The organism is Streptomyces viridochromogenes DSM 40736 (assembly GCF_000158955.1).
Classification (GTDB): Bacteria; Actinomycetota; Actinomycetes; order Streptomycetales; family Streptomycetaceae; genus Streptomyces; species Streptomyces venetus.
This window is the reverse complement of sequence record NZ_GG657757.1, coordinates 2,662,368-2,720,038: the sequence shown is the minus strand read 5'-3', so window position 1 is coordinate 2,720,038 and position 57,671 is coordinate 2,662,368. Positions and strand designations below refer to the sequence as shown.

The 57,671-nt window shown below is 71.6% G+C and carries 47 protein-coding genes and 4 pseudogenes (1 of these 51 only partly in view); 14 read left to right on the top strand and 37 right to left on the bottom strand.

Features of this window, described 5'->3' with window-relative positions:
• The 4 genes from SSQG_RS11915 to SSQG_RS43985 all read right to left on the bottom strand — a co-directional run.
• The coding region annotated (locus SSQG_RS11915; protein WP_003990010.1) for a carboxyl transferase domain-containing protein crosses the window boundary (this coding region is incomplete at its 3' end): on the bottom strand, window positions 1-415 show 415 of its 443 nt. 28 nt of the annotated region lie to the left of the window's left edge.
• Entirely contained in the window at window positions 408-1,853 is a 1,446-nt protein-coding gene (locus SSQG_RS11910) for an acyl-CoA synthetase (RefSeq protein ID WP_003990009.1), read from the bottom strand. The genes SSQG_RS11910 and SSQG_RS11915, both read right to left, overlap by 8 nt.
• 47 nt (window positions 1,854-1,900) lie before the next feature.
• Window positions 1,901-2,803, bottom strand: a complete 903-nt coding sequence (locus SSQG_RS43990) for an SLC13 family permease (RefSeq protein WP_425314992.1) — start codon at window positions 2,801-2,803, stop codon at window positions 1,901-1,903.
• Entirely contained in the window at window positions 2,764-3,324 is a 561-nt protein-coding gene (locus tag SSQG_RS43985) for an SLC13 family permease (RefSeq protein ID WP_425314991.1), read from the bottom strand. The genes SSQG_RS43990 and SSQG_RS43985 overlap by 40 nt, the downstream gene beginning before the upstream one ends.
• Window positions 3,325-3,523: 199 nt before the next feature.
• Here SSQG_RS43985 and SSQG_RS11900 point away from each other — a divergent pair, with 199 nt between their 5' ends.
• The gene (locus tag SSQG_RS11900; RefSeq protein ID WP_039932451.1) at window positions 3,524-4,231 is read left to right on the top strand and encodes a FadR/GntR family transcriptional regulator; all 708 of its coding nucleotides are present in this window, start codon (window positions 3,524-3,526) and stop codon (window positions 4,229-4,231) included.
• A 25-nt stretch (window positions 4,232-4,256) separates the two neighbouring features.
• Here SSQG_RS11900 and SSQG_RS11895 read toward each other — a convergent pair whose 3' ends face one another.
• Window positions 4,257-5,333, bottom strand: coding sequence for a MerR family transcriptional regulator (locus SSQG_RS11895; protein WP_003990006.1), 1,077 nt, complete (start codon window positions 5,331-5,333; stop codon window positions 4,257-4,259).
• A 155-nt stretch (window positions 5,334-5,488) separates the two neighbouring features.
• On the opposite strand from SSQG_RS11895, the gene SSQG_RS11890 reads away from it, so the two are divergent.
• A complete protein-coding gene (locus SSQG_RS11890) occupies window positions 5,489-6,367 on the top strand; it encodes an ATP-grasp domain-containing protein (protein ID WP_003990005.1) in 879 nt (292 codons plus the stop codon).
• A gap of 66 nt (window positions 6,368-6,433) precedes the next feature.
• The gene (locus SSQG_RS11885; RefSeq protein WP_003990004.1) at window positions 6,434-7,822 is read left to right on the top strand and encodes an MFS transporter; all 1,389 of its coding nucleotides are present in this window, start codon (window positions 6,434-6,436) and stop codon (window positions 7,820-7,822) included.
• Between the two features lie 77 nt (window positions 7,823-7,899).
• On the opposite strand, the gene SSQG_RS11880 is transcribed toward SSQG_RS11885, so the two are convergent.
• The 10 genes and pseudogenes from SSQG_RS11880 to SSQG_RS11840 all read right to left on the bottom strand — a co-directional run bounded on the left by SSQG_RS11880 (window position 7,900) and on the right by SSQG_RS11840 (window position 19,926).
• Window positions 7,900-8,508 carry a hypothetical protein gene (locus SSQG_RS11880; protein WP_003990003.1) on the bottom strand — a complete coding sequence of 203 codons (609 nt, stop codon included), beginning with the start codon at window positions 8,506-8,508 and terminating at the stop codon, window positions 7,900-7,902.
• The gene (locus SSQG_RS11875; protein ID WP_039932449.1) at window positions 8,474-9,301 is read right to left on the bottom strand and encodes an FkbM family methyltransferase; all 828 of its coding nucleotides are present in this window, start codon (window positions 9,299-9,301) and stop codon (window positions 8,474-8,476) included. Before SSQG_RS11875 ends, SSQG_RS11880 begins: the two co-directional genes overlap by 35 nt.
• Window positions 9,298-9,519, bottom strand: a complete 222-nt coding sequence (locus tag SSQG_RS11870) for a Trm112 family protein (protein ID WP_003990001.1) — start codon at window positions 9,517-9,519, stop codon at window positions 9,298-9,300. Before SSQG_RS11870 ends, SSQG_RS11875 begins: the two co-directional genes overlap by 4 nt.
• Window positions 9,516-10,434: pseudogene (locus SSQG_RS11865) on the bottom strand (hypothetical protein). Before SSQG_RS11865 ends, SSQG_RS11870 begins: the two are co-directional and overlap by 4 nt.
• A 3-nt stretch (window positions 10,435-10,437) precedes the next feature.
• Window positions 10,438-11,213, bottom strand: a pseudogene (locus SSQG_RS39040) (methyltransferase domain-containing protein).
• A complete protein-coding gene (locus SSQG_RS11860) occupies window positions 11,210-12,652 on the bottom strand; it encodes a hypothetical protein (protein ID WP_003989998.1) in 1,443 nt (480 codons plus the stop codon). Before SSQG_RS11860 ends, SSQG_RS39040 begins: the two are co-directional and overlap by 4 nt.
• Window positions 12,649-16,782 carry an alpha-(1->3)-arabinofuranosyltransferase gene (locus tag SSQG_RS11855; protein WP_039932447.1) on the bottom strand — a complete coding sequence of 1,378 codons (4,134 nt, stop codon included), beginning with the start codon at window positions 16,780-16,782 and terminating at the stop codon, window positions 12,649-12,651. Before SSQG_RS11855 ends, SSQG_RS11860 begins: the two co-directional genes overlap by 4 nt.
• Window positions 16,779-17,504 carry a class I SAM-dependent methyltransferase gene (locus tag SSQG_RS11850; protein WP_003989996.1) on the bottom strand — a complete coding sequence of 242 codons (726 nt, stop codon included), beginning with the start codon at window positions 17,502-17,504 and terminating at the stop codon, window positions 16,779-16,781. The genes SSQG_RS11855 and SSQG_RS11850 overlap by 4 nt, the downstream gene beginning before the upstream one ends.
• 56 nt (window positions 17,505-17,560) lie before the next feature.
• Window positions 17,561-18,712: a glycosyltransferase family 4 protein gene (locus SSQG_RS11845; protein WP_003989995.1), complete on the bottom strand. Its 1,152-nt coding sequence runs from the start codon at window positions 18,710-18,712 to the stop codon at window positions 17,561-17,563.
• A gap of 218 nt (window positions 18,713-18,930) precedes the next feature.
• Complete coding sequence (locus SSQG_RS11840; protein WP_003989994.1) at window positions 18,931-19,926, bottom strand: DUF3068 domain-containing protein; 996 nt, start codon at window positions 19,924-19,926, stop codon at window positions 18,931-18,933.
• Window positions 19,927-20,141: 215 nt separating this feature from the next.
• On the opposite strand from SSQG_RS11840, the gene SSQG_RS41775 reads away from it, so the two are divergent.
• The 4 genes from SSQG_RS41775 (at window position 20,142) to SSQG_RS11825 (ending at window position 23,332) form a co-directional block, all read left to right on the top strand.
• On the top strand, window positions 20,142-20,294 hold the full coding sequence (locus SSQG_RS41775; protein WP_167545784.1) for a hypothetical protein: 153 nt from the start codon (window positions 20,142-20,144) through the stop codon (window positions 20,292-20,294).
• Window positions 20,295-20,297: 3 nt separating this feature from the next.
• Window positions 20,298-21,542 (top strand): helix-turn-helix domain-containing protein, encoded by a 1,245-nt coding sequence (locus SSQG_RS11835; protein ID WP_003989992.1) that lies wholly within the window; start codon window positions 20,298-20,300, stop codon window positions 21,540-21,542.
• A gap of 150 nt (window positions 21,543-21,692) precedes the next feature.
• Window positions 21,693-22,466 (top strand): IclR family transcriptional regulator, encoded by a 774-nt coding sequence (locus SSQG_RS11830; protein ID WP_003989991.1) that lies wholly within the window; start codon window positions 21,693-21,695, stop codon window positions 22,464-22,466.
• A complete protein-coding gene (locus SSQG_RS11825; protein WP_003989990.1) occupies window positions 22,463-23,332 on the top strand; it encodes an SMP-30/gluconolactonase/LRE family protein in 870 nt (289 codons plus the stop codon). Before SSQG_RS11830 ends, SSQG_RS11825 begins: the two co-directional genes overlap by 4 nt.
• 96 nt (window positions 23,333-23,428) lie before the next feature.
• Here SSQG_RS11825 and SSQG_RS11820 read toward each other — a convergent pair whose 3' ends face one another.
• From SSQG_RS11820 to SSQG_RS11790, 7 genes are all read right to left on the bottom strand, one after another.
• A complete protein-coding gene (locus tag SSQG_RS11820; RefSeq protein WP_086025082.1) occupies window positions 23,429-24,829 on the bottom strand; it encodes an NAD(P)/FAD-dependent oxidoreductase in 1,401 nt (466 codons plus the stop codon).
• A gap of 212 nt (window positions 24,830-25,041) precedes the next feature.
• Window positions 25,042-26,199, bottom strand: a complete 1,158-nt coding sequence (locus SSQG_RS11815) for an MAB_1171c family putative transporter (protein WP_039934985.1) — start codon at window positions 26,197-26,199, stop codon at window positions 25,042-25,044.
• Between the two features lie 68 nt (window positions 26,200-26,267).
• Window positions 26,268-27,392: an MAB_1171c family putative transporter gene (locus SSQG_RS11810; RefSeq protein WP_003989987.1), complete on the bottom strand. Its 1,125-nt coding sequence runs from the start codon at window positions 27,390-27,392 to the stop codon at window positions 26,268-26,270.
• Window positions 27,389-27,889 (bottom strand): hypothetical protein, encoded by a 501-nt coding sequence (locus tag SSQG_RS11805; RefSeq protein WP_039932445.1) that lies wholly within the window; start codon window positions 27,887-27,889, stop codon window positions 27,389-27,391. Before SSQG_RS11805 ends, SSQG_RS11810 begins: the two co-directional genes overlap by 4 nt.
• Before the next feature lie 132 nt (window positions 27,890-28,021).
• The gene (locus tag SSQG_RS11800) at window positions 28,022-28,612 is read right to left on the bottom strand and encodes a hypothetical protein (protein WP_003989985.1); all 591 of its coding nucleotides are present in this window, start codon (window positions 28,610-28,612) and stop codon (window positions 28,022-28,024) included.
• 717 nt (window positions 28,613-29,329) lie between these two features.
• Window positions 29,330-30,559, bottom strand: a complete 1,230-nt coding sequence (locus SSQG_RS11795; protein WP_052310265.1) for a DUF6545 domain-containing protein — start codon at window positions 30,557-30,559, stop codon at window positions 29,330-29,332.
• Window positions 30,556-31,167 carry a hypothetical protein gene (locus tag SSQG_RS11790; RefSeq protein WP_003989983.1) on the bottom strand — a complete coding sequence of 204 codons (612 nt, stop codon included), beginning with the start codon at window positions 31,165-31,167 and terminating at the stop codon, window positions 30,556-30,558. The genes SSQG_RS11795 and SSQG_RS11790 overlap by 4 nt, the downstream gene beginning before the upstream one ends.
• Window positions 31,168-31,517: 350 nt before the next feature.
• On the opposite strand from SSQG_RS11790, the gene SSQG_RS11785 reads away from it, so the two are divergent.
• Complete coding sequence (locus SSQG_RS11785; protein ID WP_003989982.1) at window positions 31,518-33,032, top strand: alpha-N-arabinofuranosidase; 1,515 nt, start codon at window positions 31,518-31,520, stop codon at window positions 33,030-33,032.
• A 16-nt stretch (window positions 33,033-33,048) separates the two neighbouring features.
• Here the strand turns inward: SSQG_RS11785 and SSQG_RS11780 are convergent, their stop codons facing one another.
• Together SSQG_RS11780 and SSQG_RS11775 are read right to left on the bottom strand one after the other, a co-directional pair.
• On the bottom strand, window positions 33,049-34,170 hold the full coding sequence (locus tag SSQG_RS11780; protein WP_039932443.1) for a hypothetical protein: 1,122 nt from the start codon (window positions 34,168-34,170) through the stop codon (window positions 33,049-33,051).
• 88 nt (window positions 34,171-34,258) lie between these two features.
• Entirely contained in the window at window positions 34,259-37,237 is a 2,979-nt protein-coding gene (locus tag SSQG_RS11775) for a glycoside hydrolase family 35 protein (protein WP_039932441.1), read from the bottom strand.
• Window positions 37,238-37,318: 81 nt separating this feature from the next.
• Here SSQG_RS11775 and SSQG_RS11770 point away from each other — a divergent pair, with 81 nt between their 5' ends.
• Together SSQG_RS11770 and SSQG_RS11765 are read left to right on the top strand one after the other, a co-directional pair.
• On the top strand, window positions 37,319-37,777 hold the full coding sequence (locus tag SSQG_RS11770) for an RrF2 family transcriptional regulator (RefSeq protein WP_003989979.1): 459 nt from the start codon (window positions 37,319-37,321) through the stop codon (window positions 37,775-37,777).
• Window positions 37,778-38,066: 289 nt separating this feature from the next.
• Window positions 38,067-38,720, top strand: a complete 654-nt coding sequence (locus SSQG_RS11765; RefSeq protein ID WP_003989978.1) for a DUF4360 domain-containing protein — start codon at window positions 38,067-38,069, stop codon at window positions 38,718-38,720.
• 267 nt (window positions 38,721-38,987) lie between these two features.
• Here SSQG_RS11765 and SSQG_RS11760 read toward each other — a convergent pair whose 3' ends face one another.
• Window positions 38,988-39,761 (bottom strand): alpha/beta fold hydrolase, encoded by a 774-nt coding sequence (locus tag SSQG_RS11760; RefSeq protein ID WP_003989977.1) that lies wholly within the window; start codon window positions 39,759-39,761, stop codon window positions 38,988-38,990.
• 131 nt (window positions 39,762-39,892) lie between these two features.
• On the opposite strand from SSQG_RS11760, the gene SSQG_RS11755 reads away from it, so the two are divergent.
• The gene (locus SSQG_RS11755; protein ID WP_003989976.1) at window positions 39,893-40,444 is read left to right on the top strand and encodes a YciI family protein; all 552 of its coding nucleotides are present in this window, start codon (window positions 39,893-39,895) and stop codon (window positions 40,442-40,444) included.
• Window positions 40,445-40,499: 55 nt separating this feature from the next.
• On the opposite strand, the gene SSQG_RS11750 is transcribed toward SSQG_RS11755, so the two are convergent.
• From SSQG_RS11750 to SSQG_RS11705, 10 genes and pseudogenes are all read right to left on the bottom strand, one after another.
• Complete coding sequence (locus SSQG_RS11750) at window positions 40,500-41,270, bottom strand: intradiol ring-cleavage dioxygenase (protein WP_039932439.1); 771 nt, start codon at window positions 41,268-41,270, stop codon at window positions 40,500-40,502.
• 1,027 nt (window positions 41,271-42,297) lie between these two features.
• Complete coding sequence (locus SSQG_RS11745) at window positions 42,298-42,480, bottom strand: DUF397 domain-containing protein (RefSeq protein ID WP_003989974.1); 183 nt, start codon at window positions 42,478-42,480, stop codon at window positions 42,298-42,300.
• A 280-nt stretch (window positions 42,481-42,760) separates the two neighbouring features.
• Window positions 42,761-44,528: pseudogene (locus tag SSQG_RS43420) on the bottom strand (aminotransferase class I/II-fold pyridoxal phosphate-dependent enzyme).
• A 162-nt stretch (window positions 44,529-44,690) separates the two neighbouring features.
• A complete protein-coding gene (locus tag SSQG_RS11735; protein ID WP_003989972.1) occupies window positions 44,691-45,839 on the bottom strand; it encodes an aldose epimerase family protein in 1,149 nt (382 codons plus the stop codon).
• Window positions 45,840-45,897: 58 nt separating this feature from the next.
• Entirely contained in the window at window positions 45,898-47,142 is a 1,245-nt protein-coding gene (gene mmsB / locus SSQG_RS11730; protein ID WP_003989971.1) for a multiple monosaccharide ABC transporter permease, read from the bottom strand.
• Entirely contained in the window at window positions 47,139-48,689 is a 1,551-nt protein-coding gene (mmsA, locus tag SSQG_RS11725; RefSeq protein ID WP_039932437.1) for a multiple monosaccharide ABC transporter ATP-binding protein, read from the bottom strand. The genes mmsB and mmsA overlap by 4 nt, the downstream gene beginning before the upstream one ends.
• A 46-nt stretch (window positions 48,690-48,735) precedes the next feature.
• Entirely contained in the window at window positions 48,736-49,848 is a 1,113-nt protein-coding gene (gene chvE / locus SSQG_RS11720; protein ID WP_003989969.1) for a multiple monosaccharide ABC transporter substrate-binding protein, read from the bottom strand.
• A gap of 142 nt (window positions 49,849-49,990) precedes the next feature.
• Window positions 49,991-50,959, bottom strand: a complete 969-nt coding sequence (locus SSQG_RS11715; RefSeq protein ID WP_003989968.1) for a hypothetical protein — start codon at window positions 50,957-50,959, stop codon at window positions 49,991-49,993.
• Between the two features lie 112 nt (window positions 50,960-51,071).
• On the bottom strand, window positions 51,072-52,091 hold the full coding sequence (locus tag SSQG_RS11710) for a zinc-dependent alcohol dehydrogenase (protein WP_003989967.1): 1,020 nt from the start codon (window positions 52,089-52,091) through the stop codon (window positions 51,072-51,074).
• Window positions 52,092-52,152: 61 nt separating this feature from the next.
• Window positions 52,153-53,316, bottom strand: coding sequence for a mandelate racemase/muconate lactonizing enzyme family protein (locus SSQG_RS11705; protein ID WP_003989966.1), 1,164 nt, complete (start codon window positions 53,314-53,316; stop codon window positions 52,153-52,155).
• A gap of 247 nt (window positions 53,317-53,563) precedes the next feature.
• Between SSQG_RS11705 and SSQG_RS43980 the strand changes: the two are divergent.
• Together SSQG_RS43980 and SSQG_RS43650 are read left to right on the top strand one after the other, a co-directional pair.
• A pseudogene (locus tag SSQG_RS43980) lies at window positions 53,564-53,929 on the top strand (SCO2400 family protein); the annotation flags it as partial.
• A 21-nt stretch (window positions 53,930-53,950) separates the two neighbouring features.
• Window positions 53,951-54,331, top strand: a complete 381-nt coding sequence (locus tag SSQG_RS43650) for a hypothetical protein (RefSeq protein WP_086025081.1) — start codon at window positions 53,951-53,953, stop codon at window positions 54,329-54,331.
• A gap of 347 nt (window positions 54,332-54,678) precedes the next feature.
• On the opposite strand, the gene SSQG_RS11695 is transcribed toward SSQG_RS43650, so the two are convergent.
• Window positions 54,679-55,122 (bottom strand): MarR family winged helix-turn-helix transcriptional regulator, encoded by a 444-nt coding sequence (locus tag SSQG_RS11695; protein ID WP_003989964.1) that lies wholly within the window; start codon window positions 55,120-55,122, stop codon window positions 54,679-54,681.
• Between the two features lie 111 nt (window positions 55,123-55,233).
• Here SSQG_RS11695 and SSQG_RS11690 point away from each other — a divergent pair, with 111 nt between their 5' ends.
• Complete coding sequence (locus SSQG_RS11690) at window positions 55,234-56,256, top strand: NADP-dependent oxidoreductase (RefSeq protein ID WP_003989963.1); 1,023 nt, start codon at window positions 55,234-55,236, stop codon at window positions 56,254-56,256.
• 195 nt (window positions 56,257-56,451) lie between these two features.
• On the opposite strand, the gene SSQG_RS11685 is transcribed toward SSQG_RS11690, so the two are convergent.
• Window positions 56,452-57,597 (bottom strand): EstA family serine hydrolase, encoded by a 1,146-nt coding sequence (locus SSQG_RS11685; RefSeq protein ID WP_003989962.1) that lies wholly within the window; start codon window positions 57,595-57,597, stop codon window positions 56,452-56,454.
• Between the last annotated feature and the right edge of the window lie 74 nt (window positions 57,598-57,671).

The window sequence follows — 57,671 nt, the reverse complement described above, 5'->3', positions numbered from 1 at the left end:
CCCCGGTCAGTGCCGACTGGCGGGCCACCCGCTGGAGTTGGGCCAGCGCGAGCATGCCCTCCTGCATCCGGCTGCCGCCCGTGGCGACCAGCGGCACGACCGGCAGACGGTGCTCCCGGGCGTACGTGTACGCCGCCTCCAGCCGGTCCCCGGTGCGCTCGCCGAGCGAGCCGCCGAGGAAGCCGAACTCGAACGCGATCAGCACGGCCCGGACGCCGCCGACGCGGGCGGTGCCGCACACCACGGACTCCTGCTCGCCGGTGCGTTCGGCGGCACGGGCGCGCGAGGCGTCGTAGCCCGGCCAGGCGAGCGGACCGTCCGGCTTGGCGTCCCGTATCACCGAGGGGAGTTCCGCGAAGGTCGAGTCGTCCGTGACGGCGGCGACGACCTCGCGGGCGGAGAGCCGCTCAGCCATGGCCCAGCGCCCGCTTCATGATCTTCCCCATGTCGTTGCGGGGCAGGGCGTCGAGGTGGTGGACGACGCGCGGGCGCTTGTGCGGGGCGAGACGCCCGGCCACGTGGTCCGCCAACTCGTCGAGGGACGGCGGCGACTGGGGCTCCGCCGGGACGATCCACGCCACGATCCGCTCGCCCAGGTCGTCGTCCGGCTCCCCGGTGACAGCGGCCTCCCGCACCCCCGGGTGTTCCAGCAGCGCGTTCTCGATCTCCCCGGCCCCGATCTTGTAACCGCCGCTCTTGATCAGGTCGGTGGCCTTGCGGCCGACGATCCGGACGTAGCCGTCGGGGTCGCGCACCGCCATGTCGCCGGTGCGGAACCAGCCGTCGGCGGTGAACGCGGCGGCGGTGGCGTCGGGCCGGTTGAGGTACTCGGTGAACAGGTTCGGGCCGCGCACCTGGATCTCGCCGACGGTCTCCCCGTCGTACCCGGTGACCTCCGAGCCGTCCTCCTCGACCAGCCGCAGCTCCACACCCGGCAGCGGCACACCGACCGTGCCCGGGCGGGCCTCGCCGTCGGCCCGGACGCTGGTGTTCATCAGCGTCTCCGTCATGCCGTACCGCTCGATCACGCGCCGCCCGGTCGCCGTCGCGATCCGGCCGTGGTCGTGCACGGGCAGCGCGGCGGAACCCGACACGAGCAGCCGCGCCCCGGTCAGCGCCTTGACCAGGTCGGGGTCGCCGGTCACCGCCTCCGCGATGCGGTGGTACATCGTCGGCACACCGAACAGCATGGTCGCGCCGCCGCTCAGCTCCCGGGCCACGCCCTGGGTGCTGAACCGGCCCAGGTGCCGCACCGAGCCGCCGCGCCGCAGCGGGCCGAGCGTGCCCAGGACCAGCCCGTGCACATGGAACAGCGGCAGTCCGTGGACGAGTACGTCGTCGCCGGTCCACTGCCAGGCGTCGGCCAGCGCGTCCAGGGTCGAGGCGATCGCCCGGCGCGGGATGACGGCACCCTTGGGCGGGCCGGTGGTGCCGGAGGTGTAGACGATCAGCGCCGGGTCGGACTCGCGGGTGTGGTCCTCGGGGACGGGGCCGGTGCCGTGCACGTCCACGTCGAGACGCGTCAGGTCCCCCACGGGGGCGGGGAGTTGATCGTCCGGTGCCGTGAGCACCAGGTCGGGCGCGCTGTCGGACAGGATGTGCCCGAGTTCCTTCTCACCCGACTTCGGGTTGAGCGGCACGGCGGGCACGCCGGCCAGCAGCGCGGCGACGACGGCCACGGCGGTCTCCATGGTGGGGGTCGCCCAGACCGCGACCCGGCGGACGTCCCGGATGCGTGCGGCGGTCGCACCGGCCGCGGCGGCGAGTTCTCCGTAGGTCAGCGAGCGCTCGCCGAACCGTACGGCGGGCCGGTCACAGGAGCCGCCGGTCAGGGCCGGGAAGAGGGAGGTCACGCGTCACATCTCCTTAAACGTTTGCCTGTCCACTGGTCATCGGCTCGCTACCCCCAGCCGGGGACGACCATCACGAGCCACGCCGCCGCGGGGACGACCGCGACCACGATCCCTCCGTACACCATCAGCTGCCGGAAGAAACGCTCGCGGTCGACGTCCGGTGCGGCGGCGAGGACGAGTGCGCCGTTGGTCGAGAACGGGCTGACGTCGACGACCGTCGCCGAGACGGCGAGTGCCGCGATCATGCCGACGGCTCCGATCTCGCCGCGTTCCAGGAACGGCACGGCGAGGGGGATCAGGGCGCCCATGATCCCTACGGAGGAGGCGAAGGCCGAGACCAGGGCGCCGATGTAGCAGAGCAGGACGGCGGCGAGCAGGGGGATGCCGATGCCGCCCACGCCCTCGCCGGCCCAGGTGATGGTGCCCATCTCGTCGAGGACGCCCACGTAGGTGAGGACGCCGCAGATGAGGAGGACCGTCGGCCAGGCGATCTCGCCCACTGCCTTGCGGCTGGCCTCGGGCCAGGCGGTGCTGAGGAGGACGGCGAGGGTGATGGCGGTGAGGCCGGCGTCGAGGTCGAAGATCAGGACGGCTACGACCAGGGCGAGGAGGGAGATGAGGGTGGCGGTGCGGGCCGGGGTGAGGGTGGTTGATTCCGGGCTCAGCTTGGGTGGTGCTGAGGTCGGGGCGGTCCGCAGCCGGGCGGTGCCAGATGCCGCTGCGCCCGCCCTCCCCCAAGCTCTCGGCTTCTCCCCCGAGTTCTCGGCTGCGCTCGAACAGGGGGGACCCCCATGAGCAGGGGGGACCCCCATCGCCCCAGCGGCACGACTGCCCGCAGCTGGGGTCTCCTCCACCGCCCCCTGCGACCACAGCTTCATTCCGCCGCACACCACGAACACCACTGCCGCGATCACCAGGTTCGCGGCGAAGGACGCCAGGAACAGGACCACCTCGTTGCCCGGGAGTTTCTCGCGTTCGACGATGCCGTTGACGATCGAGCCGTAGATGCTGATCGGGGAGAAGCCGCCCTGTTCTGGGCGCCGTGGACGACCATCGCGCCCATCAGCAGGGGGCTGATCCCGTACCGCGCGGCGAAGCTCAGCGCGATCGGGGCGACGATCGCGACCGCGGCCGGGCTGACCGCGCCGATCGCCGTGAGCGCGCCGGTCAGCGCGAACATCACCCAGGGGATGAGCGCCACCCGCCCCCGCACGAGCCGCACCGCGGCGTGCACCAGCCAGTCGGTGGTGCCGTTGGCGCGGGCGATCGCGAACAGGTACGTGACGCCGACCAGGACGACGAAGAGGTCGCCCGGGAAGCCGGCGAAGATGCCGTCCGCGTCGAGGTCGGCGACGAGCCCGCCGACCCCGAAGGCGGCGGCGAAGGCGAGCGCGCCCATGTTGACGGAACGAGTGGTGGCGATGACGAACACCACGACGAGGACGAGGATCGAGATGAGTTCAGGGGACATACGGGCTCCCGTCTTTGGGCCCCGGAGCTGACTGGGAGCACCCCGTCGGTAGTGGACGAGTGGCTGAGCCACTTGAGGTGCGTTGGTCGAACAGCGTGGGCGCGGCCCGGGCGCGCGTCAAGAGGTCCGGCGAGAATTGGTTCAGCCACTCGGCCAGTGCGAGAGGCCGGTGTTACGCTCCCGACGAGAGGGGGACTCCGTGACCGACGCCCTGCGCCCCATGACGAAACAGCGGCTCTACGAACAGGTGCTGGAGCGGCTGCGCCAGTATGTCGCCGAGGGCGGCCTGCGCGCCGGCGACCGGTTGCCGCCCGAGCGGGACCTGGCCCAGCGGCTCGGGGTGAGCCGCGCCTCGGTGAAGCAGGCGATCGTGGTGCTGGAGGTCCAGGGCCTGGTGGAGGCCCGGCACGGCGGTGGCACCTACCTCGTCCGGGACAGCCTCGACACCGAACCCGTCGACCGCATGGTCGAACGCCGGCGGCGCCTCCCGGACGTGCTGGAGGCCCGGGAGGCGCTGGAGACGAAGCTGGCCGAACTGGCGGCCGAACGACGCACGGAGGAGGACGTGGCCGCGATGCGCTCGGCGCTCGCCCACATGTCGGAGGAGATCGCGGCGGGTGGTCACGGCGTCGAGGGCGACCGGTTGTTCCACGCGGCCGTGACGGCGGCGGCCCACAGCAGTCTGCTCGCCGAGTTCATGCGGTCGATCGCCGAGCAGATCGCCGAGAGCCGCACCGAGTCCCTCCGCCAGCCCGGCCGCCCGTCCCGCTCGCTGTCCCAGCACCAGGCCATCCTCGACGCGATCGCCGCACAGCAGCCCCGCCAGGCCGCCGCGGCCATGCGGCGTCACGTCCGCACGGTGGCCAAGGTGCGGCTGCTGGACTGGGAGCCGGAGGAAGAGGCGTGAGCCGCGGCTGACACCCGCGTCCGGGTCACGCCGCCACGACGTCCGCCACGACGCAGCTGACGTTGTCCGGCCCGCCGGCCTCGTTCGCCGCGCCGACCAGGGCCTCGACCGTCTCGTCCGGGGTGATCCGCGAGGTGAGGAGGTCGTGGATCCGGTCTTCGGGGACGACGCCCGACAGACCGTCGGAGCACAGCAGATACCGGTCGCCGGGGCGGGCGTCGTGCAGGCGGAGGTCCGGGAGCGCGTCGGAGCCCCCGCCCGTCAGGGCCTTCAGAAGCAGCGCGCGCTGGGGGTGGGACGTGGCCTCCTCGGCGGTCAGGCGCCCCTCGTCCACCATCGACTGGACCATCGTGTGGTCGTGGGTGATCCGGAACAGTTCGCCGTCGCGCAGCAGGTACACGCGGGAGTCGCCGATGTGCACCAGGGCCAGCCGGGAGCCCGTCCACAGCGCGGCGGTCAGGGTCGTGCCGATGTCGTCGGCGCCGTCGGCCACGGCCCGGACGGCCTCGGCCGCTCCCCGGACCGCGTCCTCCAGGAGGTTGAGGACCCCGCCCGCCGGGATCTCGTCGGTGTCCAGGAAGCGCAGCGCCTCCACGGCGGCACTGCTCGCGGGCCCGCCGGCCGGCCCGAAGCCGTCGGCGACCGCCAGCAGCCGCGTGCCCGCGTACGCCGTGTCCTGGTTGGCCGGGCGCACGCGGCCGGTGTCGGAGTGGGCGGAGTAACGAAGTTCCAGCATGGTGATGTCCTTTCCGGACTCCGGTGAGTCCGCCGTCAGGTGATCGACCAGGAACGCGGCGAGGTCCCTCCGTACCGCCGTCTCCGCCTCGACCCGCGCCCAGTAGGCGCGGATTTCCCGGGCGGCGGCCGTGGAGTCACGGTCGTGCAGTCGGCACACCTCGCGGATTTCAGCCAGCGGCATGCCCAGCCGCCGCAGCCACGCCACCAGCCGGGCCCGCTCCAGCTGCGTGACCGCGTAGTACCGGTATCCGGTGTCCGGGTCCACCCGGGCGGGCGGGAGCAGGTCCAGCTCGTCGTAGAGGCGCAGTGCCTTCGGCGAGAGCCGGCAGGCCTTCGCGAACGCGCCGATCGTCAGCATGTCCATGCGCCCCCCTGCTCTCCGCGCGGTCCTCGCGCTCTCCTGGTTCCGCCACCGATGCTGGGGCTTCACCGAAGGTGAAGGTCAACAGGGTGTCGCGGTTCCTGGGCGGCTTGTTAGCCTGCGCCGGAATCGATCGTTCGTCCGAGGATGGAGTCGCCGTGGCCGGCACCCCGCGCATCGCGCTCGTCACCTACGACCCCCGGGGCGAGGAGAGCAAGGACCGGGACCTGCCGGTACTCGCGGGCGCCCTGCGGGAGGCAGGGGCCGAGGCCGCCGTCGTCCACTGGGACGATCCCGAGGTGGACTGGGCCGGGTTCGACCTCGCCCTCATACGGTCCACCTGGGACTACAGCTGGCGGGCCGAGGAGTTCACCGCCTGGGCCGAGCGGTGCGGGCAGGTGACCCGGCTGGTCAACCCGGTGGACGTCGTGCGGTGGAACGCCGACAAGCGGTACCTCGGCCGGCTCGCGGAGGCCGGGGTGCCCGCCGTGCCCACCCGGTACTTCGCCCCCGGCGACCCGGTCGAGCTGCCCGCCGACCACGAGTACGTCGTGAAGCCCACCTCCGGCGCGGGGGCGCGCTATGCCGCCCGCTACCCGGCCGGGGAGCGTGACGCCGCCCTGCGGCAGGCCGAGCGGATGCACGCCGAGGGGTTCACCGTGATGGTGCAGCCGTACCTCACCGGCATCGAGACGCACGGCGAGCGGGCCCTGCAGTTCTTCGGCGGACGCCTGCTGCACGCCAGCCGCAAGGGCGCCGTCCTCGCGCCGGACACCCCGTACGACGCCGACAAGATCGCCCACCCGGACCTGCGCCCCTGGGAGCCGACGGCGGCGGAACTCGACGTCGCCGAGCGGGCCCTGGCCGCCGTACCCGGGCAGCCGGAGCTGCTGTACGCGCGCGTGGACCTCGTCACCGGCGAGGACGGGGAGCCGTGCGTGATGGAACTCGAGCTGATCGAGCCGAACCTGTTCCTGTGGCTGCACCCGGACTCCGTGCCGCTGGTCGTGAAGGCGATCCTGGCCGCCGCCGGCTGATCACCACGGACCACCACCTGTGGGGCATACGTCCCTCGTTGGGGCTTTTGGTGTAGTGGTAGCTCCATGCCCTCCGAGCGACACTCCTGGGCACCGCTGCTCGCGGTGTGCGCCGGGTACTTCATGGTGATCCTGGACGTGACGGTCATCAACGTCGCCGTTCCGGTGATCGGCCGGGAGCTGTCGGCCTCGCTCACCGGCATCCAGTGGATCACCGACGGGTACACCCTGGTCTTCGCCGGGTTCCTGCTGACCGGCGGCGCGCTCGGCGACCGGCTCGGCAACCGCCGGGTGTTCTGCGCGGGCGTGGTGGTGTTCACCGTGTCCTCGGCGGCCTGCGCGCTCGCGCCCGACGCCCCCTTCCTGGTGGTGGCCCGGCTGGTGGAGGGGCTCGGCGCGGCACTGATCGTGCCCGGCTCGCTGGCCCTGATCCAGCAGGCCTACCCGGAGCGGGCCGCACGCTCGCGGGCCTTCGGGCTGTGGGGCTCCATGGCGGGCATCGCGGCCTCCGCCGGGCCGCTGCTGGGCGGGCTGCTCGTCTCCACGGTGGGCTGGCGCTGGGTGTTCCTCATCAACCTGCCCGTCGGCGCGGCCTGCCTGGCGCTGACGCTGCGGCACGTGGCGCCCTCGCCCCGGCGCGCCGACCGGGCCCTGGACTGGCCGGCGCAGGTCGCGGTCGTCGCGGCGGTGGCGCTGCTGACCGCGGCGCTCAACGAGGCCGGACGGCGCGGCTGGTCCGACCCGGCCGTCCTCGCCGGACTGGGCCTGGCCGTGCTGTCCGCCGCGGCCTTCGGCCTGCGCGAGCGGCTGGCGCGCTCTCCCGCCCTCCCACTGAGCCTGCTGCGCTCACGCGCCATGAGCGGCGGCGCCGTCATCGGCCTGCTGTTCAACTTCGGCTTCTACGGCATGGTGTTCACCGCCAGCCTGGAGTTCCAGCACCAGCGCGGCTACAGCGCCCTCGGCACCGGTCTCGCCCTCTTCCCGGCGGTGGCGATGACCATGTTCGCCTCCGTCCTGTCCGGCCGGCTCACCCGCCGTACCGGCGACCGGCCGCTGGTCGTCTCCGGCATGCTCCTGGCCGCGCTGGGCCTGGCCGGCTGGGCCGCCGCGGGCGCCGACCCCGCCTACGGGCTCCTGGTGCTCCCGATGATGGCCGCCGGCTTCGGCACGTCCTTCGCCCTCACCGGCTCGACCGCCACCGTGATGGGCGCGGCCCCCCAGGCCTACTCGGGGGCCGCCTCCGCCCTGTTCAACACCACCCGCCAGGTCGGAAGCGCCACCGGCGTCGCCCTCGGCGGCAGCCTGCTCGCCTCCGCCGCGACCTACGGCACCGGGATCCGGACCAGCATGCTCATCGGGGCGGTGGCCTACCTGGCCGCCGCGGGCCTCGCATGGCGCTGCGTGCCCCCGAAGACCGAGCGCCCCGAGCAGGCCGAGCTTCCCGAGCAGGCCTAGAGCTCACGTATCCGGACGAACTCCTGCCCCATATCGCCCACTTGGCGGAAAGTCACGATGACCGCGTCGGGCGCGCCTCAGCCCTGACGGCCGGTGACCCCCACCCGCTGCAGCAGACCCCAGGTGAACTCCGCGACGACGTCCCGCCGCACGCCCCGCGCGTCCGGCGCGGTGAACGCCAGCCCCCACCGGGTCGGTGCCGTGCCCTCCAGGGGCCTGGCGGGGGCGAAGGCACGGGCCGCCTCGTCGACCGTGCAGGACCAGGGGACGAGATCGTCGAGCGTGCGCAGCCCGGGGACCTCGGCGCCCGGGGCGCGGACCAGCCACTCGTTCCACACGGCGCCGTTCGGGGCGGTCAGGACCTCGAACCGCAGGTCCGGCCAGAGGGGCACGGGCCAGAGCCAGGCCTCGCAGTCGAGATCACCGATCCGCCGGGCGGTACGGGACTCCGCTTCGCCCAGCACCTGGCGATAGCGGGACAGGGGCGCCCGGGAGCGCGGGGAGCGGACCATCGCCTGCCAGCGCCTGTTCGCCTCCCGCATGTCCGCGATGGACACCCCCAGCTCGTGGCGGGCGTCCTCCACCAGGCCGGGGTTGTGGTCGGCCATGCGGCGCAGCAGCACCAGTTGGAAGTCGAGCGGGGTGAAGGGGCTAGCGGGGCGCTTTCCGGAGGGCATGGGACCCATCGTCGCCCACCGGGGCGGAGCCCGGGCGGCGGCCGTCCGGCAGGAAGAGGACCGAGTTGACGTAGCGCGGGCCCCGCAGGACGGGGGAGGGCAGCACACGGCGGAGCAGACCGTGGGAGACGACGTGGGAGGTACCGGCCTGGTGGTCCTCCAGGGGGAACTTCGCCAGCGGCACCCAGGTGTCGCCGGGCAGCACCCAGCCGTCGTAGCCCAGCAGGGACAGGTATGTCACCACCGGCGCGATCGGCTGGATGCGGGACTCCAGCTCCACGAACAGGGCCGGACGGTCCCGGGCCAGCAGGCCCGTCGCGCCGCGCAGCACCGCCGGCTCGTTGCCGTCCACATCGATCTTGACGAAGCCGACGTCGCGCAGACCCAGCTCGTCCAGCGTGACGCACGGGACGTCCAGCGCCCGGCCGTGGATGTCCCGCCGCACCAGCGACGACACACCCCGGTCGCCCGCGTCGTCCGACGGCAGCCACAGCCGGGCGATGCCCGGCCGGTCCGAGGCCGCGGCGCGGATGACCCGTACGTTCGGCGGGGCCTCGGCGGCCAGCAGCCGGGCCAGGTGGGGCACCGGTTCGATCGTCACGACGTGCTCGGCGAGACCGGACAGCCGGTGCGTCCAGGGCCCGTACCAGCCGCCGACGTCCACCGCCGTGCCGCACTCCGGCGGGCACAGTTCGGCGAGCCGGGCCAGCTCCGGTTCGAACCGGGGATACAGCGCCCGGGCCGTCGCGGCCACCAGGCGGGTGGGCAGGAGGGGAGCGAGGCGGGCGGCCAGACTGGTCACGGCGCCATCCTCTTGAGGAGTTCCTCGTGCTCCTCGTCCGGCACCTGCTCGCCCGAGGAGGGCAGCAACTGCGGGATCCCGTCGACGATCGGATAGCGGCGTTGCAGACGCGGGTTGTACAGCGCCTCCTCCTGCTCGGTCGTCTGGGCCAGCAGACGCAGCGGGCCCTTGTCGAGCGGGCAGGCCAGGATCTTCAGCAGCGGGTCGTCGGGCTTCACGGTGAGGCCAACTCCTTGGCGGGTGGGGCGGGTCGGGGAGCGGTGTCGTGCTTCGGCATGGTCAGCAGCACGGCGACGGCCAGGGCCGTGCCCGCCACCCGCAGCGCGAGCCGCAGCGGGTCGCCCGGCAGGGCCTCGCCGAACGACAGCGTGCCGAGCACCGCCGTGAACAGGGAGGTCACGGTCGTGCACACCGGCACGATCAGCGAGGCCCGGCAGCGCTGCAGTGCCGCCTGCGACATCACCAGGCCGAACACACCGGTGAACAACAGCAGATACGGATACGGGGAGGTCAGCAGGTCCAGGACCGCACCGCCGATCCCGCGGCTCGTCAGACGGCTCGACACGCCCTTGATGGCCAGTGAGCTGACGCCGTACAGCAGGCCCACCGCCACGCCGTACTCGACGCCGGTCGTCGGACGCCGGTGCCGGTTACGGGCCCGCCGCTCGGCGGAGCCGTACAGCCACACCCCGGCCGCCAGCGACGGCACGCACACCAGCAGGATCAACGGATAGGGCGCCTCCTGGCCGACGGAGTCGGCGCCCTCGCGCAGCGACAGCACCACCATCAGCAGCGCGAGCAGGATCGCGCCCAGCGCGTACCGCTCCCGGCCACTCGTCTCCTCCCCGAGCAGCCGCGCCGACAGCAGCACGAGCAGCACCAGCCCGGAGACGAAGATGCCCTGCGCGGCGGCGATCGGCAGCGTGCGGTAGACGACGAGCTGCGCTCCGAAACCGGCGGCCAGGGAGAGCGAACCGCCGACCCACAGAGGGCTGCCGAGGACGAGGCGCAGCAGCCGGGCCGGCTCCCGGATCGTCACCTCGGGGAGGGCGGTGAGCAGCCCGTTTCTCCAGCACGAAGCCCAGGCTGTACAGGGTGTTCGCGAGCAGGCCGCTGCCACTCCTCCACCACATGAGCTACGTCCTCCTGGCGTGCAGCAGCAGGATCGACGCGAGCCGCGGCCCGGACACAGGCCCAGCCGGTCCAGGGGGCGCAGCGGGCGCGGTACGCCGTGGAAGGGGGCGCCTTCGAGCCGTACGACCTCGAACCCGGACGCGGCGACGAACTCCCTGAGCGCGCGGGCGGTGTAGAGGCGCAGGTGTCCCACGACCTCCTTGCCCGGGCGGCCGTGGATGCCGCGCAGGCTGACCTCCGAGAAGACCGGCTGCACACCGGCGAGCAGCAGGGCGCGGTTGTACCAGGCGGCCAGGTTCGGCGTGGACAGCATCAGATGCCCGCCGGGCCGCAGGATCCGGCGGATCTCGTCCAGCGCGGCGTCCGGATCGACGAGGTGCTCGATCACCTCGCTGAACAGCACGGCGTCGGCCGACCCGTCGGCGAACGGCAGCCCGCCGCCGGTGAGTTCACCGCGCACCGCGTACGGGACGCGGGTGCGGGCGCGTCTGAGGGCGTCCTGGGACCAGTCGACGCCGATGACGCGATGGCCGGGGAGGAGGGGCGCGGCGGTGGCGGCGGCGGTGCCGTCGCCGCAGCCGACGTCGACGACGGTGCGGGTGCCGTCGGCGGCCGGGCCGAGGGCCCGGGCCAGCATGCGGGCCTGGCGGATGCTGCGCGGGGTGCCGGAGGCGACCGGCACGGCCGGGTTCTCGTAGAAGTCGCGCAGGTCGCGGGGCGGGGGCGCGGTGGTGGAGGCCGTCGTCGGTGTCGACGGTGTCGTGGGCGTCGTCGTCACGGGGTCACCTCCGTGGTGTGCAGGTAGTGCTCGAAGAGGTCCCGGAGATGGGCGCCGTCGCCGTGGCTGAGCAGGGACCGGGACCAGCGCAGGGCCAGGTGGAGGCGGCCGGCCGTGGAGGCGGTGGTGACGGTGAGGCCGCGCGGCATCCGGGCCGGGGCCGAGAACCACACCGCGTGCGCGCGGCCCGCTTCCGCGCCGAAGTCCAAGGGGTACGGAATGCGGCCGATGTTGCTGAGCAGGGTCGTCGACGTCCAGGGGGCTGCCGCCCTGCGCAGGGTGCGGGTGAGGGCGGCGCGGGCGGCGACGGGGGCCCAGGGGGCGGTGAGGAGAGCGGCGCCGTGGCCCAGCTGCGGGCGGGGCAGGGACTTCAGGGCGCGGGTCCGCTCCGCGGTGCGGCGGATCAGGGCGGGCATGTCGGTGACGTCCAACTCGGTCGGCAGGAAGGGCACTTCGACGAGGCGGGTGCCGTTGCCGATGGGCATCGAGGCGTCGCGCGGGCGGTCGTCCACGGGCATGGTGATGCGCAGCGGGCGGCGGGGGCGGATGCCGTGTTCCCGGTTCCAGTGGGCGACGGTCAGGGCCGTGGTGACCATGAGCTGGTCGTTGACGGTGTAGGGGGAGCCCTTCGGGCGGTGGGGGAGAGGGAGCTCGGTGACGAGCAGGCCGTTGCCGGGGGAGGGTTCCGGTGTGCCTTGTGCGACTCGGGCGGGGGGCGACCAGCTGGTCGGGATGTCCTTGGCTTCCTGGGGGGCTTGGGGTGTACGGGTGGGGGGTGCGGTGGGGGAGTTGTCAGTGCCGCCGTAGAGCTCCGCGGCCGTTGCCAGGACGCGGAGGCAGGCTGGGCCGTCGAGGGCGGTGTGGTTGATGGTGAGGACTAGGACTGTGCCTTGGGTGGTGCTGGGTGTTGGTGCTGGGGGCGGTGCGTTGCGCAACCCGGCGGAGCGGGGTGCGGCTGCGCCCACCCTCCCCCAAGCTCTCGGCTTCTCCCCCAAGTTCTCGGCTGCGCTCGAACAGGGGGGACCCCCATGAGCAGGGGGGACCCCCATCGCCCCAGCGGCACGACTGCCCGCAGCTGGGGCGACTACCTCCAGGCGTATCGGTGGGGACATCGACAGGGGCGGGGCCTCTGCCAGGGCTCGCGTTCTGGCGTCCTGCAACGCACGCGGGCCTGCCGGTGTGAAGGTGATCGCCTCCGTGTCCGGCTCCCCCGTCAGCTCCCACTCGTAGCGGCGTCGGTACCACGGCCCCCTGGCCTCCCGCATGAGAATCCGCGGATGCCGGTGCAGGGCCTCCGTGAACGCCTTGCGGAGGCGGGGCTCGTCGAGAGTGCCCGGGAGGTGGACCTCGATGTGGACCGTTTCCGGTTCCTCCTCCTGGAGGCAGTGCCGGGAGACCTCGTCCACCACCGGGAACGGGATGCGGGTCGGAGACGTCATGCGGGGTCGGTCCTCTCCGGGGCGGGCTCGCGCAGGCTCACCAGGCCCGCGAACAGGCCGATCAACGCGAGCAGTTGAGCCACGTGGCCGAACGCGCCGTCACCCGCGCCCACCGGCTCACCGGCCCCGGTCGCCGCCGCGATCCCCGCACCCGCCAGGGCCACGAACGCGATCGGCACCAGCAGCGTGTGCCGCCTGGCCGCGAGCAGCGCCAGGGCCGGGACCAGCAGCGCGAACCAGCCCGCGATCACCACTGCGACCAGCGTCAGCGCCACCGTCCCGAGCCACAGGCCGGGCAGCGGCGGAGCCGGTTGCGGGGCGTCGGGGTTGGGGGCCCGGCGGCGCCACAGGGCCAGCCCCAGCAGCACCGCGATGCCGGCGCCGCCGCCGATCAGACCGGCGTCGTAGGTCGTGGCCGGCTCGTACGACAGCTTGACCGTGCCGCCCGCCCCGGCGGGGATCCGCCAGCCCTGCTGCCAGCCGTCCAGCCGCAGCGGAGCGAGCTCCTTGCCGTTCAGCGTGGCCTTCCAGCCGTCGTTGTGGTTCTCGTAGGTCGTCAGGTACGAGGCCGCGCCCGAGCCGACCGTCACCTCGCGCCGGTCGCCCAGCCAGTCCCGCACCCGCAGCTCGCGCCCGGCCGCGGCGGCCTCCGGGACCGTCCCGCGAGTCAGCGTCACGTCCGTCAGCGCGAGCGGACCCGCGTCACCGCCCTCCAGCCGGTGCTCGCCCGACCCGAGCTCCACCTCGGCGTCGTCCCGCCCCTGCTGGCACAGCGTCAGCTCGATGGAACGCCGTTCCACGAGGTCCCGGACCGTCCCCTTCGCGCCCGTCTGGTAGAGCTCGCCGTCCAGCGCCACGTCGGGGCCCTTGCCGCACGGCAGGGAGAACTTCCGGGTGCCGTCCGGCTGCGGGGTGCGGTACTGGTCGAGGGCCGGGAGGTACGCCTCCGTCAGACCCACCGGGAGGCGCAGATCCTCGTCGGCGACCGGGTTGTGCAGGGTCAGCGGGGCGGCCCCGGTGATCGTGACGTCGAGCCGGTCCGTGGTGATCGGCGGGAAGCGGACCCAGCCGTTCTCGTCGACACCGGCGATGGCCGCGCCGTCCGGGGAGCTGATGTGCACCTCGGACGCGCGGGTGGACAGCCCCCCGGCCGGTGCCAGCACCAGTTCGCCGACCGGCTGCTTGCCCTCCCAGCTCAGGTGGATCGTCGGCCGGTCGCCCGCGATCCACGCCGTCGTCAGGTCGCCGTCGGTGAGGTTGCGCGCCGCCAGGCCCGCGCCGAGGCTCGCCGTGGAGTCGGCCGTCGCGACGATCCGCGACTGCTGCTCCGGCGCGACCTCGTACAGCAGCCGGTCGAGTTCCCCACCCGGCACCGGCACCGCGCTCGCCGTCACCTCGTACGTCCCGCCGGCCGGTGTCGTGAAGCGGCGGTGCAGGCCGGCCTCGGTGCCGGTCGCGGAGAGGCCGGTCGGGTCGGACGCCCGGTGCAGGGAGACGACCGTGGCGGCCGGTGCCGCGTCGTCCGCGTCCGTCGGGAGCCGCAGCAGCCGGGTCACCCGCACGTCCGGCAGGCCGATCTCGGAGAAGCCCGCTCCCGTGAGACCGGCCCGCCGCTCGACCGAGTCCACGATCGTCAGCCTCATCCACCGCGTGGCGCCCTCGGGGGCCTTGATCCGCTGTGTCATGCCGTTCGGCTGGAGGAAGCTCGTCCGCGTGCCCTTCTCCGTCTCGACCCGCACCTTCGTCGCCGCCGCCCGCACGCTCTCCTGCGGCAACGGCGTGACCTCGAAGGAGGACGGCATGGTGTAGGAGCCGGTGAAGCCGATGCGCAGCCACTGCCCGTCCGGCGTGTCCGGCGCGCCCTCCGTCCAGGCCGTGTCCGGGTTGCCGTCGAAGGCGTTCACCGGGTCGAACTGCGGCAGGTGGAAGAGCCAGTTGCCGTACGAGGACGCCGTCACCGAGCGGGCGCCGCGCAGTTCGGCCACCGTCTGGTGGTCGGCGCCCTCGGCGGGCAGGATCTGCCGTGGCTTCTCACCCGGGTCCTGCTGGGCGTCGGGCGCGTTGCGCTCGTCGCGCGTGTACGTGTACGACGTGTTGGCGTTGACCAGGCCGAACCGGGTGTCGGCGCGCCGCATCCCGTCGCCCAGCACCTGCACGGCCTCAGTGCCGAGTCCCGGGTGGTTGTCCCCGGTCAGGACGGCCGGCCGCCCGCGCAGCCGGGACGCCAGCGGCAGCAGCGCCTCCGGGCCGCCGGACACCACGGCCGTGTCGGAGACCGGCAGCAGCCCCGCCTGCCCGGGACGCAGCACGTCGTCCCCGGTCGGCCGGTAGATCTCCACCGCCCGCTGCCGCGCGTACAGTCCCTCGACCTGGAGCGGGGCGTCCTGCGCGATCCGCCCGCCGGTCATCACCGGCCCCAGCCCCGTCACCCGCTCGTACCCCGACTGTTCCAGCGTGCGCTTCACGGTCGTGGTCGGCACGGCCCCGATCTGGTCCGGATCGAGATCGTTGCGTACGACGACGTAGTACAGCCCCGCCCGGCTCAAGTAGTCGGCGAGTCCCGGCACTTCGCTCCCGGTCATCAGCGCCTGCTCGACCGCGTCCATCGCGCGCCGGTTGCCCGGCGTGCCGAACGGCACGTAGTCGCGCTGCGCCCAGCGGGACTCCGCGAGCACGTCGAGCGGCTGGTCGATCGGCGAGCCCCAGGTGTACATGCCGTGCGCGGTGGCCGGGACGACCAGGGCGCGCGAGTCGGGCGAGTACTTCTCCAGCCAGTCGGCGGTGGCCTGCCAGTAGGTGGGCAGCTTCCGGAACGAACCCGGATTGAGGATCGAGCCGTTGAGGTACGGCCACAGCAGCCCCGGCAGGATCAGCACGGCCGCGACCAGCGGGGCGAAACGCCGCCCGCGCACCGGCCGGGCACCGCGCGCCTCGGCCGCCACACCCAGCAGATGCGCCAGGCCCAGCATGAGCGCCAGGGCGAGTCCCGTCTGGAACTTGTAGATGTTGCGGAACGGCGACAGCCACCCGTCCAGCCAGCCCTGCATCACTGCGTGGAACGGCGCCCCGAACGCCCCGCCGTACCCGGCGAGCAGCACCAGCGCCGTCACCAGCACGGTCAGCACGAGCCACCGCCGCTCGGGCATGTCCCGCCGGGCGAGCCCCGCGAGCCCCAGCCCGGCCGCGAGCGCCGAGCACACGATCACCACGATCGACGAGGCCACGGCCCACCCGGCGGGCAGCCACGCCTCACCGAAGTGCAGATAGGCGACCCAGTTCCCGGCGCCGCGCAGCGCCTCGGCCGCCGACATGGTGTCCGTGGTCGTCTGCGAAGTCTCGATGTAGGGCAGGAAGTTCTCGCCGTAGACGCCGAGCAGCAGCAGCGGCACCCACCACCAGGCCGTCACCACGATCACGGCCGGGGCCCACCAGGCGATCAGCTTGCGCTGCCGCGGCCCGGGCGGTCTGGACAGCAGGTACAGCCCGACGGGCAGCAGGGACGCCAGGGTCGCGGACGCGTTCACCCCGCCCATGAACGGCACGAGCAGCGCCGACCGCAGGGCGGCCACCCGGGCGGTGTACCGCTCGTTCGTCAGCGGCAGCAGCACCCACGGCAGGAACGCCCCGGGCAGCGCCGCGGCCGACGTCGAGCCGATGACGGTCGTGAACACCGGCCACAGCGCATACGCGACGGCCCCCAGCAGCCGGGAAGCCCCGCTCCCCACCCGCAGCCGCTCGGCCAGCCGCAGCGCACCCCAGAAGGCGACGGACACCACGACCGACAGCCACAGCCGCTCCGCCAGCCACACCGGCAGCCGTACGAGATCGCACAGCCAGTAGAACGGCAGCATCGGCCACAGATAGCCGACGTACTGGTCCTGGATCCCGCCGAACCCGGCCCGGTCGTGCCACAACTGCCCGAGATCGGCGAGGAACTGTCCCGGATCGACCGTGACACCCAGCTTGGTGTCGAAGGTCTGCCGCCCCGGTCGCACCGCCAGGAACAGCACGAACACCACGGCCCAGAAACCCAGCAGCCAGCGCCGCGACCGGGGGCCCTCGGGCGGCCCCGACGCGGTGGCGGTGCTGGGGACGGCTGCCGGTGGAGGAGCCTGGACCGTGGTTGTCATGAAGGACACCGCCGCAGGATGAGGAGGAGGTTCCAGGTGGCGAACTCGCGGATCCCGGGCGCTTTGACGACGGCCTCCGCGAGGAACGGCCAGTAGCGGGAGCGCGCCGAGACGACCGTGACGTCGCCCCGGGCCCGCACCTGCCGCAGGGTGGAGCCGATGTGCACCGCGAACAGGTTCTCGCCGAGCGTGTGCTTGGCGGGCCTGCCGGTCCGCCGCGCATAACGGGCCCGGGCCCGCTCGGCGCCGAAGTAGTGCCACGGGGCCCACTCGTGCCCGCCCCACGGCGACAGCCAGTTGGTGAACGACACGTAGATCAGCCCGCCCGGCCGGGTCACCCGGACCAGCTCACTGAGGAACGTCTCCGGATCGGCCACGTGCTCCAGCACGTTGGAGGAGAAGGTGACGTCCGCGATGCCGTCCCGGAGCGGCAGCAGATACCCGTCGGCGACGACTGTGCCGTCAGGCGGCTTCTCGCCCAACTCGGCCATGTCCGGCTCGAACAGAAAGGCATGGGCACCGCGCCGCCGGAACTCCGCGGTGAAGTACCCACTACCGCCGCCTACGTCCAGGACGGTAGCGCCGGCGACAGGACCGCCGTAGGCCTCGACCTGGTCGGCGGCGTCGCGGGCGAGCAGCGAGTAACAGGATTCGGGCTCGTCCTGTTCGTGGAGGAAGGCACGAAACAGGGCAAGAGATCTTCGAAACGAGGGATTCTTCAACGTAGTTGAGGGGCGCGGGGAACTGCGCGACCAGCCACGACGGACCGCAAGCCGCCTCACGGCCCCCAGCCCCTCACCGCCTCCGTGGCAACAACCCTGAACTGCCGCACAGTCCGATCCCACCGAAACTGTGCCGCCCGCTCCCGGGCCACCTTCCCCATCAACTCCCGCCGCCGCCCGGCCAAGGTCAGCGCACACCACGCCGCGGCGAACGAGGACTCACCCCGGGCGAGAACTCCGGTCTCACCGTCCACCACGGAGTCCTTCAGCCCGGGCACGTCGAAGGCCACACTCGGTGTCTCCCGAGCCGCCGCCTCCGTGACGACCAGCCCCCACCCCTCCACGGCGGAGGGGTGCAGCAGCAACCAGGCGGCACACAGCAGCCGGTGCTTCTCGGCCTCCGTCACGTATCCGGTGAACTCCACACCGGGACCGGCGAGTTGCTCCAGACGCTCCCGCTCCGGCCCGTCCCCGACGATCACCAGCCGCCCGCCGGTCACCGGCCGCACCCGCTCCCACAACCGCAGCAGCAGATCGATCCGCTTGTACTCGACGAGTCGCCCGACCGCGACGAACAAGGGTTCCGGCGACCGGTCGGCCCTCGGCCCCGGCTCCTCGACCCCGTTGTGCACGACCCGGATCCGCTCCCGCTCGACCCCGATCTCCCGCAGCGCATGGGCCGTCGAGGACGACACGGCGACCAGCAGGCCGCGCTGCCGCGCCCCGGTGAGTGCCCAGTGTTCGAGTCTTCGGCCGATCCGCGCGGCCGGGGCCAGCGGCCCGCCGAAGCGCATCGACCACAGGTCCGTATGGACATGGTTGACCAGGCACAGCGTGGGCCCGTGGTGCCACAGCGGCGCCAGGTACGGCATGCCGTTGCACACCTCGACCAGCAGATCGCAGTCACCGACCTGGCGGGCGAAGGTGGACCGGGCGCGCAGGTAGTGGCCGTACGGGCCGCCCGCCGACACGACCCGGTAGTCGCGGAAGGCCGCGGGGCCCCCGCACAGCAGGGTCACCTGGTGGCCCAGGCGGGTCAGGCCGTCGGCGAGCTTGTCGACCAGCAGCTCGGAGCCGCCGGCGGACGGGTTGTCCAGATCGCGATGAGCGAGGAAGACGATCCGGCGCGGATGTGGGGGGAGCGCCGGGGGGTGCTGCGGCACGCTGGGGAGCGTGGCATGCAGCGAGGACGGTACGTGCTGGGGCATGGGTGCTCCAACTCGTCTCGGGGTGCGGAACTCAGCGTGGGGAAACGTGGGGGGTGGGGTCGTCGCGGGGAAGTCGGCCTGTGGGGGGCCTGGGATCTTCCTGGGAGGGGAGTGTGGACGGGTTGTGCTCGGGTGGGGTTGGACAGTTTTCGCCCGGACGTTCTCCACGGCTACTCACCGGCGTGACAATTTCGGGCTTTGTTGGAGCTGACGTTGTGTCACATCGTGAGGGTGGGCTGGGGCGTATCGGGCGTTTCGGACGGAGTGGGCTGCTCCGGCTCCTTCCGCCCACGCGCCACCAGAACGCCGCCCAGTACCGCGAGCACGAACCCGGCCACCGCCGCCCCGATCGGCAACGTCACGCCGATCAGGCGCAGTTGGCCGCTGTCCCGCTCGGCCTGCCGTACCGCTTCCTTCTGCGTCTCAGTCGTGAAGGAGATCTTCCGGCTGTCCAGCAGCACCGCCGCGTCCTTCTTGCCGCCCGGCGCCCGCAGGGTGCGCCTCGGCCCGGTCTGCGCGTAGAGCACCCGGCCGGTGGCCTGGTCGACGACCAGCTCGAAACCGTGGTTGGAGTACCACTCCTCGGCCAGCACCTGCGGCCGCTTCGGCTGGTCGACGATGCTGCCCGGCACCATCCGCGTACCCGTCCTGGTCGGCGGCACCGACCCGGTGAACCGGTAGCCCGTGTAGCCCTGGACCTTCTCGGTGCCCCGGTAGCGCAGCACGATGGTGTCGCCGAGGGAGTTGTCCCACCACTGGTACGAGCGTTTGCGCACGTCGAAGGGGAACTTCAGATAGGCCTCGCCCTCGATGTACGGCTTCTCCCCGCAGCAGTGCGCCGGCCGGGTGGTCTTCCGGTCCATCACCCAGCGGTGCGGTATGAACTCCAGTGCGTCGTGCGGGTCGGCGGCCGGCAGTGACTTGTCCGTGTCGACGGTGGTCGTCACGTCCCAGACGGTCTTGCCGCTGCGTTCGCTGTCCTCGACGTTGCCCCGCACCCGCTGGGTCACGGTGATCTTCCGGTCGGGCACCGTCTCGATCCGGTCAGTGTCGAAGACGCTGCCCTTGCCGGTGTAGACGGCGGTCGTGTCGATGTCGATCGGGTTCACCGCGGCACGCGGTTCCACGTACCAGGCGAGCAGGGGGGCCAGCACCAGCAGGAACGTGCCGAGACCCAGCAGGACCAGGGAAAACGGAGAGGTTGTACGGCGCATCCGGGCACTCCAGTGGCTTGGGACGGCTCGACGTACGAGAAGACCGGCACGGCGTGGGACAGAGCGCGTGCGGTTGGGCCGGGAACCGTAGGCCGCTCTTGACGGAGTGTCAATGCTTGTTGAGACTGGGCGCGACAGGCAGGGACGGGGTGCCGGGGTGGGGACGACCTCCGGACGATCTCCGGACGGATCCGGACAGAGAGGCTGACCCTGCTATGTCGAGACTGCTCGCTGCCACGCTGACCGTCGCGCTCGCCGCCGCGCTCGCCGTGGGTGCCGCGCTGGGCGTCGTCGCACTGCTCGAAGCCACGCCCGAGCAGCCGAACACGCCCCTGATCACGTACGAGCGGACCGGGCAGGGGAGTTGACGGATGACGGCCGCCCGCACCGGAACCGTCACCCCGCGCTCGGCCTGGCACGACGTACCGCGCTTCCAGGTGCGCCGGTTCGCCGCGATCGCCATGGCCGAGGCACCCGCGCTCGCCGAGGAGATCCTCGGCGAGATCCAGCGCGAGTACCCCCATCTGCCCTTCGTCGTCGACGACTCCGGCGAACCGATGGCCCTCGTCGGCATCCGCCGCGCCATCGAGGTCTTCGTGCAGCACCTGGAGCACTCGGAGGGGCGGCCCACCGTCCCGCCCGGCGTCTTCCAGGACTTCGGCCGCGGCGAGGGCCTGAACGGCCGCTCGCTCGACTCCCTCCAGGCCATCTACCGCATGGGAGTACGCCTTGCCTGGCGCCGTCTCGCCGACATCGGCCAGCGCGTGGAGATCCCGCCCCCGGCGATGTACGAACTCGTCGACGCGGGCTACGAGTACCTGGACGGCCTGGTCGACCAGTCCGTACGCGGCTACGCCGAGGCCGCGGCCCGCCAGGCCGGGGAACGCCTGCGCCTCCAGCGCCGCCTGATGGAACTCCTCCTGGCCGAGCACCACCGCGGCGACCCCTCCGAGGCCCTGACCGAACGGGCCGCCCGGATCGGCTGGCCCCTGCCGTCCAAGGTCGCGGTCGGCGTCCTGCTCCGCCCCGCCCGGGAGGCCATGGCCCCCGCGGTCGGGCAGGGCGTCCTGCTCGACATGGAGTACGAGCAGCCCCGCATGGTGGTGCCCGAGCCGGACGCCAAGGGCCGCCCCGAGCTCCTGCACCGCGCCCTGGCCGGCTGGTCCGGCGCGATCGGCCCGCCCGTCCCGCTCATCGACGCGGCGAAGTCCCTGCGCTGGGCCGAGGCCGCGGTACGCCTCATGGAACGCGACCTGCTCCCCTCGGGCGAGGTCCTCCACTGCACCGAACACACCGAGGCCCTGGTCCTTCTCCAGCCCGAGGAACTGATCGACGACCTGGCCCTGCGCTGCCTCGCCCCCCTGACCCACTGCGGCCCCACCCACGGCCGCCGCCTCGCCGAGACCCTCCTGGCCTGGCTGGAAACCCGCGGCGGAGCCCCCGAGGTCGCCACCCGCCTCGGCGTCCACCCCCAGACGGTCCGCTACCGCCTCCGCCAGATCCGAGAACTCTGGGGCGACGAGATCGACGACCCCGACCGCCGCTTCGAACTGGAACTGGTACTGAGGGCACAGCGACTGCGGGGGGAGCTGGGAGCCGCGCGGGGACGCCGCTGACCCGGACCGGCGATTTCGCTCTGGGGCCGTGATCGGCGCCTCTGCCCATTGCCCGGGCAAACCTCTATGGCTAGCCTGTGTTCGTCATGCCGATCGCCTGTTGATATCTCGAACACAGGCGCCTGAGACACATAGGGAGGGGGGCCGGTCGTGGGACGCCTTGTACCAGCCGTGACCCGGGCTCTCGACATTCTCGAGCTCTTTCTCGACGGGGACGGGACGCTGTCCGCCCCCGATATCGTGCGCAAGCTCCAGCTGCCGCGCACGACCGTGCACGAGCTGGTGACCACGCTCGCCGCCCGGAAGTACATCGTCCCGGTGCCCGGCCAGCCGGGACGCTACCGGCTCGGCGTACGCCCGTACCAGCTCGGCGCCCGTTACGCCGAGCAGCTCGACCTCGCCGCCGAGGGGCAGCAGGTCGCCCGGTCGGTCGCCGAGACCTGCGATGAGACGGTGCACGTGGCGATCCTGGAGGACACGGACGTCATCTACATCGCCAAGGTCGACTCCACGCACGCCGTGCGGATGGTGTCGGCGGCCGGGCGCAGGCTGCCCGCCCACTGCACCTCCGTCGGCAAGATGCTGCTGGCCTCCCTTCCCGAGCAGGAGCTCGCCGCGCGGATCCCCGACGGCGCCGAGCTGGTCGCGATGACCCCCAACAGCATCACCGACCCGGGCGCCCTGCGCGAGACCCTGGCGGAGATCCGGCAGCGGGGCGTCGCCGTGGAGAGCCGCGAATCCAACCCGGACGTGAGTTGCGTGGCCGCGCCGGTCCGCGACCGCACCGGGCAGGTCGTCGCCGCCCTGTCCATCTCCGTGCCCATGATCCGCTGGAGCGAGGAGCGCCTCGCCGAGCTGGAGCAGCTCGCCGCGAAGGGCGCCGCCGAGCTGTCCGAGCACCTCGGCCACCGGAGTGTGGCATGACGACGACGTCGTACGAGGTCGCCGTGCGGGCCGAGGCCGAGCTCGGCGAGGGCCCCACCTGGGACGCGGCCACCGGCCGGCTCCTCTGGATCGACATCCTCGGCTCCCGCGTGCACACCTACGACCCGGCCACCGGGCGTCGCACGGTCCGCCGCACCGAACAGCACGTGGGCGCGGTCAAGCCCCGCGCCGGCGGCGGACTGGTGCTGAACCTGCGCGACGGGATCGGCCTCCTCGACGGCGATTCCGACGGCGATCGCGACGGCGGCTTCCGGTGGCTGCACCACGAGCCCGTCCCCGGCCGCCGCGCCAACGACGCCGCCATCGCCCCCGACGGCACGCTCTGGGCCGGCACCATGCGCTACGACGAGGCACCGGGCGGCGGCACCCTGTCCCGGATCGGAGGGGACGGCTCGGTCGAGGTGATCCTCGACGACGTGGCGGTGAGCAACGGCACGGGCTGGAGCCCGGACGGCCGGCTGATGTACTACATCGACTCGCCCACCCGCCGCATCGACGTCTTCGACTTCGCGGACGGACAGGTGTCGGGGCGGCGGACCCTCGCCGAGATCGAGGACGGCGCCGGATTCCCCGACGGCCTCACCGTCGACGCGGAGGGCTGTGTGTGGGTGGCCCTGTGGGAGGGCGCCGCGGTACGCCGCTACACGCCGGACGGCGAGCTGGACCGGGTCATCCCGCTCCCGGTGCCCCGCGTGACGGCCTGCGCCTTCGCCGGCCCCGACCTGACCGACCTCTACATCACGACGGCCCGCGTCGGCCTGGCGGCACCGCCGCCGCTCTCGGGGTCGCTGCTGGTCGTGCCCGGCGCGGGCAAGGGACTGGCCCAGCCCGCGTTCGCCGGCTGAGAAGGCGACAGCGACAGCACGCGAGGACGGGGCGGGCACGGGCACCGGCGCGCCCCCCGTCTCAGCGTCCTGTCTCGGTTCAGCGTCCCGTGCGGTTCAGCGTCCCGTGCGGTCCAGCCCGCGCAGAATCCCCGCCTCCTCCTCCGTCAACGGCGCCCCCACCGCCGCCGGCAACGGCGGCCCGCTCAGCGTCGCCAGCACCGTCGAGGGCCTCAGCAGCCGCGTCGGCCCCGTCGTCATGCTCATCACGTCCCACAGCGCCGACGCCGCCGTGTACGAGCCGGTCGCCGTGCGGATCATGCGGCGCGTGTAGGCGGTGACCAGACGGTCGGCCGCCCCGGGCGAGCCCCCACGCGTCCCGGGGAACCAGACGTCCTGGCTCACCGCCATCGTCCACGCCGCCTGCACCGGCCTGGCGGCCCGCCGCTGCACGCGCCGGGCCAGCCCGGGCCCTTCGAGGCCCGCCAGCCGCAGCTCGCGGTCCAGCTCCCGGGCGCCCAGCGCGGCCACCGACATGCCCTGCCCGTACGCCGGGTTGAACGTGGCCAGCGCGTCGCCGAGGACGACGAGGCGTTCGGGCCAGGGGCGGATCCTCTCCAGGAACCGCCGGTGGTTGCTGGTGCTGCGGCTGACGTGGACGTCGGTGAGCGGCTGCGCACCGGAGATCAGCCGGCCCACGATGGGATCGGGCAGGTCCAGGGTGTACTGGAGGAAGGCGTCCGGGTCTGAGGGCGGCTCACCGCCGCCGCGGGTGCCGGCGAGGCTCACCATCCAGCGGTCGCCCTCGATGGGCAGCACCATGCCGCTGCGCCCGGGCCGGCCCTGGTACGGATCGGCCTGCACCATGGTCAGCGGGAAGCGTTCGGCGCCCTCGGGAGTGCGGTAGAGGCGGGTGGCGTTCACCAGGCCGGCGTCCACCGTCTTCTCACGCACGCTGTCGATGCCCAGCCCCGCCAGCCATGTGACGATCCGTGAGCCACGTCCGCTCGCGTCCACCACGAAGTCGGCGGCGAGTTCCTCGTCACCGGCAGCGCTCGACAGACGCACCCCGGTGACCCGCTGCCGGGACCCCGTCAGGTCCCGCACCTGCGCCTTGCGGATCACCACCCGCGTGTTGTCCAGCACCGCCGACCGCACCGCCCAGTCGAGCAGCGCCCGCGTGCACGTCAGCATCCGCGGACCGGGATGACGCCAGCGCCGCAACCACCCCTCGGGCGTGAGGGCCACCATGCCCGAACCGAGGGGTATCTCGTGCGCCCCGGCGGCGAGCAGATGCTTGCGCATGCTCACCCCCGGCACCAGCTCCTCCATCGCGGCCAGGCCGCCGGCCATGAGGAGATGCGCGTGACGTCCCTGCGGGAGGCCCTTGCGGTGCTCGGGCCCGTCGGGCAGATCGTCGCGGTCGAGCACGACCACCTCGTCCGCGACGGCGGACAGGGCCGCCGCGGCCAGCATGCCGGCCAGCCCCGCACCGATGACGACAGCTCTACGCGACATGCGACTCCTCGCACTCAGCCATGAAGGCTCCCCCGCCATGAAGGCATTCCTCGACTTTCGGCCACGGCCGCACCGCACGGCACCGCACGGGACCGCACGAAACCGCACGGGACCGTCCGTCAGCACCGGCATCGAGCCACATGGCTCCAGCCCCGGAAGGCTCTCACCGTACCTTCACGCACCGCGCCGACAACCCCCCGGTGCAAGCACTCTCAAGACCCTTGCCGCGGTACGCGCAGCGCCTGCGCCAGCTCCACCAGGCCGCCCGCGCCGGACCCCTCCATGGCGTGCAGGCGATAGGTGCTCGGCGTGCGCAGCGGCTCCTCCCGCGCGGCCGCACGGTGCGCCGCGGCGGCGAGCATGGCCGCCTCCGAGGTGACCCGCGCCTGGTGCGCGGAGTGGCCGTCGCCCAGAGCGGCCGACAACGCCCGCTCGCGCACCCGGTCGTCGAAGTACGGAGCCAGCGCCAGCAGGGCGTCGTGGATGGCGACTTCGCGCCAGTGCAGGCGCTCCTCGGGCAACTGCCACCAGGACGCGGGCGGCTTGGGCGCCGTCGACACGAACCCGACCCGGTGCCACAGCGGGTCCAGCCTGCGGTAGTCGCGCAGCCCCCGCCAGTGCCCGACGGCCGCCGGCAGCAGCCTCGGCAGCACGAAGCCGGCGGAACAGGTCAGCGCCGCCAGCGCGGCCATCGGCGGGGCGACCCCGGTCGACAGGAAGTCCAGGTCGTGGCCCGTCCAACGCGCCACCACGGCCGTGTACTTGGCCAGCTGGAACCCCACCAGGTCCAGCACCGCACCCACGAAGATCAGCCGCAGCCCGGTCCTGAGCAGGCCGGTGACCTCCCGCCCCCACCGCACGCACACCACGGACATCGCCACGGTGGCCGCGGTGTGCCCCAGCAGGTAGAGCACGATCATCTCGCGCATGCCCGGCGTGTTCGCGTAGTACGTGTCGAGGTCGGTCAGCCGCTCCACCCGCGCGTCCGCCAGCGAGAACAGCAACACGATCGCCACGATCAGCGGGACGTACGCCGCGATGCTGCGCAGGATCAGCCCGCGCACCCGGTCGGAAGGCCCGCCCCGCCAGTTGATCAGCAGGATCAGCAGCGAGCAGCTGTACGCGGAGAGCAGGCCGTAGGTCAGCGGGGCGCCGAAGTTCGGGATGCCGGTGAGGTCGTTGACGGCGGCCAGCGTCATCGGCGCCGAGCAGAGGAACACCACCGCGCCGAGCACGATCGCCGCGCAGGTGGACGCGGTCAGCGGGTTGTGCGGGGCCGACGGCTTCCCGGCGGTCGTACGCGGTCGCCGGAACAGCACGGCGGCGGACAGGGCCAGCACCCCGGCCGCCAGATAGACGACGAGACTCATACCGGGGAGCTCCGTTCGGTCGCAAAGCCGCGGCCCGGCGGCGGCCACTGCGCACGAGCGGTGAGGTCTCAGTGCGTTCCCGATCGCATCAGCGCATCCGGACCGGGCGACCGCTCCTGGAACCACTCCGACTCACGGGCCTGCGCGGGCCGCCGGGGCGAGGCGGGGAGCGTGGCCGTGCCCCGGGCCGCCGTCGCGATCACCGCCGCCCAGGCCGTCGCCGTGGCCCGCTCCGCGTCGCCCGTCGTCCGCAGTGCGGCTTCGAGTGTCTCGTCGTACAACTCCCGGTCGGCGTAGGCGTCCAGATGGCTGAGGGCGTTGTGGATGCTCGTCCGGCGCCAGACCAGCCGGGTGGCGGGGGAGGACCAGCGGGGACGCGGCAGGCGCAGGGCGCGGCGGGCGAGGACGTCGTCGAGCTCGCGCTCCAGGGGCGCGAGGCGTACGTACGTCCGCCAGGCCCGCCGCCACTCGGTCAGCCGGGGGCCGGCCAGCGGGATCAGGACGCCCGTCGCCGTCAGCAGGGCGCCCAGGCCGGCCACCGACATGGCGATCTCGGAGCCGAGGAGTGACCAGTCGCGGCCGGACCAGCGGGCGGCCACGGCGACGAGCTTGGTGACGCTGAACCCGGCGGCGCACACGGCGCCGACGCCCAGCGTGAGCAGTCCCGCGCGCAGCCAGCCGCGCACCTCCCGGGCCCAGCGCAGCGCCGAGACGGCGGTGACGGTGATGGCGGTGAGGTGTCCGGTCAGGTACAGCACGATCATCTCGCGCAGATACGGCGTGTCCGCGTAGTACGTGTCCAGGTCCGTGCGGCGCTCCACCGGGGCCTCGCCCAGTGCGAACAGCGTCGCGATGCCCAGGACCACACCGCAGTAGGCGAGCACCCAGCGCCGTGCGGTGCGTTGCGCGCCCGGTCCGCCCCGCCACAGGGCGACCAGGATCTGGGAGGCGGCGCTGTACGCGGTGATCGCCGCGTACGTCAGCGGCGCCGCCAGGTTGGGGATGCCGCTGAGGCGGTTGACGGCGCCGATCGTGGGCGGCGAGCCGAGGAAGAAGCACAGGCCGGCCAGCCCCAGCACCGCGCAGATGGCCCGCAGATAGGGATCGCGCCGGTGCCGGAGCAGGTCCGGGGCCTTCACCACCAGGCCGAGCCAGAGCACCGCGCAGCTGGAGTAGCCGATCAGACCGCTCATCTCCTGGTCCCGCGGTAGTTGAGGGCGGCCCCGATACGGCCGGCGATGTCCTGGTCGGCGCCCTCACCGGTGGCGTACACGGAGTCCGAGGAGGCGTCCAGCCAGGTGCGCAGCCGACGGCCCATCAGCATGCCGAAGCGGTCGGCCTCCTGTTCGTCGGCCAGGGTGAAGTCGGAGCGGGCGGCGGCCCGGCGTCCGGCCGTGCTCTCCCGCAGCTGGTGCATGTGCCACACCTCGTGGCAGAAGATCACGATCTGGTGCCACACGGCGGCCCGCTTGTCGACGATGACGTCGTCATGGGTCTCGCGCTCCAGCCACAGCCCGCTCGCGGTGTGTGGCGGGAAGATCTCCCGGTGGACGACGATCGGGCGCCCGCGCCACTGGACGGCCGAGTCGACGACCGCGCGGAACAGGGCCTCGGGGTCAGCGGGGACGGGTACGCGGACGGGCCCGATGAGGGCGTCCGCGAGGCGACGCATCTCCCTGTTCGTTCGCACGGTTCTCCCCGTGGCTGCTGGACGTTCGACGCTGTGCAATATGCCAACTCCCGCGCCGCTTCAGCCACCTCCCACGGGGCCGGTCGACCAGGGATGGCCGAAACCGGACGGCGGAGCGCGGGTGTCAGGTGCTCAGAGGCCGTCCTCGTCCGCCGAGTTCCGCTCCGTGATCATCTCGGCCCATTCGGCCAGCGCCTGGAGCTTGCGCGGCGACATGTGCGGGGCGCGTCTGGCCAGCCGGTAGAAGCCGGGGGTGCGCAGCGGGGCCAACGGGTCCGCCTTCGCCTCCAGTTCCCCCAGCACCGGCTGGAGCGCGCCGTGCAGGGCCTCCGCCTCGTCCTCGGTGAAGAAACCGGCGGGCAGGTCGAAGTGGCGGCGGAGCCGGTCGGCGTGTTCCAGGCTGGGCAGTCCGCTGCGGCGCCACTCGCTCAGCCACTGTCTGCTCGTGCCGGCGATCCGGGCCAGCTCGTCCAGCGAGTACCGCTTGCCGTCGGGGCGGCGGCGGGTCTCGCGCACGAAGTCGAGCCGCTGCCGGACCCGGTCGCCGAGGCTCGTCTCGGGCAGGCGCCGGCCCTCCAGGAGGGCGGTGACGGTCTCGGCGGGAATGCCGGTGCGGTACGACAGGGCTGCCACGTCCAGCACCTCGGACAGCCGGCCCGGCCGGCCGGTCAGCTCCTCGATGCGCGCGCGCAGTTCGGCAAGGGAAGCGTGGGCGTCTCTCACCGAGTTCTCCCTGTTCTCCCTGGGCGCGGCCGCCGATCCGTGACTGAGGGAGAGTATCGGGTCGTCCGGTCGGCGGCCAGCAGCACAGCAGCAAAAGCTGCTGTTTTACGCAGCAATAGTTGACAGCTGCTGTCGCTGCGGGCAATGATCGCGTCACTGAGAGCTGCATTCCGCTTCAGCGGCCTGCGGCTCCCGACGTCCGGCCGTGCACCCGCCTCTTCTCGCGGCCGTACGAGGTCGAGGCCACCCTCCACGGGGGGACGCGAGCACTGCCGGTTCGCGTCACACGAGGCCACCTCGGCCGACCCAGGGCGTCCTGGGCGCTGCCTACGGGGGAGCAGCGCCCGGGGCCCCGTGGGGGACATCGGCGTGTCCCGGGCTGGTTCCCGTGCGGCCGGCCGGGTCATGAGGCGACCGCGCCGGAGCTGCGAAACGGTCGTTGCAGGATCGGGCTGCGGCGAGCATGTCCGCGGGGCGCCCGCACATTGAGGGGCCCCGTGGACCGAGCGCACACCGCGGGGGCCACGCCGGCGAGGCGCGGGCGCCCGCCACCCGGCTGCCGGGCGGCCTCTGTTGCCCCGCCGCACAGCCCCGGCCAGCAGCGCCCCGCCCCCCACCACGCCGACTTCCTGCGTGGCCAGTCCCGGGCCGGTCCGGCGCGACGCCGGCCAGGGCGCCCGCGACGGCCAGTGACGCCGACCGCGACGAAACGCGCCGTCAACTCGTGAGCGAGTGGCCGTCAGGGTGGGGTTCCGGGTGGGTGCGGATGGCGCGGAGGTCCTCCGGGTGGCGCAGGGCGCGGGACACGGCTCCGATCTCGCGCAGGAGCTCCGTGGTGTCGCGGGCGCCCGCGCCCTCGTCCTCAGGCGTCCGGGTTCTGGTGTCGATCGCGTCCAGGATCGCCGCCGTCGCGGCGAGTGTCTTCGCCCGGTCCGGTGGGTGCCCGAGGGCGACGGCGGCGTCGTGGAACCGTGCGCGCCGGTCCTCGTCGACGAACCGGGCGAGCGGGAGCAGGACGTCGCGGATGAACGTCTCCCGGCGGACCAGCCGCAGCTCCGGACTGGCGCGCAGCAGGAAGGGGACACCGCCGCCGTTGACCGTCCTCATGAGCAGGTACAGCGGCCGCAGCTCGTGGTGGGCCAGCCGGACGTGCAGCCGGCCGTGCAGGTACTGCCCGGCGTGCGGAAGGATGAAGCCCACCGCGATCAGCACGGCGGACAGACAGGCGAGCGGCGGCGCCACGGCCGTGCTCAGCCAGTCCAGGTCCCGGCCGGACCAACGGGCCGCCACGGCGGTGAGTTTGGCGGCGTCGAAGAACAACTGGGACGCGTATCCGGCGCCCAGGAACTTCAGCCCCCAGCGCAGCAGGGAGTCCAGCCCGTCGGTGCGGATCCAGTTCCAGATCAGCCCGTTGGTGACCAGCGCGGCCACGGTGTGCGCGAGCAGGTACAGCACGATCATCTCGCGCATGTACGGGGTGTTGGCGTAGTACGTGTCCAGATCCCGCAGCCGCTCCACCGGCACGTCCGCGAGCGCGAACAGCACCCACATCGCGACGATCACGCACGAGTAGACCGCCACGACCCCGAGCATGGCGCGACGCGTGCGGTCCGAACGGTCGGACAGCCCGTTGCGCCAGGTGATGATCAGCAGCAGACAGGAGGCACAGAACGCGGTGAGCAGCGAGTAGACCCAGGGCCCCGAGAAGTTCGCCACGCCCGTCAGCCGGTTGACCCGGGCGATCGTCGACGGCGCCACGAACACGAACACCGCGCAGGCCAGTAGCAGCAACCCGCCGACCGCGCGCAGCAGCGGGTCCTTCCACAGCCGGATGATGCTCGGCAGCTTGATGGCCAGGGCCGCGGCCAGGATCCCGGCGGGAATCCACCAGAAGTTCGGATAGAACTGGTTGACGAACTCGACCGGCGTCAGCGCCACCGTCGTCACGGTGCCGCACCTCCTCGTGGCCCCCGGTAGCCCAGCGACCGCTGCACCGGAGCGAGGGGTACGTCCGGCCCGCGCCCGCCCGGCAGCAGCGGACGGCAGACCGCGGCCAGCCGGTGCCCGAAGTCGTCGGCCTCGGCCTCGTCCCGCTCCCGTGAGCCGTGCCGCGCGGCCACCGTCAGGGCGATGTCCTCCCACCCCGGCCGGTCGGCGAACGCGTGGGCCGCCGCCGTCCCCACCAGGTGGTGATGGGCGTGCCCCGCGTGCAGATGCCACAGCTCATGCCCGAGGATGACCAGCTGCTGCACCGCCTCGGCCCGTTCCTCGACGATGACGAGGTCGAAGTCCTGGAACTCGACCCACAGCCCGGTCACCTCGATCTCGTCGGGAAAGCGTTCAAAACGCAGCTCGACGCGACGCCCGCCCCGCCGCGCGCTCATCTCCTCGCACAGCAGCCGGCACAGCGCCGGCACGTCGGCCGGGGCCTGCCCTCTCGCCCGGACCGCGGCGGCGAGCTCGGCGGCCAGGCCGCGCATGGCGGAGCCGCTGCGTGAACGCCGAAACGCGGCGGCGACTCGGGCGGCTCTGCTCCGCGCGCCCGCGATGTCCATCGCTCCCCCTTCTCACCACCGGCCGACGGCTTGACAGCGGGTCCGAGACTACGCGCCCGAAACTGTTCGCGTCAGGCGATTCAGGTGCCCGTGGTTCAACGAGGAACGACTGATTCCGCGCGAAAGACGTGCGCAAAGTTCCGGGGCACCCATTGACGCGCAAGCCCTTCGAACTTACGGTCCCGTTCGAAGTAACGAGCGCCTTCCGATATACCGAACAACGACAGTAAGGGCAGGGCAGTGACGCCCTTCTTCTCAGGGGCGCGGGGCTGTGCTCAATATGCGGCTCCGCCGCGTGGGCGCGACAAGCCACGAATCACCCGGACGAAACCGAACCTCGAAAGGCAAGCATGCACACCGCCCGCTTCACCCTCGACCCCGCCTTCACCGTCGGCGACGTCAACCCCCGCCTCTTCGGCAGCTTCGTGGAACACCTCGGCCGCTGCGTCTACACCGGCATCTTCGAACCCGACCACCCCACGGCCGACGACAAGGGCCTGCGCCAGGACGTCCTGGACCTCGTCAGAGAACTCGGCGTCACCGCCGTCCGCTACCCCGGCGGCAACTTCGTCTCCGGCTACAAGTGGGAAGACTCGGTCGGCCCGGCCGAATCCCGCCCCCGCCGCCTCGACCTCGCCTGGCACTCGACGGAGTCCAACCGCTTCGGCCTCTCCGAGTACATCGACTTCCTCCGCAAGATCGGCCCCCAGGCCGAACCCATGATGGCCGTCAACCTCGGCACCCGAGGCGTCGCCGAAGCCCTCGAACTCCAGGAGTACGCCAACCACACCGAGGGCACCGCCCTGTCCGACCTCCGCGCCTCCCACGGCGACAAGGACCCCTTCGGCATCCGGCTCTGGTGCCTCGGCAACGAGATGGACGGCCCCTGGCAGACCGGCCACAAGACCGCCGAGGAGTACGGCCGCGTCGCCGCCGAGACGGCCCGGGCCATGCGCCAGATGGACCCCGGCGTGGAACTCGTCGCCTGCGGCTCCTCCAGCCAGTCCATGCCCACGTTCGCCGAGTGGGAGGCGACGGTCCTCAAGGAGACCTACGACCTCGTCGACTACATCTCGCTGCACGCCTACTACTGGCCCGAGAACGGCGACATCGACTCCTTCCTCGCCTCCGCCGTCGACATGGAGTCCTTCATCGACAACGTCGTCGCGACCGCCGACCACGTCGGCGCCCGCCTGAAGTCGAAGAAGAAGATCAACCTCTCCTTCGACGAGTGGAACGTCTGGTACCTGCCCGAGTGGGAGTCGCACGCCAAGACCTTCGAGCAGGACGACTGGCCCGAGGCACCCCGCCTGCTGGAGGACAACTACAGCGTCACCGACGCCGTCGTCTTCGGCTCGCTCCTCATCGCCCTGCTCCGGCACGCCGACCGCGTCACGGTCGCCTGCCTCGCCCAGCTCGTCAACGTCATCGCACCGATCATGACCGAGCCGGGCGGCAAGGCCTGGCGCCAGACCACGTTCTTCCCCTTCGCGCAGGCCGCCCGGCACGGCCGCGGCCAGGTCCTGGACGTCCGCGTGGACTCGCCGACGTACGAGACGAAGAAGTACGGCGAGACCGACCTGCTGCACGCCACCGCCGTACGCGCCGACGACGGCACGGTCACGGTCTTCGCCGTCAACCGCGGCCGCACCGAGGCCCTCCCGCTCGAAGTCGCCCTGACCGGTCTCGACCTCACCCGGGTCGTCGAGCACAGCGCCCTCGCGGACGCCGACCCCGACGCCCGCAACACCCTGGAGGACCCCGAGCGGGTCGCCCCGCACCCGGTCGACGGCACAGCCCTCCAGGACGGCACGCTGAGCGCCGTCCTGGAGCCGCTGTCCTGGAACGTGATCCGGCTGGCGTGACGTCCGGACGGGCGGATCAGCGCTCGATGCGCGGCTGGGCGGCCGAGGACGCCGACGTCGACGTCGTCCCCACCGCCCAGTAGCCGTCCGCCGAACCCGGCACAGTGGCCAGGGCGTTCATGACGACGGGGGTCGTGGCCACCGGCCCCCGCTCGCTCACCCAGGCCGCGCCGTCCCACCGCAGGTAGTGGGCCCGGGTCTGGTCCCAGAAGTCCCAGCCCGCGATCCGGTCCGGCCGCCCCTGCGCGTCCCCGACGATCCCGTTGAGCATGCCGACGCCGAACGGCCCGGTCACGCCCTGCCAGGTGCTGCCGTCGCCGTGCAGCAGCAGCACACCCGGGGGTTTGCCGATCGGGCCGCCCACACCGTAGTCGTAGCCGACGAGCCACAGGTCGTCGTCGGCGACCGGCAGCAGCCCGGTGATGCTCGCGCGGATGCCCTGGTAGGCGGCCAGTTCGGTCCAGGCGGAGCCGTTCCAGCGGGCCACGATGCCGACGCCGTGGAGCCAGACGTCACCGGCGGGCGTCAGCTGGACCCCCGAAGGAGTGGCGGCGGTCGCGCTCGGCGGCGCGGGCAGCCAGGTCCAGGTGCCACCGCCGTCCCGGTGCAGGAGCAGCCGGCCGTCCGGGGTACGGCCGGAGAACCAGGCTCCGCCGCCCGGGTCGACCGCGACACCGGTGAGCAAGGTGCCGGACTGGCCCCGGCCCGGGAAGTCGGTCTCCCGCCAGGTTCCCCCGTCCCACGTGAGCACGTGCGTGAGCCCGGCCGTGTCGGTGCCGATCGCCCATGCCGAGCGGGCGCACGTACCGGCGACGGAGTGCAGGTAGCCGCGGAAGCCCAGATGGCCGAGGGCGGTCCGCGCCCATGCCGTGCCGTCCCACACCAGGGCCAGCGGCGAGCCGAGCGTGCCGCCGCTGCGGCCCTCCTCGCCCACGCCCCACGCCAGGCCGTCTCCGGCGGCGGCGACATCCCGTAACTGGGCCGCCGCCGTACCCGCCGGTGTCGGCACGGCCTGCCACGTGCGGGGTGTGCCGGTGTCCCGGGCGACCGCGGCCGCGGCCGGCCCACCGGTCACCGAGGCGAGCCCGAGACCCGCCCCGGCACCGACCAATCCGCTGATGAAACGCCGTCTTCGCACGAGGTTCCCCTCCCTCTTCGGCGGATGCGGGGCAACACGGTGGCCCAGCCCGCCGGAGAAGGCAATGCGCGCGAACGCCTCGATCCGGTCACACCGGCTTGACCGGGACACCTCCGGCCGCCGCGCCCAGCAGGGTCAGCCGTACGTCCTTCGGCCCGGAGGGTGTGGTGCCGTCGGACAACACCGCCAACGCCAGGGTGTTGGCACCCCGGGTGCGCAGAATGCCGTTCGGCAGCACGAAGGTGTGCTGCGGCCCCACGTCGTTGATGTACTGGCCCATGTTCCAGCCGTTGAGGAAGATCTGGACGCGATAGGCCCGGTCCGGGTCGTCGTCGAGGACGAGCCCGACCGAGGCGTCGACGCCCGGGTCGACGTCCAGCCGGAAGTCCGTCCGGTACCAGGTGACGCCCTGCCGCCGGTCGTCCCGAGGCAGCTCGGCGTCCTTCCAGCCCCCGTCGTCGTACTCCGGCAGGTGCCAGCCCTCGCGCTCTCCGTACAGCCCGCCGTTGTTCATCGGCCCGCGCACCGGATCCGGCGTGGACGCGCCCTGGACGCGCCACGTCACCTCGGGGGAGCCGCCCTCGAAGGTGACGGCGGTCAGGCCGCGTGCCGCCTTGTGCGTGTCGAGCGCCTTGCCGTCCATGTCGTGCTGCATCGGCCGGACGAGCACGGACAGCACGTGCCGGTCACGCTTCCCGTCCCGCGCCTCACGGAACCTCTCCCGCAGTTCCTCCGGCAGGCCGAAGACGGCCTTCGCCGTCCAAGTGCCCTGCCGTGCCCGCTCCTTGTCCGGCACCGGCATCCGGTGCGTGCCCAGCGGCTCCCCGTCCAGCCAGGCCATCAGCAGGCCCTGCGTGCCCGTGCTGTACGCGAGGGAGACGGACTCGACGCCGTTCTCGTCGCTCCACTCGCCCCGGTACCAGACGTCGCCGTAGTGGAAGCCGTAGTCGTCGGCGAACAGCACGGGCTGTCCGTCGGGCACGGGCGTCGTGCTGAACGACGTCGTCCTGTCGGCCGTCGTCCAGCCGGAGTCGTCGAAACCGGGCTCGGCCTCCGGGTTCTCCGTCCGCCGCCGCCAGCCCCCCAGGGCGGGCAGGGCCGGCCGGGTCACACCGGGGAGCGGCCGCAGCGCCAGCAGACTTCCGGAGGCGCTGATCCGCGTGGGCACCGCACGCCCGTTCCACGTCACATGGGTGATCCCGGGCGGTCCCCACACCTCCAGGCCGGTCGCGCCGACGGTGTCACCGGTCAGGTGGACGGTGGCACCGCGCAGGGTGGCGGACCGCAGCAGCGCCGGGCCGTAGACGAGGAGTTGGCCGGACGGTGTCTCGTACGGCCACAGCCGCACGGCCGTCGCGTCGTCGGCGAACAGCAGCAGCATCGGCGTGTCCACGCCGTCGCCCTCGACCCGCACCCGGCTCAGCCCGCCCGCCCCGAGCGGAGCGGTGATGTTCAGCTTGTTGAGGTTCCAGGACCACGCGGGCTCCGCGTCCAGCCGCATGGGGGTCGGCTCGTCCGGGCAGTCCAGCACGACCTGCGCCAGATCGCCCCGCCGGCCCGTGAACACGGCGATGTCCTGCCGCCCGGCGGTCAGGCTCAGCATGGGCTGCACGGTGGAGTGCACCATCGTCCGCCTCCCGAGCCTCAGCCCGGCGGCGATCAGCTTGGCGTCCCGCGCGGGGACGGTGACCGGCACGTCGATCCCGGCGTCCGGCAGCGTCGAGGTGACCGCCTCGCCGGAGTCGTTGCGCAGGACGTAGACGTGCGCGCCGGTGTCGGGGTTGGCCAGGTGGTAGACCTCGATCCGCTCGTCCGTGGCCCGTACGGGCTTCGCCCGGTCCAGTCTGGCGAGGTCCGGCACGTGCCGCAGCATCTGCCCGAGCTGGTGCATCGTGGCGAGCTTGGGCGTGGCGTTGCGGGCCTCGTCGAAGGCCGCGCCGTAGTCGTACGAGGTGTAGACGGCCGGCGCGGGCAGCCAGCCCCAGGAGGTGCCGCCGAAGGTCATGTAGACGTTGTGCAGCGTGATGCCGTTGGCGAGGTGGGTGAGGTAGAAGCGCCGCTCGTAGGCCGCGTCCCGGGTCCGGCGCGCCTCGGCGTACCCCTTGCCGTCGAACCAGGCCCCGCCCCACGGGTCGAACCAGCCCCCGCCGGACTCGGGCACGAACCCGGGCGTCCTCGGGCTGGCCGTGGCCCCGCCCTTCACCCCGCCGGGCCCGAAGTGCCCCCGGTCGGGCGGCACCTCGCCCGGCTCCGGATACGCGTCGAACCCGTACAGCCAGCGCCCCTTCTCGCCACCGGTGCCGAACGACCCCGGGGCCCAGTACCCGTTCCGCCCCTTGTCGTTGTGGAACAGCGGCACGTCGATGCCGTCGGCGCGGACCTTCTCGTACAGGTACGACATGTAGGCGCGCCCGGACGGCTCGTCGACGTGCGCGTCGTACTCGTTCTCGATCTGGTACAGCAGGACCGTGCCCGTGCCCCGGGTGAACAGCCGCTTGGCGACGACGGCGTTGACCGCGGTCAGCCACTCGTCGACGTACCGCAGATACGTCGGGTCGGAGGTCCGGGCCCTGCCCTCGGTCGCGGTCAGCCAGCCGGGGAAGCCTCCCGCGTCGACCTCCGCGTTGATGTACGGGCCGGGCCGCAGGATCACGTACAGACCGGTCTCGGCGGCCATCCGCAGGAACAGGTCCAGGTCGCGCACACCGGTGAAGTCGTACCGGCCCGGTGCGGGGGAGTGGTAGTTCCAGGCGACGTACACACTGACGGCGTTGTAGCCGTAGGCACGCATCTTCTGCAGCACGTCCCGCCAGAGCGACGGGCTCGGCAGCCGGAAGGGGTGCATCTCGCCGGACCAGAGCACCAGGCGCCGGCCGTCGACCAGCAGCGAGTACCGGTCGAAGCCGATCTGGTGCCGCCTGCCGTCCGCGCTCGGCACGGGCGGCGGCGGTCCGGTGCGCACGGGGCGGCCCTGATTGGCGGAGGTCGGCGACCCGCTGCCGGTCAGCGCGAAGCCGAGCGCCGCCGTGCCGGCGAGAGCGTGGAAGGTACGCCTGCTGAGCTCCAAGGGAGCGCCTCCTGTTGTGCTGCCGTGCCGTACGTGGTGCTGGTGCGTCATTGTCTACGGGCCGACCGCGACAATGGTCCTATGAGGATCTCGGCACGTGCGGACTACGCGGTACGAGCGGTCGTGGAGCTGGCCGCCCGGCAAGGTGAGGGGCCGGTCAAGGCGGAGGCCGTCGCCACCGCGCAGGACATTCCCCACAAGTTCCTGGAGGGGATCCTCGGCGATCTGCGCCGCGGGGGTGTCGTCGACAGCCGGCGCGGCGGGGGCGGCGGCTACCGGCTGGCCCGGGAGGCCACCGAGATCACGGTCGCGGACGTGATCCGGGCCGTGGACGGCCCGATCGTCTCGGTACGCGGTGAGCGCCCGACCGGCCTCGCCTACACCGGCACGGCCGAGCCGCTGCTGCCGCTGTGGATCGCCCTGCGGGCCAACGTGCGCCGGATCCTGGAGGGTGTGACGGTTGCCGACCTCGCGGCCGGGGCGCTGCCCGAGCCGGTGGAGCGGCTGGCGGCGGAGCCGGCGGCGTGGGAGAACCCGTGACGGGCCGCGTCCGTGCCGGTGGGTGATCCTCATCGCGTCCTCGGGGAGTCCTGGGTCTGACGCACTGCAACGCACCTTATGCGTCCACCGACATCCCGTGTGAATTCAGGCCAGTGTGAATGGCCGGAGAGCGCCCTGGCCGACCCCTCCCGCCCTGCGTACGATGCCACCGCTCCCGGCCTTCACAGCTCCTTCATGGAATGGTCACAGGTCGGGGGTGCATGTGCTGTCGTCTTGACATGCCCATGCCCGCCTCGTGATCCACCCCCCACGAACGGATGGGAGAACCATGGCCGGTGGCCTGCTCCTGAGCGGCGCGATCGCAGCGCTCCTCACCAGCGCACTCCCCGCACAAACCCCGTCCTCCGGGTTCGACGACCCGCCCCCGGACAAGATCGTCATCAAGGTCGCCACGGTGAACGGCTCCGGCTGTCCCGCGGGCACGGCAGCCGTCGCCGTCTCCGAGGACAACACCGCGTTCACGGTCACCTACAGCGACTACCTCGCCCAGGCCGGCGGCGGCTCCGACCCGACCGCGTTCCGCAGGAACTGCCAGCTCAGCCTGATCGTCCACGTCCCCGGCGGCTTCACCTACGCCATCGCGAGCGCCGACTACCGAGGCTTCGCCTCCCTCCAGCCCGGCGCGAGCGGCTCCCAGCGAGCCTCGTACTACTTCCAGGGCTCACCGAGCACGGTGCAGAAGAACCACCCCTTCAGCGGCCCCTACAACGACAACTGGCAGGCCACCGACGAAACGGACTGGGCCCAGCTGGTCTACGCACCCTGCGGCGTCCAGCGCAACTTCAACATCAACACCGAGCTCCGGGTCAACGCCGGTACCCAGTCGGCCAACAAGGTCAGCTTCATGACCATGGACTCGACGGACGGGGACATCAGCACGGTGTACCACCTGGCGTGGAAGGAGTGCCCGCCGAAGAAGTGAGCGTACGAACGGGGGCGGCCCACCGCGGGGTGGGCCGCACTCGGCTAGGCCCTGTCGTTTGGATCAGGCCGGCTGTAGCTCACGGCGCCTTCCAGCCGACCCGAGCGGGGTCTGGTGCGTGCAGCTGCAAGGCGGAGGAGGGCGCCAACGCGATGGGGGCACCGCCCGCGCGAGCGAAGCCGAGCGTGGGGGAGTTGGCAACCGACGACAACGCCGCAGATGTGCGTGCCAGACCCCGCGACGCCGGGATGATCCAAACGACAGGGCCTAACGCCCTTCCAGTGCCGCCGCGGTCGCCGTCACGAAGGCCTCCGGGTTGTCCAGCATGATGTTGTGCCCGCAGTCGGGGACCGCGACGACGGACACCCCGGCCTCGGCCAGCGCGTCGGCGCCCGGGAGCGGCCCGTCGTCCTCGGGCAGCAGGAACGTGCGGGGAATCCTCAGCTCCAGGAGCATCTCGCGCATCGTGGGCACCGAGCCGCGGGTGAGATGGAACGCGCTGCGATGAAGGGCCTCCCGACCCGCCAGCCTCATGGTGGACCACCAGTGCGCCCCGACCCGGTCACGAACCTCCTCCCACCCCCCGCCGTTCACGAACTCCTCCTCGGAGTAGAAGGCGATACCGCTGCTGCCCGACGAACCGGGGGCGCGCGGAATCGGATCGAGGTTGGCGTCGACCAGCACCAGACGTGAGACCAGACGAGGATGCCGGGCGGCCAGGACGATAGCGACGGAACCGCCCATGCTGTGAGCGATCAGCTCGGCGCCTGAGACACCGGCCCCGGTCAGAGCTTGGGCGAGCGCGTCGGCGTGCGATTCCAGCGTGTAATCGAAGGTGGTCGGCCGGTCGCTGATGCCGTGTCCCAGGAGGTCGATCAGCAGCGAGCGACGGCCCGCCAGCCGGGGATCGACCGCGACCTCCGTGAAGTAGGCGGGCGAAGTGGCGCCCAGCCCGTGCACGTACACCCGCGGTGGCTCCTGCCCCGGCAACTCGACCCAGCGGATGTGATCGCCCTCGGGGGTCACGGCGGCGCTGCGCACGGTCTGCTCTCCTCTGTTCACGGTGGTTCGGGTGGGGAGAGTCATGAGCGTAGCCACAGCGGAGCGAGCCGCCATCACGGGCTCGGAAAGGCGGTTGAGATCCGCCGTGCGGTCGGCGAGGCTCTTCGGCCATGGAGTTCCTCTGCTTCCACCGCGACAGACCCGGATCGCTTCCCCTGCGCGAGCGACTGGTGGAGGACCACTGGTCCTACATGGACCGGTACGCCGCCGAGCTGATCGCCCGTGGCCCCACCTACGCCGACGACGGGGAGACCCCCACCGGCAGCGTCCACATCGTCGACCTGCCGGACCCCGCCGCGGCCCGGGCGTTCGCCTTCGACGAGCCCAACCACCAGGCGGGCGTGTACCGGGACGTACTGCTGCGCCGGTGGCGCAACCTGCTGGGCCGCACCATGTGGGACTTCCCCGGCGGCCCGACGGCCGGCAACCGCTACCTGGTACTCGGCTTCGGGTCGGGCCAGGCGGCGGACCTCGAAATCCCCTCCGACCGCCGTGACGAACTGATCGCGTACGGACCGCTCCTCTCCGACGACGGCAACGCCTGGCTGGGTACGGCGGCGCTCGTGCGGGCGCCTGACGCGCAGGCGGCGCGTGCCGTCCTGACGCCGGGGCGGTACGCCGACATCGAGGTGCACCACTGGGAGTTCGGCGGACGACGATGAGGAGTGGCCCCGGAGCCCGGTCAAGCGGCCGGGCCCGGGGCCGTGTGTGCCGGTGTCAGCCCTGTTCCACGCCCAGGGTCAGCGCACCGGCGTAGCCGGCCGATGTCGTGCTGCCGAGGGCGGTGAGGGTGAGCAGGCCCGAGCGGGCGCCTCCGCCGTCGTAGATGGAGTCCTGGGCGAGGGCGGTGCGGGGGACCGTGTTGACCGCGTACTGGGAGAGTCGCGCGACCTTGGCCGTGATCGTCTCGTCGAAGAAGAGCTGGCCGGTGTGGAGTTCCTGGCCGCCGGTGAAGGAGCCGTCGGAGGTCAGGGTGACGTTCGTGTGGACCTTGATGTGGATGTGCAGGCAGCGGCCCCGGTACCAGCCCGGGTAGATCGTGGTGATCTTCGCGACGCCGCTTGCGTCGGTGAGGACGCCGCCGCGCAGGAACGTGCCGTTGTCGGGCTCGTTGTGGCCGTTGTTGCCGACGAAGCCGGAGTACTCGCCGAGGGCGTCGCAGTGCCAGATCTCCACCAGGGCCTTGTTCAGCGGCGCGCAGGTGTCGTCGTCCACGACCGTGAGGGTCAGTTTCAGGGGGATGCCCGACTTGCCCTCGCTGATGTCGGCGCGAACGTACTGTCCGTCGAGGTAGTAGGGGCCCTCGGTCATCTCCTTCGTGAGCGTGCAGACGGCTGCGGCGGCGACAGGGGCGGTGTTGTCCGCCTGGGACGTGGGGGCGTCGGTCGACGCGGCGACTCCGACGGCCAGCGTCGCGGCGGTGGCGCCGGTGGCCAGGAGGACGGTGCGGCGACCGACGGGGGATGAGTTGGCGCTCTTGTCTGTCATGGACACGGCAGATTAGAGGGGGATTCTGTCCGTGCGCTGTGAGTTCGGCAAAGTGCTGCGGCGTCAAGTATCTGATGAGACAGGTACTTTACCGGCCCTGGTGAGGCCGCCCGCTTCTTGGCCAGTGTCGTGCCTCCACGGCCTGCCTCAAGGGCGCTCCGCGTCGCCTTCGGCGATGGCCCTACGGGCTACCCTTGACCCAGCCCGCTCCAGCACGTGGAAGAAGCGAGCGAGCGGCCGGAGAGGAACGGGTGGCCAGGCCGGCAACCCCTTCGGCTCGCTGAGTGGCCGCTCGGCGGGGGGGGCAGCGCGCTCGCGCCTCGCGGGCACGCCGGCTCGGCTTAGCGGCGACCGGTGGGTTCGGTGTTGCGGTGGCGCGTCACGGCATTTCGCGCACGCCGGGTGGGCTTAGCGGCGACCGGTGGGTGGATGGCGGGGCGGCGGTGCGCTCGCGCCTCGCGGGCACGCCGGCTCGGCTTGGCGGCGAGCGGTGTGTGGGTGGTGCGGCGGCTCTTCGACGTGGGGGCTGCCGGCGAGTGGAGCGCTTCGGCCGTCACGGGCTCTGCCTAGATGGGCCGATACGCGGTTGAGGCGCCCAACCGCTCCACTCACTGCTTCCGCCCGACCCGCCGAGATCTCCGACGTCCGCCGAACTGGGCCGGGACGTGCCCCGCCCGGTGCCGCGCACCACCCACTCGCCGCTCGCCGCCGAATCCACCCGGCGTGCGCGGAATGCCGTGTCGCGCCGCCACCGGCACCCCGAACCCACCGGTCGCCGCTGAGCCCGCCCGGCGTGCAGGCGAGGCGCGGGTGCGTCCGCCCGTTGCCGAGCGGCGATGCAACGGGCTGATGACCGCAGGCATGGTTTGGCCACCCGCCTTTCCGGGCCGCTCGCTCGCTTCTCTCCCGTGCTGGAGCGGACTGGGTCAAGGGTGGCCCGCAGGGCCATCGCCGAAGGCGACGCGGAGCGCCCTTGAGGCAGGCCGTGGAGGCACGACACTGACAAGGAAGCGGGCGGCCCCGACAGTTACTTGGTGGCGTGCGTGAGGAACGCCGACCAGGCGGTGGGGGAGAGGCAGAGCTGGGGGCCCTGCTTGTCCTTGGAGTCGCGGATGTGGATGGTGTCGGGGGAGGTTGCGACCTCCACGCAGTCGCCGGAACCGATGCTGCTGTAGCTCGACTTGAACCACGTCAGTTCGCAGGTGCTCATAGGTCTCCTCGCAGGCGCTGCAACAGGCTCACGGAGTCTGAGAGGGAGAGAGCCTGTGCACGCATCCTGGCATACCTCCTTTGAAGCACGCTGACCACTTTCCGGTCGCTGATCTCGCTGCTCGAGATACCGGAGCAGCAGGTGGCCCGTCGCCTACTGACGGCGGACCCCCGAAGGGGCGCGGGGAACTGCGCGAACAACCACCACGCACCCGCACCCGCACCCGCGCAGAAACCGCCTACGGCGCACCCGCGCAGAAACCGCCTACGGCGAGAGGCCGCTACCCGGCCTGTCCCATCCCCGCCGCGTTCGGCCAGGCGGCCTGCGCCCCCGGCCACCCCGTGGCAGGCGCGGGCGACAACCCGTTCGTGCCCCTGACCTGCGCCGCGGTCAGTCCGCCCCGGGCCGGGACTCCCGGCGGGGTCGGGCCAGTGGGGGCCGGTGTGGGGACCGGCGCCGGAGCAGGGACCGGCGCCGGGGCTGGAGTGGGGATCGGGGCCGGAGCAGGGATCGGGGCCGGCGCCTGGGCGACAGGAGCCAGCGGCGGGACCGGAGCGGCCATGGGCTGCGGAGCCGGCTGAGGCACCGACTGCGGAGCGGGCTGAGGCACGGCCTGCGGCATCTGCTGCTGGCCCATCTGCCTCATCTGCCCCAGCTGCTGGCCCATCTGTCCCATGGGGCGCCGCTGCCGACATCGGCATCCCACGCGCGGCAGCCGCCGGCACGGCACCCGTGGACGCCGCCGCGGGAAGCGGCATGCCCGTGCCGGCAGCCGGGGCGGCAGCGGGGCCTGGACCGCCGATACCGGCGGCCTGAGCGGCAAGGCCCCGCATGCCGTCCCCGTTGGTCTCGCTCACCAGACGGTCCACGGCCGCCGTACCCGAGCTGTAGCTGGTCCCATGGCCCAGCTCGGGTACGGCGGCTCCCCTCCTGGACGTCCCGTAGAGCACCTGTTCCAGGCCGGACACCAGGCGACGCACGTCCACCTGGGGGCGCACCACGAGACGCAGGAAGCGGCTGGACGAGCCGATCTTGTTGCCGCACTCGCGGACCAGGATCCGGTGCTCGGTGAGCATCCGGTCCCGGACCACCGTGCCTTCGGCGCCCACGGGGAGGCGCACGAAGAGGAAGTTGCCCTGGGACGGGTAGACCGTCAGACCGGGCAGGGCCGACAGCTGGCTGGCCATGTCGAGGCGGTCGCGGCGCACCTGCTGGAGGCTCTGCGCGTACTCGCTGCCGTGCTCCTTCAGCATGAAGACGACGTGCTCGGCGAAGGAGTTGAGGTTCCACTTGGGGAGCATGGACCTCACCCGCCCGGCGAGCGCCGGGTTGGCGACCAGGTAGCCGAAGCGGATGCCGTGCAGCCCGAAGTTCTTGCCGAGGCTGCGCAGGACCACGACGTTCGGCCGCAGCATCGCCTCCTGGACGACGGACGGCTCCGCCTCGGCGTCCGCGAACTCCAGGAACGACTCGTCGATGACGACCAGGTCCAGGTCGGCCATGGCGTCCATGAACTGGACGATGGCGTGCTTGTGCAGGAAGCCGCCGTCGGGGTTGTTGGGGTTGCAGATGACGGCGACGCGCGTGCCCCGCGCGCGGATGAACTCGGCGTACTGCGCGAGGTCGAGGGCGAAGCCGCTGGACTCCTGGAGCGGGAACATGTCGACCCGCTTGCCGGTCTCCATCGGCTGGTCGGTCCAGCGGCCGAAGGTGGGGACGGGGATGGCGAGGGACTCGCGGACCAGCAGGTGGTCGATCCAGGTGATGAGCTCGGTGGAGCCGTTGCCCATCGCCACGCACTGCGGCGGCAGCTGGAGCAGGTTGCACAGCTCGGCCGTGATGGTGTCGGCGCCGCTCGGGTAGTACGTGATGATGTCGCGCAGTCTGCCCGCCATGTCCTCGAACATGGCCGGGGTGGGGAAGTAGGGGTTGCAGGGGATGCAGAAGTCCACCGGCCCGGCTCCGTCGCCGCCCTCGCGCGTCAACGCCGCCATCGAGGGGCTGTGTGCCGCAGTGCTGCGGAACAGCGAGGTGACGTTGTCGGCCATGGAACCTCCGTATGAGGCGGGCCCGCTGGGGACGGACGAACCCGACGTTTAAGGGTGGCCCGCGCGGGGGAGCGCGGGCCACCCTTGGATACGGAGCTTGTGGTGACACTGTTCAACCGTCAGGCAACCGGCCAGAACTTGTGCCCTACCCGTGAAGGGCTGTCAGCAACCGAACGTGTGGATCGTCGTCGTCCGGTAGGTCTGCCCGGGCCGCAGCACCGTCGACGGGAACTTCGGCTTGTTCGGCGAGTCCGGGAAGTGCTGCGTCTCCAGGCAGAGCGCGTCGCCCTGCCGGTAGGTGCGGCCGGACGGGCCGGTCAGGGTGCCGTCGAGGAAGTTGCCGGAGTAGAACTGCAGGCCCGGCTCGTTCGTGGCGATCTTCAGGCTGCGGCCGGAGGCGGGGTCGCGCAGGGTGGCGACGTGCTCGGGCCGGGCGGTGATGCCCTTGTCGAGGACCCAGTTGTGGTCGAAGCCCTTGGCGGTGACCAGCTGCGGGTGCGAGGTGCGGATGTCCCGGCCGATCGGCTTGGCACGGGTGAAGTCGAAGGGCGTGCCCGCGACCTTGGCCAGCTCGCCCGTGGGGATGAGGCCCGCGTCGGTGGGCGTGTAGCGGGAGCCGGCGATCTGGAGCTCGTGGTCCTCGATCGTGCCGCTGCCCTCGCCGGCCAGGTTCCAGTAGACGTGGCTGGTGAGGTTGACGACGGTGGCCTTGTCGGTGGTGGCCTCGTAGTCGATGCGCCAGTCGCCGTGCCGGGTGAGCGTGTACGTCACCTTGGTCTTGAGCGTGCCCGGGTAGCCCATCTCGCCGTCGACGCTCGTGTAGTACAGGTGCAGGCCGACGTCGGAGCCCTGGGTGAACGGCTCGACGTCCCACACGCGCTTGTCGAAGCCCTGGACGCCGCCGTGCAGGCTCTGCTCGCCGTCGTTGACGGAGAGCTGGTAGTCCTTGCCGTCGAGGGTGAACTTGCCCTTGCCGATGCGGTTGCCGTAACGGCCGATCAGGGCGCCGAAGTACGGGGTCTTCGCGACGTAGTCCTCGAGGTTGTCGAAGCCCGCGGAGACGTTGGCGTAGCGGCCGCGACGGTCGGGGATCTCCAGGGACTGCACGACACCGCCCCAGGAGAGGACCTTCAGGCGGGTGCCGCCGTTCTCCAGCGACCAGCTGTAGACCTTGGTGCCGTCGGCGAGCTTGCCGAAGAGCGTCTTCACAGGCTTCCTGCCTCCCGTGGCGTGCGCCGTGCCGCCGAGGGTGGTGGCGGCGATGCCCGCCGCCGCGGCTCCCGCGATGACCGTACGTCTGTTCAGTTCCATGTGTGCGGCTCCCGTATAAGGAGAGGGCCCCGCCGTTGTGGCGGGGCCCCGATCTGACTTACGAACCGACCTTGCGCTTGTTCCACACGTCGAACCCGACCGCCGCGAGCAGGACCAGGCCCTTGATGACCTGCTGCCAGTCGGTGCCGATGCCGACGAGGTTCATACCGTTGTTCAGCACGCCCAGGACCAGGCCACCGATGATCGCGCCGAGCACGGTGCCGACACCGCCGCTCATCGACGCGCCGCCGATGAACGAGGCCGCGATCGCCTCCAGCTCGAAGTTGAGGCCGGCCTTGGGAGAGGCCGCGTTGAAGCGGGCGGCGAAGACCAGACCCGCCAGGGCCGCGAGCATGCCCATGTTCAGGAAGACCAGGAAGGTGACCTTCTTGTCCTTCACACCCGACAGCTTGGCCGCGGGCAGGTTGCCGCCGATGGCGTAGATGTGGCGGCCGATGATCGCGTTGCGCATGACGTAGCCGAAGCCGACGAGCAGCACACCGAGGATCAGCAGGACGATCGGGGCGCCCTTGTAGCTGGCCAGCAGCATGGTGAGCGTCAGCACGGCGGCGGCGATCGCGACCAGCTTCAGCAGGAACAGCTTGGTGGGCGGGACGTCCAGGTCGAACTCCTGCTGCCGCTTGCGGTCACGGACCTCCTGGAAGATCACGAAGGCGATCATCGCGAAGCCCAGCAGCAGCGTGAGGTTGTGGTAGTTCGTCTTCGGGCCGACCTCCGGAAGGAAGCCGTTGGCGACCTTCTGCAGGCCCTCCGGGAACGGGCCGAGCGTCTGGCCCTCCAGGAAGATCTCGGTGAGACCGCGGAAGATCAGCATGCCCGCCAGGGTCACGATGAACGACGGTATGCCGCCGTACGCGATGAAGAACCCCTGGATGGCACCGGCGACCGCGCCCACGGCCAGGCACAGCACCACGGCGAGGACCCACGGTATGTCGTGTTTGACCATGAACACCGCGGCCATGGAGCCGACGAACGCCGTGAGCGAACCCACCGACAGGTCGATGTGGCCCGCGATGATGACCAGCATCATGCCGATCGCGAGGATCAGGATGTAGCTGTTCTGCAGCACCAGGTTGGAGACGTTGCGCGGCAGCAGCAGGTCGCCGTCGGTCCACACGGCGAACAGCACCACGATCAGGCCCAGGGCGATCAGCATGCCGTACTGCCGCATGTTGCGGCGCATGCCCTCCACCACCAGCTGCAGCAGGCCGTCGCCCGCGGCCCCTCCGCTCTTGCCCGACGGCGCGGGGGCCGGGCTCTTGGCGGTCACGTCCGTGCTCATCGGGTTACCTCTTTGTCCTTCGTCATCTGACGCATCAGCGATTCCTGGGAGGCCTCGGCCCGCGAGAACTCACCCGTCAGCCGCCCCGCGGCCATCGTGTAGATGCGGTCGCACATGCCGAGCAGCTCGGGCAGCTCGGAGGAGATGAAGACGACCGCCTTGCCCTGGGCGGCCAGCTGGTCGATGACCGTGTAGATCTCGTACTTGGCACCGACGTCGATACCGCGCGTCGGCTCGTCCAGGATCAGCACGTCCGGACCCGAGAAGATCCACTTGCTGAGGACGACCTTCTGCTGGTTGCCGCCGGACAGCTTGCCCACCGGCTCGAAGACGGTCGGCGCCTTGATGTTCATCGACTTTCGGAAGCGCTCGGCGACCTGCCGCTCCTCGTGCTCGTCGACCACACCGCGCTTGGCGACCTTGCCGAGGGCGCTCAGCGAGATGTTCCGGTTGATGGTGTCGATGAGGTTGAGGCCGTAGTGCTTGCGGTCCTCGGTGACGTACGCGATCCCGTGCTTGACCGCCTCGGGAACGGTCTTGGTACGGATCTCCTTGCCGTCCTTGAGGACCGTGCCGCCCGCGTACCGGCCGTAGGTCCGCCCGAAGACGCTCATCGCGAGTTCGGTGCGGCCGGCGCCCATCAGGCCCGCGATGCCGACGATCTCGCCGCGCCGCACCTGGAGGGAGACGTCGTCGACGACCTTGCGCTGCTGGTCGATCGGGTGGTGCACGGTCCAGTCCCGGATCTCCAGGGCGGGCGCCACGCCCTCCTCGGGCTCGTGCGGCGAGCGCTCCGGGAACCGGTTCTCCAGGTCCCGGCCGACCATGCCGCTGATGATCCGGTCCTCGGTGGTCTCCGGGGCCTTCACGTCGAGGGTCTCGATGGTCTGGCCGTCGCGGATGATCGTCACCGAGTCGGCGACCTTGCGGATCTCGTTGAGCTTGTGGGAGATGATGATCGAGGTGATGCCCTGCTGCTTCAACTCCAGGATGAGATCCAGGAGTTTGCCGCTGTCCTCGTCGTTCAGCGCGGCGGTCGGCTCATCCAGGATGAGCAGCTTCACCTTCTTCGACAGGGCCTTGGCGATCTCCACGAGCTGCTGCTTGCCCACGCCGATGTCGGCGACGCGGGTGTCCGGGTGGTCGGAGAGGCCGACCCGGCGCAGCAGTTCCGTGGCGTGGCGCAGGGTCTCGGTCCAGCTGATGATCCCGCGCGTGGCGTGCTCGTTGCCGAGGAAGATGTTCTCCGCGAGGGAGAGGTAGGGCACCAGGGCCAGTTCCTGGTGGATGATCACGATGCCGCGTTCTTCGCTGGCCCGGATGTCCTTGAACTGGCAGACCTCTCCCTCGAAGAGGATGTCGCCCTCGTAGGTGCCGTGCGGGTGGACGCCGGAGAGGACCTTCATCAGGGTCGACTTGCCGGCGCCGTTCTCCCCGCAGATGGCGTGGACCTCGCCCTGCTGGACGGTCAGTGTGACGTCCGACAGCGCCTTGACGCCGGGAAAGGTCTTGACGATCGAGCGCATGTCCAGGACGGGTCCCGCCATGGTCGTGCCTTCCAATCAGTGGTGAATCGTCGGTCGGTGGCGGGGACTACTTGAGGTCGCTTGCCTTGTGGTAGCCGGAGTCGATGACGACCTTCTGGTAGTTGGACTTGTCGACGCTCACGGGCTTCAGCAGGAACGCGGGCACGACCTTCACGCCGTTGTCGTAGGTCTTGGTGTCGTTGAGCTTCGGCTTCTTGTCGTTCAGCGCCGCGTCGACCATGTCCGTGGCCACCTTGGCGAGTTCGCGGGTGTCCTTGAAGACGGTCTGGGTCTGCTGGCCCGCCTCGATCGACTTCAGGGAGGCGACCTCGGCGTCCTGGCCGGTGACGACCGGCAGCGGCTTGCTCTTGGAGCCGTAGTCGTCGGACTTCAGTGCGGACAGGATGCCGATGGAGATGCCGTCGTAGGGGGAGAGGACGGCGTCGACGCGCTCGGTCTTGTAGGCCGAGGTCAGGATGTCGTCCATGCGCTTCTGGGCGGTGCCGCCGTCCCAGCGCAGGGTGGTGACCTGGTTGAGCTTGGTCTGGCCGGAGCGGACGACGAGCTGCTTCTTGTCGATGTAGGGCTGCAGGACCTTCATCGCGCCGCCGAAGAAGTAGCGGGTGTTGTTGTCGTCGTTGGAGCCGGCGAACAGCTCGATGTTGAAGGGGCCCTTCTTGGAGCCGTCCTTCAGACCCAGCTTCTCGACGATGTAGCTGCCCTGGAGCTCGCCGACCTTCTCGTTGTCGAAGGAGGCGTAGTAGTCGACGTTCTTCGTGCCGAGGATCAGACGGTCGTAGGAGATGACCGGGATGTTCGCGTCCTTGGCCTGCTGGAGCACGTTGTTCATCGACTTGTTGTCGATGGCGGCGATGATCAGCGCCTTGACGCCCTGCGTGATCAGGTTCTCGACCTGGGAGACCTGCTGGTCCGGGTCGTCCTCGCCGTAGACCAGCTTGGGCTTGTAGCCCTTGGCCTCCAGGTTCTTCTTGACGTAGTCGCCGTCGAGGATCCACCGCTCGGAGGACTTGGTCGGCATCGCGATGCCGATGGTCCCGCCCTTGGCGTCCCCTTCGCCTTCCTTGCTGCCACCCTCGCTGTTCTGGCCGCAGGCGGACAGGGTCAGGGCGAGGGACGCGGCTCCGGCTATGGCGGCGAGAGCGGCTCTGCGGTTACGCATGATGATCATCCTTGATCTGTGTGCAGGGCTCGGTCCGATGGGCGCGAAGTCGCTCCGGGTGGTCGTGCCGGAAAGACCGAGAAGAGATGTGTCGGATTGTGGTCGGCTGTGTCTTCTTTTGTGAAGCTGAGTTTCCGGAACGTTATGCCGAGATCTCGAACCGTTGCAGAGCGCCCGGCAGTCGGGAGCCCAGCGGCGCCATGTCGCCGTCCGCGCCGTGACGGGCCAGCAGATCCAGGGCCAACCGGCCCCGCCGCACCCGCTCCTTGGCGGTGGCCAGGGTCAACTCCCGCATGTGGTGGCCGTACGGGTAGATCCCCGGGGCCTTGGACAGGCCGAACTTCAGGTACAACGGGGCCCCGCGCCGGATGAGTTCGGCGACCTCGTACATCCGGACGTAGCCGCCGAGGTCGTCGGGGGCCTCGATGTACATGTCCATCGGGGCGCCGGACACCCGGCGGATCTCCGTGAGGTGATCGAGCGTCAGGTCGCTGGGCACGTTGATCGAGTCGGCGCCGAGACGCTCGTAGACCGCGTACGCCGCCGGGTTGACCGGTCCGATGAGCGCGCTCACCTTGAGGGTCGTGTCGGCCGGGATGATGCCGGCCGCGCGTGCCCGGTGCAGCGTCCACAGCACGCCCTCGTCGGCGACGAGCAGGCACTTGACACCCAACTCCGTTGCCCGGACGGCGTCTTCGACGCACCCGGCGACGGCGTCGTGGCCGCGGGCTCTGAGACCCGCCCCGCGCGAGTCGGTCCGGGTCGAACCGCCGATGTCCCAGGTGCCGCGCGGGCCGGTGAACAGGCAGAGCTCGATGTCGCGTTCGGCCGTCGCCTCCACCATCTCGGTGATCTCGGCGTCGGTCAGCATCCACACGCCGCTGCCCTGGCTGATCCGGTGGATCGGCACGTCCAGCCGCGAGGCCTCCTTCAGGACCACCGCCAGCGCCTCGGGGCCCTCGCAGGAGGGGATCTCGGTGCGCCAGCGGCCGCCGCCGGGGAAGGAGTGCGACGAGGCGTCGGCGGGGTCGAGGGCGGGCGCGCTCAGGCCGAGTTCGGCGAGCACCTGCTCCCCGGGCCTGCGGACTGCCGTGGCGGAAGCGTCGGTCACAGGAATGTCCTTTGGTTCGATATTTCGGACGAGGTTCGCGGCTCTGGGTAGGGCAAGGCTGGGGTGTACGCCGGTACGGGAGCCGTCAGGTTGCCCCCGTACCGGCGTACGTCTACGGGCGGAGCAACACCTTGCCCACCTTCGGATCGCCGGCTCCCACCAGCTCGATGGCCCGCGAGAACTCGGCGAGCGGCAGCTCGTGCGTCACCAGCGGCAGCGGATCGAGCAGACCGGCCGCGAACACCCGCACCGTGTGCGCCCAGGCGTCCGGCGGGGCACCGAAGACGGTGTGCACCTCCAGTTGCTTCACGACGAGGTCGGTCGGGTCGAGGCCGTCGGCGCCGGGCGCCGGGATGCCGGTCAGGACCAGCCGGCCACCGCGCCGGAGCAGGGCGGCGGAGACCCGGGCGGCGTCCGCGGACCCGGCGGTCTCGATGACGACGTCGAAGTCGTCCGGGAGCTCCTGGTCCTTCGTGCGGAAGTCGGTCGCCCCGTACTGCCGCGACAGCGCCTCGCGGTCGTTCCGGGTGCCGACCACCAGCAGTTCGGCCGGCGAGTTCGCCTTCAGGAACTGCACCGCGAACATGCCGAGCGTGCCGGTGCCCACCACGGCGACGCGCTCGCCGGGCTGCGCGTTCGCCTTCAGCGCGGCGGCCGCGATACACGCGGCGGGCTCCAGCAGGGCCGCCGCGGTGAGGTCGCAGTCGTCGGGGAGGGCGTGCAGGAGACGGGCCGGCAGTGTCAGCGTGGCCGCCATCGCGCCCGGCTGGGTGAACCCGGTCTCCTCGTAACCGGCCGTGCACAGCGTCGTGTCGCCCGCGTGGCAGCGGTCGCAGACCTGGCAGTTGCGGAAGCCCTCACCGACGACCTTGCGGCCGACGAGGGACCCGGGGACACCGGCGCCCACGGCCTCCACCGTCCCGGACCACTCGTGGCCAGGAGTGAGCGGGTAGCGCACATAGCCCTCGGGGCGGTTGCCCTGGTAGACCTCGCGGTCGCTGCCGCAGATGCCGGAGGCGTGGACACGGACCAGCGCCTCGCCGGCCTCGGGCTGCCGGGGCTCGTGCGGGACGAGGCGGTGCTCGCCCGGGGCGTCGATGACGACCGCGGTGTTCGCGTCGGCGGTGCTCACGTCGCTCCTGAGGTTTTCGAAGGTTTCGGTTGCCGGGTCCGGGTTTGCGCGCTCCGGACGGTCACTGACCGCCCTTGGGCTTGCGCTGCTCCCAGCCCTCCGCCCAGAGGTCGAAGCGGGCCTGCTGCTGGGGGAACTCGGCGGCGGCGTCGACGTCCAGCTCGATGCCGAGACCGGGCGCGTCGGAGATGTGGAAGCAGCCGTCCTCCGGGTTCACCTGCGGGGCGCCCTTGACGACCTTCTTGATCTCCGCGTCCGCGAAGTCGTTGAAGTGCTCCAGGATCTTGAAGTTCGGGGAGGTGAAGCCGACCTGGAGGGAGGCGGCGGTGAGCACGGAGCCGCCCACGTTGTGGGGGGCCACGAGCATGTAGTGCGTCTCGGCGGTCGCCGCGAGCTTCCGGGTCTCCCAGATTCCACCGATATGGCCGACGTCCGGCTGGATGATGTCGACGGCCTGGCTCTCGAACAGCTCCCGGAACTCGATCCGGTCGTGGATGCGCTCACCGGTGGCCACCGGCATGTCGACCTTGGCGGCGACCTTCTCCAGGGCCTTGAGGTTCTCCGGCGGGACCGGCTCCTCCAGCCACGCCGGCTTGAAGGGCGCGAGCTCCTTGGCCAGGCGTACGGCCGTGGCGGGGGAGAAGCGGCCGTGCATCTCCAGCATCAGCTCGGCCTCGGGGCCGATGGCGTCGCGTACGGCCTCGATCAGGGAGACGGCGTACAGGGTCTGCTCGTGGTCGAGCTCGAAGTGCCCGGTGCCGAACGGGTCGATCTTGAGCGCCCGGTACCCGCGCTCCATCACGCCCTGAGCGGCCTTGTGGTACGCCTCCGGAGTCCGCTCGGTGGTGTACCAGCCGTTGGCGTACGCCTTGACCTTGTCGGTGACCTTGCCGCCCAGCAGCTGCCAGACGGGGACACCGAGGGCCTTGCCCTTGATGTCCCAGCACGCCATCTCGATGACGGCGATACCGGACATCACGATCTCGCCGGCGCGGCCGTAGTCGCCGTACTTCATGCGCTTGACGAGGTCCTCGACGGCGAAAGGGTCCGAGCCGAGAATGTGGTTGGCCTGGGCCTCCTTCAGGTAACCGAGAAGGGCGTCGGTGTGTCCCAGCATCCGGGTCTCGCCGACTCCGGTGATGCCCTCGTCGGTGTGCACCTGGACGTACGTCAGGTTGCGCCACGGCGTCCCGACCACGTGTGTGCTGATTCCGGTGATGCGCACGGCGGTTGTCCCTCGCAGCTTCGTCGGCTCAGTTCCGTCAGTCATTCAGTTCAGTTCGACGTGTTCGAAATTTCGTCACACGTTCGAAATGCTGGCGTGACAGTAAGGACGGGGCGGTGGGGGTGTCAATGGGTCGCGCACATAACGGTTTCGACAGTTTCGAAACCACGGGTGGGGTGTGTCCCTACAGAACCTTCACAGCTGGATCTAGGAACGTGACCGACGCGGAACTTAATCTTCCCGCGTCATGGACTACTGCGACCCGTGCCGACGGCACCTCAACGGCGCGCTGGCCTGCCCCGGGTGCGGCACCTCAGCGGAATCGGTGCGACGGCCCGAGTGGGAGTACGGGGCTGTGCCCGGAGGTGGCGAGGGCGTTCCCGAGGGCTCGGACGATTCGGCCGGGTCCGACGGTGGACGCGAGGACGCCGACGAGCCGCTGGGGCGGGCCGCTCGGCGGCGTGGCCGCGGGAGTGGGCACGAGGCGGTCGCCGATGGGCCGGGTGGGCCGGGTGGGCCGTCGAGCCGGCGGGACCGGAAGGCCGCGGCGCATCGCAGGCGGCGCCGCCGGACCCTGTTCGTCGCGGCGGGGTTCGTGCTCGCGGCGGGTGGGCTGAGCCTCGCGGAGCTCGGGATGGACGCGCCGAGATCGACGCCGAAGCCGGCGGCGGCCGGGGAGGAGTCGGCGGACGGTGACGCGTCGGCGGAGGCGGACGAGCCGGGCCGGCCGAAGGGTGACGAGGCGTCGAGGTCCGCTTCTCCGGAGGTGTCCGACTCTCCGTCTGCCTCCAAGTCCCCGAAGCGCGAGAAGTCGAAGAAGCCGGAGGACGCCGAGCCGTCGAAGTCCCCCGAGTCGACCGAGGCGGACACTTCGCCTGCTCGCCCCACGTCGGCCCCCACCACGGCCCAGCCGGCCCCGGCCCCGACCCGCACGGCGGATCCGACGACCCCGGCCCCCACGCCGGAGCCGACCCCGACGGAGAAGTGCAACCGCTTCCTGTGGTGGTGCACGTAGTGCTTGCCGCGGGGTGGTGGGTCGGGGCCGCGCCGGGGGGTGTCCGTCCTCGGAACGGCGCGACCAGGTCACCTACCGACTAACTGGCGTCACACGCGCCGCCCACTGCGGGCGAACACCCCCGACACGGCCCCTCACGTCGCGCCCCTAGCTGCGGGCAGTCGTGCCGCTGGGGCGATGGGGGTCCCCCCTGCTCGAGCGAAGCCGAGAGCTTGGGGGAGGGTGGGCGGTGGGGGTACCTCCCTGCTCGAGCGAAGCCGAGAGCTTGGGGGAGGCACCCCGCTACGCCGGGCTGCGGACCCACCCGACCTCAGCACCAACAGGCAGCACCCCGCAACACCCCAAGATCACCCCAGCATCCCCCGCAACGCGTCCCGCAGAGCCACCCGCTCCCCCTCCGAGAGCCCGGCCAGCGGCTCCCTGGCGAACCGCAGCGACTCCCGCAGACTCCGCGCCACCCGCCGCCCTTCCTCCGTCGCCACCGCCACCTTCACCCGGCGATCCGCGGGATCGGACTGCCGCTCCACCAGCCCTCGCGCCTCCAGCCGGTCCACGATCCCGGTCACGTTCGACGGCTCGCACTTCAATCGCTGCGCGAGCCTCCGCATGGGCAGCGGCTCAAGGCACAGCAGGCTCAGCAGCCGAGCCTGCGCGCCGGTCAGCGTGTGTTCCGCCGCCGCCTCCTCGTAGTCCTCGTGGAACCGCGCCACGACCTCTCCGATGAGCTCCACGACCTCCAGGGTCAGGGCATCGGGACGGTTGTTCGGGGGAGTCGGTGTGGGGGAGGCCATGCGATCGAGGGTACCCGGTTATTTGACAACCTGAAATTTTCAGGAGCATGGTTGTTTCAGTTACTGAAGCATCTGAAGTGTTCGCATCGAGCCAGTGAGGACAGGCGCACCATGACTGACACCCCCACTCTCCCCGCCGTCAGCCGCGAATGGCACCTGGCGAGCCGCCCGGTCGGCTGGCCGAAGCCCGAGGACTTCGCCTTCGTCGAGGTGGAGGTTCCGCAGCCGGGTGAGGGCCAGGTGCTCGTGCGGAACAAGTACCTCTCCGTCGACCCGTACATGCGTGGCCGCATGAGCGACGCGAAGTCCTACGTCGCCCCGTTCGAGATCGGCAAGGTCATGCAGGGCGGTGCCGTCGGCGAGGTCGTGGCCTCCAACGCGGAGGGCCTGGCCGTCGGTGATCACGTACTGCACTTCTTCGGGTGGCGCGAGTACGCCGTCGTGGCCGCGAAGAACGCCGTGAAGGTGGACCCGGAGGCCGCCCCGCTGTCGACGTACCTCGGTGTGCTCGGCATGACGGGCCTGACCGCGTACGCCGGTCTGCTGCGCACCGCCTCCTTCAAGGAGGGCGACACCGTCTTCGTGTCCGGCGCCGCCGGTGCCGTGGGCGGCCAGGTCGGGCAGATCGCCCGGCTGAAGGGTGCCGCGCGGGTCATCGGGTCCGCCGGGTCCGACGAGAAGGTGAAGCTGCTCCTCGACGAGTACGGCTTCGACGCCGCCTTCAACTACAAGGACGGCCCCGTGAGCGAGCAGCTGCGCGCCGCCGCCCCGGACGGGATCGACGTCTACTTCGACAACGTGGGTGGTGACCATCTGGAGGCCGCCATCGGCTCCCTCAACCAGGGCGGGCGGATCGCCGTCTGCGGGATGATCTCCGTCTACAACAACACCGAGCCGGCCCCGGGCCCGAGGAACCTCGCCCGCCTCATCGCCACGCGCGGCCGTATCGAGGGCTTCCTGGTCGGGGACCACTACGATCTCCAGCCGGAGTTCGTGCGCGACGTCGCCCCCTGGGTCGCCTCCGGTGAGCTCAAGTACCGGGAGACCGTCGTCGAGGGCATCGAGAACAACCTGGAGGCGTTCCTGGGCGTGCTGCGCGGGGACAACACCGGGAAGATGATCGTCAAGCTCTGACGCCTTCTGTTGGATTCCGGCATGCGGTGCCGGGACCAACGAGAAGGCCCACATGGTGTGCCCGTACGCGAAGGCGACCCGCGAGAACATCACCGTGACGCTGGCCTGACGCTCGTCGTTGGCTACGCGGAGGCCGCACCCTTGGACGTGGGGTGCGGCCTCTGTGCGTCCTTCCCGGTCTCTTCGCGCCGCCGGTCAGGCGGCCAGGGCGGCCTTGTGGATCGCCCGCGCCAGGCGGTCGTTCTCCGGGGCCGCGCCGCCGGGGAAGGCGAAACGGCGGCGGGTGTAGCCGTAGGCGAGGCCGCTCCACGGGTCCGCGAAGGCCTGCGAGCCGCTCGCGCCGCTGTGCCCGATCGTCCCGGCACCGAGGAACGGGTGCCACGTGTCAGCCGTCGTCTGGAAGCCCAGGCCGAACGACTTGTGGGCACGTGCCACCAGGTCGTAGCCGACCGAGTGGAACTGGCCGAACTCCGCGACCGTGTCCGGCTTCAGCAGCGGCGCCTGCTGGCCCACCTCGCTGATCGCCGCCGCGTACATCCCGGCCAGACCGCGCGCCGACGCCACTCCGCCCACCGACGCCGGGCCCTTGGCCCGGACCAGCGGCATGTTCGGGAGTTCGGCGAGGTCGGCCGGTTCGGCCGCGTTGCGGTTGAAGGCGATCGAGGCGAGGGTGTGCGGGCCGTCCGGGAGTGCGTCGAGGACCGCCTGCTGCTCCGGGGTCGGGGCCATCGGCCGGGTGGGGCGGAAGCGGGGTTCGTCGGATGCGGGCAGGCCGAGGTGGAGGTCCAGGCCGTACGGGGTCCTGACGCGCTCCTGGTAGACCTCCTGGAGCGTGCGGCCCGTGGCGCGGCGTACGACCTCGCCCACCAGGGCGCCGCTGACCAGCGCGTGATAGCCGAACGCCGTGCCGGGACGCCAGAACGGGCGCTGGTCGGCGAGGCGTTCGGCGAGGTGCCGGTCGTCGGCCAGCTCGGCCAGGGTGAAGCCGGTGTCCGTGCCGACCACACCCGCCCGGTGCGCGAGCAGTTCGCGCAGGGTCAGGGCGCCCTTGCCCTCGGCCGCGAACTCCGGCCAGTAGTACGTCACCTTGCGGTCCAGTTCGAGCGTGCCGTCCTGGACCAGGAGGGCCACGACCAGGTAGGCGGCGCCCTTGGTGGACGAGAACACGCCGTACAGGGCGTCCGCCTCGGTCCCCGCCCACAGGTCGACCACCTTCCGGCCGTGGACGTAGGCGCACAGCTGCCCCTCGTAGTCAGGGCGTTCCCCGGCCACGAACGCGGCGAACTCCTCGCGCACCCCCTCGAAGCCGTCCGCCACGGTGCCGTGGATCTCCTGCGTCATCCGTTCTCCTTTGCTGAACCGCTGTGTGCCACTGTGAACAATGCCCCTGCCACCTGCGGGAATTCCCCCTTCGG

Coding starts and splice junctions, on each gene's coding strand:
- SSQG_RS43985 (WP_425314991.1), bottom strand. CDS start 3,324: ATGTCCCCTGAACTCATCTCGATCCTCGTCCTCGTCGTGGTGTTCGTC.
- SSQG_RS11895 (WP_003990006.1), bottom strand. CDS start 5,333: ATGGACATGCTGACGATCGGCGCGTTCGCGAAGGCCTGCCGGCTCTCG.
- SSQG_RS11885 (WP_003990004.1), top strand. CDS start 6,434: ATGCCCTCCGAGCGACACTCCTGGGCACCGCTGCTCGCGGTGTGCGCC.
- SSQG_RS11880 (WP_003990003.1), bottom strand. CDS start 8,508: ATGGGTCCCATGCCCTCCGGAAAGCGCCCCGCTAGCCCCTTCACCCCG.
- SSQG_RS11860 (WP_003989998.1), bottom strand. CDS start 12,652: ATGACGTCTCCGACCCGCATCCCGTTCCCGGTGGTGGACGAGGTCTCC.
- SSQG_RS11855 (WP_039932447.1), bottom strand. CDS start 16,782: ATGACAACCACGGTCCAGGCTCCTCCACCGGCAGCCGTCCCCAGCACC.
- SSQG_RS11845 (WP_003989995.1), bottom strand. CDS start 18,712: ATGCCCCAGCACGTACCGTCCTCGCTGCATGCCACGCTCCCCAGCGTG.
- SSQG_RS11840 (WP_003989994.1), bottom strand. CDS start 19,926: ATGCGCCGTACAACCTCTCCGTTTTCCCTGGTCCTGCTGGGTCTCGGC.
- SSQG_RS41775 (WP_167545784.1), top strand. CDS start 20,142: ATGTCGAGACTGCTCGCTGCCACGCTGACCGTCGCGCTCGCCGCCGCG.
- SSQG_RS11835 (WP_003989992.1), top strand. CDS start 20,298: ATGACGGCCGCCCGCACCGGAACCGTCACCCCGCGCTCGGCCTGGCAC.
- SSQG_RS11825 (WP_003989990.1), top strand. CDS start 22,463: ATGACGACGACGTCGTACGAGGTCGCCGTGCGGGCCGAGGCCGAGCTC.
- SSQG_RS11820 (WP_086025082.1), bottom strand. CDS start 24,829: ATGTCGCGTAGAGCTGTCGTCATCGGTGCGGGGCTGGCCGGCATGCTG.
- SSQG_RS11815 (WP_039934985.1), bottom strand. CDS start 26,199: ATGAGTCTCGTCGTCTATCTGGCGGCCGGGGTGCTGGCCCTGTCCGCC.
- SSQG_RS11810 (WP_003989987.1), bottom strand. CDS start 27,392: ATGAGCGGTCTGATCGGCTACTCCAGCTGCGCGGTGCTCTGGCTCGGC.
- SSQG_RS11790 (WP_003989983.1), bottom strand. CDS start 31,167: ATGGACATCGCGGGCGCGCGGAGCAGAGCCGCCCGAGTCGCCGCCGCG.
- SSQG_RS11785 (WP_003989982.1), top strand. CDS start 31,518: ATGCACACCGCCCGCTTCACCCTCGACCCCGCCTTCACCGTCGGCGAC.
- SSQG_RS11770 (WP_003989979.1), top strand. CDS start 37,319: ATGAGGATCTCGGCACGTGCGGACTACGCGGTACGAGCGGTCGTGGAG.
- SSQG_RS11765 (WP_003989978.1), top strand. CDS start 38,067: ATGGCCGGTGGCCTGCTCCTGAGCGGCGCGATCGCAGCGCTCCTCACC.
- SSQG_RS11755 (WP_003989976.1), top strand. CDS start 39,893: ATGGAGTTCCTCTGCTTCCACCGCGACAGACCCGGATCGCTTCCCCTG.
- SSQG_RS11750 (WP_039932439.1), bottom strand. CDS start 41,270: ATGACAGACAAGAGCGCCAACTCATCCCCCGTCGGTCGCCGCACCGTC.
- SSQG_RS11745 (WP_003989974.1), bottom strand. CDS start 42,480: ATGAGCACCTGCGAACTGACGTGGTTCAAGTCGAGCTACAGCAGCATC.
- SSQG_RS11735 (WP_003989972.1), bottom strand. CDS start 45,839: ATGGAACTGAACAGACGTACGGTCATCGCGGGAGCCGCGGCGGCGGGC.
- mmsB (WP_003989971.1), bottom strand. CDS start 47,142: ATGAGCACGGACGTGACCGCCAAGAGCCCGGCCCCCGCGCCGTCGGGC.
- mmsA (WP_039932437.1), bottom strand. CDS start 48,689: ATGGCGGGACCCGTCCTGGACATGCGCTCGATCGTCAAGACCTTTCCC.
- chvE (WP_003989969.1), bottom strand. CDS start 49,848: ATGCGTAACCGCAGAGCCGCTCTCGCCGCCATAGCCGGAGCCGCGTCC.
- SSQG_RS43650 (WP_086025081.1), top strand. CDS start 53,951: ATGGACGCGCCGAGATCGACGCCGAAGCCGGCGGCGGCCGGGGAGGAG.
- SSQG_RS11695 (WP_003989964.1), bottom strand. CDS start 55,122: ATGGCCTCCCCCACACCGACTCCCCCGAACAACCGTCCCGATGCCCTG.
- SSQG_RS11690 (WP_003989963.1), top strand. CDS start 55,234: ATGACTGACACCCCCACTCTCCCCGCCGTCAGCCGCGAATGGCACCTG.
- SSQG_RS11685 (WP_003989962.1), bottom strand. CDS start 57,597: ATGACGCAGGAGATCCACGGCACCGTGGCGGACGGCTTCGAGGGGGTG.